This is a genomic window from Streptomyces sp. NPDC049541 (assembly GCF_044465725.1).
Classification (GTDB): domain Bacteria; phylum Actinomycetota; class Actinomycetes; order Streptomycetales; family Streptomycetaceae; genus Streptomyces.
Genome location: NZ_JBITLY010000017.1, coordinates 112,235 through 157,889, shown reverse-complemented (window position 1 = coordinate 157,889; position 45,655 = coordinate 112,235). Strand labels below are relative to the sequence as shown.

32 protein-coding genes and 4 pseudogenes (1 of these 36 only partly in view) are annotated in these 45,655 nt (G+C 67.2%); 24 read left to right on the top strand and 12 right to left on the bottom strand.

The features are described from left to right. The first annotated feature begins 1,196 nt into the window (after positions 1 to 1,196). The 16 genes and pseudogenes from ACIBW9_RS39810 (at position 1,197) to ACIBW9_RS39735 (ending at position 13,380) form a co-directional block, all read left to right on the top strand. On the top strand, positions 1,197 to 1,694 hold the full coding sequence (locus ACIBW9_RS39810; RefSeq protein WP_398962920.1) for a hypothetical protein: 498 nt from the start codon (positions 1,197 to 1,199) through the stop codon (positions 1,692 to 1,694). Positions 1,695 to 1,793: 99 nt separating this feature from the next. Next, on the top strand, positions 1,794 to 2,219 hold the full coding sequence (locus ACIBW9_RS39805) for a hypothetical protein (RefSeq protein WP_398962917.1): 426 nt from the start codon (positions 1,794 to 1,796) through the stop codon (positions 2,217 to 2,219). A gap of 118 nt (positions 2,220 to 2,337) precedes the next feature. Then, positions 2,338 to 2,628: a hypothetical protein gene (locus ACIBW9_RS39800; protein WP_398962914.1), complete on the top strand. Its 291-nt coding sequence runs from the start codon at positions 2,338 to 2,340 to the stop codon at positions 2,626 to 2,628. A gap of 227 nt (positions 2,629 to 2,855) precedes the next feature. After that, complete coding sequence (locus ACIBW9_RS39795; protein ID WP_398962912.1) at positions 2,856 to 3,188, top strand: hypothetical protein; 333 nt, start codon at positions 2,856 to 2,858, stop codon at positions 3,186 to 3,188. Between the two features lie 13 nt (positions 3,189 to 3,201). Continuing rightward, positions 3,202 to 3,813, top strand: coding sequence for a hypothetical protein (locus ACIBW9_RS39790; RefSeq protein WP_398962909.1), 612 nt, complete (start codon positions 3,202 to 3,204; stop codon positions 3,811 to 3,813). A gap of 92 nt (positions 3,814 to 3,905) precedes the next feature. Beyond that, positions 3,906 to 4,664 carry a hypothetical protein gene (locus ACIBW9_RS39785; RefSeq protein ID WP_398962907.1) on the top strand — a complete coding sequence of 253 codons (759 nt, stop codon included), beginning with the start codon at positions 3,906 to 3,908 and terminating at the stop codon, positions 4,662 to 4,664. A gap of 99 nt (positions 4,665 to 4,763) precedes the next feature. After that, positions 4,764 to 5,117 carry a hypothetical protein gene (locus tag ACIBW9_RS39780; RefSeq protein ID WP_398962904.1) on the top strand — a complete coding sequence of 118 codons (354 nt, stop codon included), beginning with the start codon at positions 4,764 to 4,766 and terminating at the stop codon, positions 5,115 to 5,117. 22 nt (positions 5,118 to 5,139) lie between these two features. Next, entirely contained in the window at positions 5,140 to 5,523 is a 384-nt protein-coding gene (locus ACIBW9_RS39775) for a hypothetical protein (protein ID WP_398962901.1), read from the top strand. Beyond that, positions 5,520 to 6,324: pseudogene (locus ACIBW9_RS39770) on the top strand (DUF317 domain-containing protein). Before ACIBW9_RS39775 ends, ACIBW9_RS39770 begins: the two are co-directional and overlap by 4 nt. 378 nt (positions 6,325 to 6,702) lie before the next feature. Then, a pseudogene (locus ACIBW9_RS39765) lies at positions 6,703 to 7,525 on the top strand (DUF317 domain-containing protein). A gap of 74 nt (positions 7,526 to 7,599) precedes the next feature. Beyond that, complete coding sequence (locus ACIBW9_RS39760; RefSeq protein WP_398962898.1) at positions 7,600 to 8,124, top strand: hypothetical protein; 525 nt, start codon at positions 7,600 to 7,602, stop codon at positions 8,122 to 8,124. A 2-nt stretch (positions 8,125 to 8,126) separates the two neighbouring features. Further along, positions 8,127 to 8,912 (top strand): DUF317 domain-containing protein, encoded by a 786-nt coding sequence (locus tag ACIBW9_RS39755; RefSeq protein ID WP_398962895.1) that lies wholly within the window; start codon positions 8,127 to 8,129, stop codon positions 8,910 to 8,912. A 77-nt stretch (positions 8,913 to 8,989) separates the two neighbouring features. After that, positions 8,990 to 10,742, top strand: a pseudogene (locus tag ACIBW9_RS39750) (type IV secretory system conjugative DNA transfer family protein). Positions 10,743 to 10,872: 130 nt separating this feature from the next. Further along, a complete protein-coding gene (locus ACIBW9_RS39745) occupies positions 10,873 to 12,144 on the top strand; it encodes a DNA cytosine methyltransferase (protein WP_398962892.1) in 1,272 nt (423 codons plus the stop codon). Beyond that, on the top strand, positions 12,144 to 12,641 hold the full coding sequence (locus ACIBW9_RS39740; RefSeq protein WP_398962932.1) for a DnaB-like helicase N-terminal domain-containing protein: 498 nt from the start codon (positions 12,144 to 12,146) through the stop codon (positions 12,639 to 12,641). The genes ACIBW9_RS39745 and ACIBW9_RS39740 overlap by 1 nt, the downstream gene beginning before the upstream one ends. Before the next feature lie 4 nt (positions 12,642 to 12,645). Beyond that, positions 12,646 to 13,380 (top strand): DnaB-like helicase N-terminal domain-containing protein, encoded by a 735-nt coding sequence (locus ACIBW9_RS39735; RefSeq protein WP_398962889.1) that lies wholly within the window; start codon positions 12,646 to 12,648, stop codon positions 13,378 to 13,380. A gap of 172 nt (positions 13,381 to 13,552) precedes the next feature. Here the strand turns inward: ACIBW9_RS39735 and ACIBW9_RS39730 are convergent, their stop codons facing one another. The 7 genes from ACIBW9_RS39730 to ACIBW9_RS39700 all read right to left on the bottom strand — a co-directional run bounded on the left by ACIBW9_RS39730 (position 13,553) and on the right by ACIBW9_RS39700 (position 24,855). Further along, positions 13,553 to 15,814 (bottom strand): hypothetical protein, encoded by a 2,262-nt coding sequence (locus tag ACIBW9_RS39730; protein WP_398962886.1) that lies wholly within the window; start codon positions 15,812 to 15,814, stop codon positions 13,553 to 13,555. Between the two features lie 173 nt (positions 15,815 to 15,987). Next, entirely contained in the window at positions 15,988 to 17,298 is a 1,311-nt protein-coding gene (locus tag ACIBW9_RS39725) for a DNA sulfur modification protein DndB (protein ID WP_398962884.1), read from the bottom strand. Positions 17,299 to 17,332: 34 nt separating this feature from the next. Further along, positions 17,333 to 17,845 carry a hypothetical protein gene (locus ACIBW9_RS39720; RefSeq protein WP_398962882.1) on the bottom strand — a complete coding sequence of 171 codons (513 nt, stop codon included), beginning with the start codon at positions 17,843 to 17,845 and terminating at the stop codon, positions 17,333 to 17,335. Positions 17,846 to 18,082: 237 nt separating this feature from the next. Next, the gene (locus ACIBW9_RS39715; RefSeq protein ID WP_398962880.1) at positions 18,083 to 18,919 is read right to left on the bottom strand and encodes a phosphoadenosine phosphosulfate reductase family protein; all 837 of its coding nucleotides are present in this window, start codon (positions 18,917 to 18,919) and stop codon (positions 18,083 to 18,085) included. Then, positions 18,916 to 22,497, bottom strand: coding sequence for an ATP-binding protein (locus ACIBW9_RS39710; RefSeq protein ID WP_398962878.1), 3,582 nt, complete (start codon positions 22,495 to 22,497; stop codon positions 18,916 to 18,918). Before ACIBW9_RS39710 ends, ACIBW9_RS39715 begins: the two co-directional genes overlap by 4 nt. After that, positions 22,494 to 23,606, bottom strand: coding sequence for a DUF4007 family protein (locus ACIBW9_RS39705; protein WP_398962875.1), 1,113 nt, complete (start codon positions 23,604 to 23,606; stop codon positions 22,494 to 22,496). The genes ACIBW9_RS39710 and ACIBW9_RS39705 overlap by 4 nt, the downstream gene beginning before the upstream one ends. Before the next feature lie 64 nt (positions 23,607 to 23,670). After that, positions 23,671 to 24,855, bottom strand: a complete 1,185-nt coding sequence (locus tag ACIBW9_RS39700) for a cysteine desulfurase family protein (RefSeq protein WP_398962872.1) — start codon at positions 24,853 to 24,855, stop codon at positions 23,671 to 23,673. Between the two features lie 416 nt (positions 24,856 to 25,271). On the opposite strand from ACIBW9_RS39700, the gene ACIBW9_RS39695 reads away from it, so the two are divergent. From ACIBW9_RS39695 to ACIBW9_RS39675, 5 genes are all read left to right on the top strand, one after another. Beyond that, complete coding sequence (locus ACIBW9_RS39695; protein WP_398962869.1) at positions 25,272 to 26,891, top strand: DEAD/DEAH box helicase; 1,620 nt, start codon at positions 25,272 to 25,274, stop codon at positions 26,889 to 26,891. After that, the gene (locus ACIBW9_RS39690; protein WP_398962866.1) at positions 26,888 to 28,747 is read left to right on the top strand and encodes an ATP-binding protein; all 1,860 of its coding nucleotides are present in this window, start codon (positions 26,888 to 26,890) and stop codon (positions 28,745 to 28,747) included. Before ACIBW9_RS39695 ends, ACIBW9_RS39690 begins: the two co-directional genes overlap by 4 nt. After that, positions 28,744 to 29,655: a phospholipase D-like domain-containing protein gene (locus ACIBW9_RS39685; RefSeq protein ID WP_398962863.1), complete on the top strand. Its 912-nt coding sequence runs from the start codon at positions 28,744 to 28,746 to the stop codon at positions 29,653 to 29,655. The genes ACIBW9_RS39690 and ACIBW9_RS39685 overlap by 4 nt, the downstream gene beginning before the upstream one ends. Before the next feature lie 178 nt (positions 29,656 to 29,833). Next, on the top strand, positions 29,834 to 30,466 hold the full coding sequence (locus ACIBW9_RS39680; protein ID WP_398962860.1) for a hypothetical protein: 633 nt from the start codon (positions 29,834 to 29,836) through the stop codon (positions 30,464 to 30,466). Between the two features lie 230 nt (positions 30,467 to 30,696). Continuing rightward, positions 30,697 to 31,497: a phosphoadenosine phosphosulfate reductase gene (locus ACIBW9_RS39675; protein ID WP_398962858.1), complete on the top strand. Its 801-nt coding sequence runs from the start codon at positions 30,697 to 30,699 to the stop codon at positions 31,495 to 31,497. A gap of 110 nt (positions 31,498 to 31,607) precedes the next feature. On the opposite strand, the gene ACIBW9_RS39670 is transcribed toward ACIBW9_RS39675, so the two are convergent. The 3 genes from ACIBW9_RS39670 to ACIBW9_RS39660 form a co-directional block, all read right to left on the bottom strand. Further along, positions 31,608 to 32,459 (bottom strand): hypothetical protein, encoded by an 852-nt coding sequence (locus ACIBW9_RS39670; RefSeq protein WP_398962855.1) that lies wholly within the window; start codon positions 32,457 to 32,459, stop codon positions 31,608 to 31,610. A gap of 59 nt (positions 32,460 to 32,518) precedes the next feature. After that, complete coding sequence (locus ACIBW9_RS39665) at positions 32,519 to 33,961, bottom strand: DNA phosphorothioation-associated putative methyltransferase (protein WP_398962852.1); 1,443 nt, start codon at positions 33,959 to 33,961, stop codon at positions 32,519 to 32,521. Between the two features lie 371 nt (positions 33,962 to 34,332). Further along, entirely contained in the window at positions 34,333 to 35,220 is an 888-nt protein-coding gene (locus ACIBW9_RS39660; protein ID WP_398962850.1) for an endonuclease NucS domain-containing protein, read from the bottom strand. Positions 35,221 to 35,890: 670 nt separating this feature from the next. Here ACIBW9_RS39660 and ACIBW9_RS39655 point away from each other — a divergent pair. From ACIBW9_RS39655 to ACIBW9_RS39645, 3 genes and pseudogenes are all read left to right on the top strand, one after another. Beyond that, on the top strand, positions 35,891 to 40,471 hold the full coding sequence (locus tag ACIBW9_RS39655; RefSeq protein ID WP_398962847.1) for a sacsin N-terminal ATP-binding-like domain-containing protein: 4,581 nt from the start codon (positions 35,891 to 35,893) through the stop codon (positions 40,469 to 40,471). An 872-nt stretch (positions 40,472 to 41,343) separates the two neighbouring features. Continuing rightward, positions 41,344 to 42,324, top strand: coding sequence for a recombinase family protein (locus ACIBW9_RS39650; RefSeq protein ID WP_398962844.1), 981 nt, complete (start codon positions 41,344 to 41,346; stop codon positions 42,322 to 42,324). A 241-nt stretch (positions 42,325 to 42,565) separates the two neighbouring features. Continuing rightward, positions 42,566 to 43,391: pseudogene (locus ACIBW9_RS39645) on the top strand (IS5 family transposase). A 6-nt stretch (positions 43,392 to 43,397) separates the two neighbouring features. Here the strand turns inward: ACIBW9_RS39645 and ACIBW9_RS39640 are convergent. Both ACIBW9_RS39640 and ACIBW9_RS39635 read right to left on the bottom strand, forming a co-directional pair. After that, positions 43,398 to 44,459, bottom strand: coding sequence for a hypothetical protein (locus ACIBW9_RS39640; protein ID WP_398962842.1), 1,062 nt, complete (start codon positions 44,457 to 44,459; stop codon positions 43,398 to 43,400). Between the two features lie 491 nt (positions 44,460 to 44,950). Continuing rightward, on the bottom strand, positions 44,951 to 45,655 hold the 3' portion of the coding sequence (locus ACIBW9_RS39635; RefSeq protein ID WP_398962840.1) for a caspase family protein. Its footprint extends 465 nt past the window's final position; 705 of the gene's 1,170 nt are visible here — the last part of the coding sequence; its start codon lies off the right edge, out of view — the gene reads right to left on this strand; it ends in the stop codon at positions 44,951 to 44,953.

Sequence of the window (45,655 nt, the reverse complement as noted above, 5' to 3'; positions counted from 1 at the left end):
CGGCGAGGTTGTCCTCGGCGAGGGCGTGCAGGGGCAGACTGTCGGGTGCGGTCATCGTGCTGATCTCCTTCGAGCTTCGACACCTCGAAGATCAGCCGGTGGCCGTTCATCTATGCGGGCACCATCCCGACGCCGGAGCAAACCCCCGGATCAGGTCAAACCCGTACACCACTTCCCTGGACGCAACCCGAACAACCCCTTCGACGAGAGGATCTGCCACCGCAACCCCCAAGCGACGCGCCACCCCCGAGCCGCTGCTGTCGGACTGATCCATGGCTTGGTCGTGCGTCACTCACCTTCACGGGTGGCGACCGGCTTTCGGTGTGCCGTGGACGGCTGGGTAGGGTCGCGGTACCCGAGCTGGAGAGGTAGTTGCTTGGCCAACGATATTGTGATTGTGCAGACGACCAGCGACGACCCCATGGAGCAGTACGCGATCAACCTTGCCCTCGCAAAATACGAGCACGATCGTGAGCTGTCTTGAGCGCCCACGGCCTAGGGGCGGCCATGCCAGCCGCCCCGGAGCAGCGGCTACTGCTGACGCTTACTCACGTGTGACACGGCGGTCATGCCAGCGCCGTAGGTGAAGGCAAGGACCGCACCGCCAGAAGCGACGGCGGTGAGGGCAGGCTGCCCCAGAACAGCAGAGCCGATCCACGCAACGAGCCCAGCGATGACGGATACCAGAGCAACGACGACAACGTGATACACGCGGTGGTCACAGGTAGAAGTGGTGGCAGACAAGTAGGGCCCTCCCATACTCCGTCGGAGCGCCGTCACCTGAATCAGGGCAGGGTGCAGCCTGCGCTGGATTCACGTCACAGCGTCGCCGCCCAGCGGGCGTCGCGATAGGGAAGCGCCGGCCTGGCGCGCCTATCGCTCCTCGGATGGAGCGCCGTAGCGGTTGGCCATCATCACCGATGCACCATGCCTTCAAGGATCTCGTCAACCACGTCCATGGTAGCCAACCTTACTGACACCCAGGCAAGTTGGTAGCCGTTTCTTGGGGGGCCCAAGCTGCAGCCCTGGCACCGGCACGGCCTTCGCTCTCACCGTCCTTCTCGCCGCGCGCCGACATCTGGGCCCCGCGGGCAGGCGCGGTGCGGCTGGCGCCGGTGCCTGCTCCGTGGCCGGTACATGACGCCCTGATCAAGGCGCAGCCCCACTACTTCCAGCCCCTTTGAGGAGATCGAATCATGGCCGTGCGTACGCACTGGACCGTGGAGCACGCCTGCTCCCACCGAGTGGATCACGACCTGTCCAATCGCCCTGCCGACAAGCGGGCCAGCTTCGCCCGCTGGCTCGCGTCGAAGGACTGCACCGACTGCTGGAAAGCCGCACGCGACGCCGACTCCGAGTCCAAGGATGGGTGGCTCGCGGCCAAGCGGGCCGAGGAGCAGGAGGCAGCCCTCGCGTGGGCGAAGCAGTTCGACATGCCGCAGTTGGAGGGCCCGGCCAAGGCCCTGGACTGGGGCGAACGCTCCCGCCACCAGCTGATGACATCCGCGCACACCGCGCTCGTCATCGAGGGCACGTGGGACGAGGCGGACTGGGCGGAGCTGGAGGAGAAGGCCCGCGCCATCACCCGTGCCGGATGGTGGATCGACCAGCGCGACGCCGAAGGCACTGACCTGCTCGAACTCCTCGACGCAGCCAGTGAGGCGGACCGCGGGACGGAGAACCCGTTCCACTGACGGCTAGGCAACATAGCCGGATAACGCCGGTTAGCCAAACCGGCGTTCCTCCGGACTATTGATGCTCCCACCCCGCCAGCATCTGCGTGGAAGGAACTCATGTCCCAGCTTCCGCCCACCTCGGCGTTCGCACCGACGCCCGACCCGCTCACCCCCGATCGAGACATCACCCACGCCCACTTCCAGGCCGGTGACACTGTCGTCGTCCTGAAGGGGAAGGCCGGCGGAGAACTGTGGGGCGATGCGATGCGCGTCGTGGCCCCGTCCTGGCACACCCCGACCGACGAGGACGGCTGGCGGCTGCGTGATGCGACCGGCGGCGCCCAGTCCTACGTCACCGCCCACCCCCGCTACCTCGTGCACCTCTCGCGCCGCTGCCCGGACTGCCTGATCTACCTGCGCGCCATGGAGGATGCCCTCTTTACGCGGTTCGCCGACCGCGACGAGCTGATCGACTGCGGCTGGTACACCACCACCGCCCTGGGCCAGCTCGTGCACATCGCGGACATCCGGAGTGGCCGATGACTTCCTCCATGCACCGCCCCGGCCGTTCCGACCTGGCCCGCGAGCGCTCACTGCTCTGCACAGCCCGCGGCCTTCATCAGCACCGGCCGCCCACCCGCACGTCGGGCGGAGCCCCGTCATGATCCCCCGCCTGCACGCGCGGACCCACTCGCCGCGCGACCCGCTCGCCGAGGCACTCGGGCGGCCCCTTTCCCCGAACGAGGGTCTGACGGAGTACACCATCGTCGCCCACTGGCCGGACCTGAACTACTACACCCCCAACGACGAGCAGAGAACTGGACATCCGTCCAGTGGGCCGAGCACCTCGAAGATCCCTACCTGGAGCATCCGTTCACTGCCAGTGCGGACGACGACCGACGGGCGATCCTCCATCTCGACATCCGCCTCCACCCGGACGACCGGGAGCTGACCGGTCCCGAGTGGGCCGAAACCGCTCACCGGTTCGCGCGAGCCGCCGGTATCGAGATACCCGGAGCCGCGGAGCACGGCTGGCGGTGGATCGCCGTCCAGGCACAGCCCGGGCGCCTGGACCTGATCGCCAACCTGATCCACCTCGACGGCACTTGGCGCACCCCGCCCTCAGACATACTGCGGCGCCTTACGGACGAGGCACGCCGCATCGAACAGGACCTCAACTTGATCCCCGCCCGCACCGGACCCGCGACACGCCCCGCTGTCCGTACGGCACCCACCGCATCCGCGCAGTTCGCGAGCCTCCTTACGCAGCTCGCCGACGAGCAGGCCGGCCCGCTGGCCACGGTCCGCGGACTGATCGAGCACACCGCTCACCGCATCGCCCTCCAGCCCGGAGCCGCCAGCACCGAAGCAGCACACGGTCTCGAGCTGATCGCCCGCCGGCTCCACGCGATCCAGCAGGACCTGGACACCACCGCGGCCCACCTGGTCCGCCGGTCCCGGATCGCCGCCGCACCGCCCGTAGCCCGGCACACCGCCCACAGATCTCCGTAGGAGCAACGCCTTCTTGCCCCATACCGGCCGCTTCATGGACATCCGCCGCGACTCGAACTCCAGCGAACTCCTCGCGTGCGGCGGCGACTTGGAGGCACACAGCATTCTCCAGCGCGCGGGATTCATCGCGGTCGTCCGCCTCCACGAGACCTACCACCGCGCCCCCGCCGGCCTCACCGAGGACGACGAGTCCCGTCTCGCCACCGATGCCGTAGCACGCCTGCGGGCTGCCGGGTACCACGTCGACTGCGACGAACCTTTCGACACCGACGCCCGCCCCGCGCGCTATCCCACGCTCGGTACCTCGGTCTCCCACCTCGCCGAACGCCTGCGCGAAGCCACCGACACCGCCGAGGCAGCCGACATCCTCACCGAACTCACCGCGCCCCACGACGGCATCCTCGCCGGGTTGGAGGAAACCCTCGGCGCTCTGGCGGAGTTCTTCGACGGACTCGGCAACGCGACCGATCCGCACACCGCCCGGCGCCTGCACTACCTCGCCGACGAATACGTCCGCGTCATCCACTCTGACCTCGCGCACACCCGCGAACAGCTGGCTGACCGGCGCGCCCCTAACCCCGGCCGCCGCGCCTGCGCCGAGCGGGTTCCCGACCACGAGCCCTAACGCTCCGCCGCGTGCACTGCCGGCCCCGGCACCGCCACCCGTCGGTGCCACCCGCCTGCGCCGCTGAGCCCCCGCAACTGCCCAAGGACACCATGCACGACCACGACACCTCCGAGCGCCTCGCCTCGTACGCCGACGTCCTCGCCGGTGAACTCCCCGACACCTGGACCAGCACCCACCTGCCAGCCGACGCCAAGGACGACCTCGCCGAACTCGCCGACCGGATCTGGGACCTGGACATGGTCGCCGCCTCCCTCGCCGAGCACCCGCTGACGCAGGCGGCCGTCCTCAGCCGCCCCGACGGCGCCCAGCTCGCCCTCCTGGACCGACACGACGGACGCGACGGCTTCCTTCTCGCCGCCGTCGCCCCGCGCGCCCTGCCCGACGAGGCGTACCGCGCTGTCCCCGAGCCCAACGGCATCGTCCTGGCAGACGACCCCTTCCTGAGCGCCGAGCAGGTCGCCGGCGATCTGCTCGCCCGCTACGACCGTGCGCTCGCACAGGTCCGGCACAACGCCCTCGGCGGCATCCAGCCCTCCCAGCCGGACCGGATCGTTCTGACCTGGCAGCCGGACGGCAGCGTCGCCACCGCCCCCGCCGACGACCGTGCTGGCACGATCCTCATCGCCCACGGCTTCGTCCAGGACCCGCAGAGCGGCATCTACCGCCTGGAGGGCGACGACACCCACGCCCAGGCCCGCGCCCTGCGCAAGATCGGCCCGCAGCTCGACGCACTCGGCATCGGCACCGCCCTCCAGCACCCCGCCGGATGGACCGCGCCCGCCTCCGCCCCGGCACCCATGCCGCCGGTACCGGCCGGCACCCGTACGCCAACCGCCAGGACTCGATGAACCAGGCGGAGGCCGACCTCGGCATCCGCCCTGCTCCTGACCGGTTACGACGTCAACAGCACGCCCGACGTCTTCGACGAAGCCACCTACCGGTAGGCCATGCACGGCCTCCGCACCCGAACGGCCTGTCCCGCCGCACAGCAACTGGCACCGGCTGGCTCCCCGTCGCACTCCGCGCCGGTCCGCCCCGTACCCCGTAAGACGCCCGGGCGGCCCCGGCACCCCACCGGGGCCGCCCAGCACACAGCCCGACTCCCGGAGAAACCCGTAGCACCCCGCACTCCCCCACCGATCAGCAACCGGCTCAAGCCCCGGCTCGCCACCGCCCTCTTCCGTCGCTATCTGCGCGCCTGCATACCGAGCGGCCCCGACCACACCTCCCCTCTGGCCGGCGCCCGCCCGGAGGCCGTCCTCACCGAGGCACAGCTCGTCGGGCAGCGCCACCACCACTGACCGTCCACCGCCCCGGAGGAGCATGTCCCACCCCGCCCCCTACCCATTGAGACTCGCCGACGAGATCACCCGCCAGCTCGGCCAGCTCGCCGACCACCTCTCCCAGCTTCCTCCGCCCCAGGCCGCGCAAGTCATCGCCCGCGTTCTCGACCCGGACAGCGGAGTCCTCGGGGGCGTCACGCAACTCGTCGCCACCGGAAGCGTGTTCGCCAAGGACCAGGCAGAGCGCGGCGCGCTCCCCGCAGAGGTGTGGCTCGCTCTGGGCCGTGCCTCGAACGAACTGCACGACATCACCCTCGACCTGGACGAACACAAGGACACCCTGCAGCACGTCTGCGCCCAGCCCGCCACCACTGCGGCGAAGCCCCCAGTGCCCGCACCGCTCGTCGTCCGGCGGCGTCGGTGAAGAAGAAGCAGTGGCAGGGCTGGGGGCCCGGCGAGCAGGCCGAGCAGCACTACCTCGTCCAGCCCCGTGCCCTGGCCGGCGGCGGCGACGTCCGGCACGTCTCGGAGTTCCTGCGCGCCTCGGGCTGGCGGGACAAGTCCAAGACCGGCGGCCCCTTGTTCATGGAGAGCCCGGACCGGACCGTCCGCGTCGCCTACGACCCTTACGTCCTTCCCGGCGGCTGGACCATCCACGGCCGGGCAGATGGTGCCAGCGGCGAGTGGTCGGCGCACCTGGGCCGTCAAGCCCCGGTGGAGATCGTCGCCGGCCTGACCGACGCCCTCACCCGTCCCCGCTCCGCACACGCCCCCAACGTCTGGGCTCCACTGCAGGAGCAGAACTGGCACACGCGTTTCGAGGGCGAACACTACGTGGCGACCAGCCCCGATGGCACCGCCTGGATGCAGTACCGCCAGAACCCCGACGGGGCGGCGATGTGGTGGACCGGAGCGCAGGATAAGCAAGGCAACGGCTGGACGGCCCACTTCACGCCGAACACCCCGATGCACCTCGTGCAAGCCTTCTCCACCGAACTCGCCAGCCCCGACCCCGTGATGCGCCCGCGCGGACGCGTCCCGCACAGCGCGCAGATCCGCACCTGGTCTGTATCCGTCAAGCCCTCCCAGCTCAGCGCCTGGCAGCAGGCCAGCATCACGGCCGCCCGAGCCCGCCACCTGGGCCCGCAACAGCTCCCGAAGCACCAGACCGCGCACCACCGCCCGTCCCCACGCCGCCGCCGGCGGCGCACGAACCCGCCACTGACCACGGACACCCACCACCCCGAGGAGCCCGATGCCCGCACTCACCCCGGACACCATCCGCGCCGCGACCGACACCCTGTGCCGCCTCACCGAATACCTGCGCGAGAACCCCGACCCCAAGGAGGCACTCGCTCTCGTCGAGCCCCTTCTCGACGAATACACCGGCCTGCCCATTTCAGCTCGGCGACACCCTGCGCGCCCTCGCCCGCGCCGTACAGAGCCACCCGAACACACCGCGCAGCGAGAAGATCAGCGACCTGGTCACCGAGCTGCGTGCCGCAGCGTGGGTGCAGACCGACCAGTACATGCTCCACTACGTCCTGGACGAGCTGCACAAGGTGATCGTCAGCGCCGCCTCGAGCGAGCCGGGGTGCGGTCGGTGCCGCTGAGCGAACGGCAGCTCGCCGAGTTCGCCGACAAGCACGCCTGGCGGATCCCCTTCGACACCAGCCCCCGCCACCTCGCCGGCCCCCGGGGATGCCCCCCACGTCACCCACTGCCTGGCCGCCGCCGGATGGAGCGCAGTCTCCGACCCGTTGAGTGCCGAGATCGTCCTGCGCAGTCCCGATCTGCGCCACAGCCTCCAGTTCGACCCGCAGTCCGCCACCTCTGCGTGGTGGCGGCTGCGGGCCGAGCCCACCGACACTGAGCCCGGCTGGTACGCCGAGTTCGGTGAACTCGCGCCCGCCGAGGTCCTCGCCGGCTTCACTGATGCCCTCATCGCCCCGCCGCCACAACAGCCAGACCCGTGGGAGCCGGTGACCTCGGCGGGATGGCACCGCGACTCGGACGGTACGGCGCGCTCGCCGGACTCCATGTGCCATATCGAACTGCGCCCGCTGAGCGAATTCAGTGGCCGGTCGTCCTGGCACGTTGAGACCTGCGAGCCCGGCGACGGGCAGTTCCCCGGCCCGCGCATCTGGCACGCCTACTTCGACGAGGACGTCCCCGCCCACCTCGTCGGATCGTTCCTCACCGCGCTGGCCGACCGCAGCCCGCTCCAACGCGGCATGTACGACCGCACCGGCCACTACGGCGCCGTGCAGGAGCCCAGCCCGCTGCGCCCGCAGCAGGTCGTCGACGCCCACACCTCCCGCATCGAGTCGCTCCGCGCCCGGGCACGCTCCGCCCGCAAGCAGCAGACGAAACCCGCGACGACCCCGGCGCAGGCCCACACCGCCCAGCCGACCGCCCGCCGCTGAACCGACATGGCCCCTTTCCCATTTCCGCCGATCACCGCGCACACCGCGACCTCCTCCGCCACCTCGACCATTACGTGAGCGACAGCAAGAAGATCCTCGACGCCTGGGACGCCTACTCCGACGAGCACACCAACCTCGACGGCTGGCCCTACGACGACCACGCCTACGGAAGGCGCGCGAGCCAGCGCGACGCCGACACCGCCGAGGCATTCGAGCCGCTCCGGTACGGTGCCCGTCACCTGCTGGCCACGGCCGAAACACAGCTGGCCCAGCTCCCGGAGACCAACATGCAGAGCCGCTGGGTCTACCAGCTGGGCGTCCTGCGCGACTCTCTCGACCGACTCGACGAACTGCACGAGCAATGGCTGGTCACCCGCGACGCCCTCCCCATCACCGCCAAGCCCGGCACCCCGGACTTCGACGACGCATTCGCGGAACATCACGCCGAATCGTGGAGCTACCTCGACGACTGGGCCACCCACGGCAAGGCGCTCCGCGAGATCAACACGGCCGCCCGCAAAGCCCCTTCACCCCTGGCCCCCACACCGACACCGGCCCCGGCCACCGCGCCCGACCGGCGAGCTACGGCACGGAAGTGAGCATGCCCCCGACCCCCGAGACCGTCGAGGTCGACCTCATCACGCCGCGCCACCTGGCCGACGCCGGTGACCCCGCCTGGATCACCGTCCCCCTGCACCGTGCCTGCGGCTGGAGCCACGGCAACGACCCCCTGATGCCCCGCGTCATGCTCTCCAGCCCGGACCAGAAGGCCCTCCTGCGCCTGGAACCCGACCCCGACGGACAGTGGTGGCCCCTCAACCATGCGGCGGAGGCGGACCGGCCCGCCTGGTACGCGAGTTTCGGCGCCCGCACCCCGGTCGAACTCATCGCCGCCTTCACCGACGCCCTCACCGACCCCGCCCCCGCCGCGAGCACACCCTCGGATCCGTACGAACCGCTCCGGCAGAGCGCGTGGCAGCCCCCGGCCATCGGGGCTGACGGCCTCGTGTCGCCCAACGGAACGGCCTACGTGCAGCGCCTGGGAACCGCGCAGGAGCCGGGAGCCGGGTTCGTCACCGCCTCCCTCGGCCCGGAGCGAAAGCCGGTGTGGCAGGCCCGCTTCGGCGAACACACCCCTGCACGACTGGTCGCCGCGTTCACCACCGCGCTCACCGATCCGCACCCCGCAGCGCGTACCGGCAGCTTGCGCAGTCTTCCGACCCGCGACCCGGATGTCGTCACCCGCCGCACGACGGACGCCCTCGCTGTGCACGTCGCCGCCGCCCTGGAAAAACGCGTCCACGCCCTCGCGGCCCGCCGCACCGTCCCGCCGACGACTCCAGGCCCGCCGCGCCAGCCGCCGGCCAGGAACAGCAGCAGCCGCTGAATGCCCCGCCCCCGCCCGGAAGACACGTAACTCTTTGCCCCCCCACCTCCTCCAACAGTTCCACCGACGGGTACGACATTGTCCTGCGCCTCCTGATCGGCGTCGCAGCCGTCGTCGTCCCCCTGTCCCACCTCGCCTGGCTGTCCGGCAACATCACCGCCTACCTCACCGGAGGCGGCTGGGCGCCGTACCAGCCGGCCACCGCCCTGCTCCACCCCCAGCGCCTCTGGCCCCACGCGGGAGAAACATCCCTGCTCATCGGGGCACGCGTCGTGCCCGTTCTCCTCCTCCTGACGCTCGGGACAACAGCGGGCATCCTGTGGGCCCGGCACAAGAACCGCAGCGGCGGCCGGAAAAAGAAGATCACCGGCATGGCCTAGGCACGGGACATCCAACCGCTGATGGCCAAGGCGATCACCGACAAGGCCCGCTCCCTGCGCCCGAGCCTGAAGGACGCCAAGCACATCGAGGCCCGCGACACCGGCATCCTCCTCGGCAACCTCCAGGGCACCAAGCACGAGGTCCGCATGGGCTACGAGGACGTGGCCGTCGCCATCATGGCGCCCCGCTCGGGAAAGACCACCTCGCTGGCGATCCCGTCCATCCTCAACGCGCCCGGACCGGTCCTGCTGACCTCGAACAAGGCGGCCAGCGACGCCAACACCGCCACCCTCGACGCCCGTGGTGCGCTGGGACGGGTTTGGTCGATGGACCCGCAGCAGATCGCGCACGCCGCCCGCGAGATGTGGTGGAACCCCCTCGCCGACGCCAAGACTCTCGACGGCGCCGGCCGCCTGGCCGGCCACTTCCTCGCCGCTTCCGTGGACGCCTCCCAGCAGGGCGACTTCTGGTCCAAGGCTGGATCCAACATCCTCAGCCAGCTCTTCCTCGCCGCCGCGCTCGATGACCGGCCGATCACCGACGTGATGCAGTGGCTGGCCTTCCCGGCCGACCGCACCCCGCTCGACATCCTGCGCGACCACGACTTCACCGCGGTCGCCGCCCAGCTCAAGGGCACCGTGGAGGGACCGCCGGAGACCCGTGACGGCATCTACGAGACCGCCCGCCAGTACGCCGCCGCCCTCACTCAACAGCGAGATAGCCGCCTGGGTCACCCCGTAGAAGGACGTCGCCGAGTTCCGGCCCGCCGAGTTCGTCACCTCCACCGACACCCTCTACCTCCTGTCCAAGGACGGCGGCGGAGGCGCGTCGGCGCTGATCGCGGCGTGCGCGGACTCCATGATGCGGGCCGCGACCGCCCAGGCCGAACGGGCCGGCGGTCGGCTCGACCCGCCGATGCTGGCGATCCTGGACGAGGCCGCCAACGTCTGCAAGATCAGCGATCTGCCGGACCTGTACTCCCACCTCGGCTCACGTGGGATCATCCCGATCACGATCCTGCAGTCCTACCGCCAGGGCCAGAAGGTCTGGGGAGACGCGGGCATGGACGCCATTTGGTCAGCCGCGACCGTCAAGGTCATCGGATCCGGTATCGACGACCCGGACTTCGCGGACAAGCTGTCCCGGCTGATCGGCGACCACGACGTCGAGACCACCTCCACCTCAACGTCCGAGTCCGGGAAGTCGACGTCCGTGTCGATGCGGCAGGAGCGGATCCTGCCCGCCGATGCGATCCGCGCCCTGCCCAAGGGCACCGCCCTGGTCTTCGCCACCGGCATGCGCGCCGCGATGCTCGACCTGCGCCCCTGGTACGCCGAGCCCGGAGCCGGCGAACTGGCCGCCGCCTCTGCCCGTGCCTCCACAGCGATCACCGCCCGTGCCATCACAAAACACGCACCCAGCCAAGCCGACTTCGGATCGGCAGCATGAGCAGGACACGCCTGGACGAAGCCGACGAAGTGCAGACGGGCGCCAAGGACAGATGTTGGCCCGAGCATGGCCTCGTCGCTTGCCGCGGAGATGCGGGTGCATCGAAGCGGCACAAGTTGGGGCTGGTCACGTGATACTCGACCTCTTCGCGGGGCCGGGCGGCTGGAGCCGAGCATTGGGTGTCCTCGGAGTGCGCGACGTCGGCCTGGAGTGGGATGAGTGGGCCTGCAAAACTCGTGCTGCCGCTGGTCAGTTGACGATCCGGGCCGACGTGGCGATGTATCCGACGGGGCCCTTCATCGGCCGCACTAGTGGGCTGATCGCTTCCCCTCCGTGCCAGGCGTGGAGTATGGCTGGCAAGCGCCTCGGTCTGGTGGACCAGCCGCTAGTGCACGCGGCGGTCGAGGACTTGGCCGCCGGGCGGGACACCCGCGAACGCCTCCTCGCCGCGTGCCGTGGCGAGCGGTCGCTGCTGGCGGCTGAGCCGATGCGCTACCTCCAGGCCCTGAACACGGCCGGCGAGCCTGAGTGGGTGGCTATGGAGGAGGTGCCGGACGTCCTGCCGCTGTGGAAACAGTACGCGGCCGTCCTGCGCGGATGGGGTTTCTCAGTCTGGTGCGGGATCCTCAACGCCGCCGACTTCGGCGTCCCGCAGACGAGAAAGCGGGCGATCCTGCTCGCCTCCCGGGTCCGTACGGCACATCCTCCCACGCCGACGCACTCCCAGGTCGAGGAGCCGGAATCCCTGTTCGGTCCGGGCCGCGCCCGCTGGGTCAGCATGGCCGAGGCCCTGGGATGGGGCGCGACCGACCGGCCCGTCCCGACCGTGTGCGCTGGCGGCGGACCCGGCGGCGGACCCGAACCGTTCCCTTCCGGCTCGCGACAGACGTTGTCCGACGCCCGGAAGCGCGGCACCTGGGTGCCCCAGCCGGACGGAGTGGTCCTGCAGTCCCGCCGCGAAGGAGCCGGTTGGGCTGCCAGGCACGGCACCCGCGAAAACCGCGCCGCCACCGCTCCTGCGCCGACATTCACCGCCGAAGCACACTGCTGGTCTTGGTCCCTACGTAGCAACAACCAGGCCAACGCCACCGTCCGCCCGCTGTCCGAGCCGGCAGCCACGCTGTTCTTCGGACACCGAGCGAACGAGTGCACATGGGTCGCCGAACCGGTGTCTGCTCCGGCCAACGACACGGACGCGTCCGCGGTGCCGGAGCCGATCCGGATCACTGCCCGGGAGGCCGGCCTCCTGCAGACCTTTCCCGCCGACTACCCATGGCAGGGCAACAAGGGCCAGCAGTTCTCCCAGATCGGCAACGCTGTGCCACCACGCCTCGCCGCCCACCTCTTGGCGCCTCACCTCGGCAAGACCCTCACCCTCGACAACTTCACCCTGGCCGCTTGATGCCCCATGCTCCCGACCCGCACGAGGATCACGACCTCGGCGACCTGCCCGACACTCATCCGCCGCAGCCCGTGCACTACGCCGAGCAGGCCCTGCTCGGCGCGCTCCTCCTCGAGCCGCACCGCCTGTCCGAGATCGGCTCCTTGGAGCCCGTGCACTTCAACAGCTACGCCCATGGCTCCCTGTTCGCGGGGATGCACACCGTGCCGGCACCCGACCATGCCCGGCACCACAAGGACCCGGCGTGGCTGAACGCAGTCCTCGCCGCCGCCCGCCCCAAGGCCCCCGGACTGACCGCCTCCTACCTCCACACCCTCATCCAGGTCTGCCCCTGGCCCAAGCACACGGCCACGTACGCGCGGATAATCCGCGCCGACCATGCCCGCCGCACCCTGCGTGTCCACGCCGAACGCCTCGCCCAGGCAGCCACCGACACCACACTGCCGCACCGCCGCTGCCACTCTCGCCCAGGCCGACGCCCTCGCGCGCTGTCTTGACGAAATGGCTGGCCAGTTCGCCCCGCACCCCGGCTCCCTGACCCGTACTCCGCTTCCGCCTAACCCTCCTTACGACACGGACGAGGAAGCCCTGGACGAGGAACGGCTGCTGCTGGCGACCGCGACCGCCCACCCGCAAGACCTGAAGGGCATGCGGTGGCTGCTGGCCGATGACTTCGCCCTGCCGTTGCACGGCGCCCTGTTGCAGTGCCTGACAAGCCTCACCTACCGCGGCGATCCGGTCGATCCGATCACCGTGCTATGGGAGGCCCAGCATCGCGGCCTGCTGACGAAGGACTTCGCCCCGGGCGACCTCATAGCGCTCGTCTCCACGCCGGCCGGATCAGCGGAGTACTGGGGCGAACGCATCCTCCAGCGGGCCCTACTCGCCCACGCCCACGCCGTAGCCCAGCGGATACAGGCGTTCACCGACGACCCGTCCAACACCCCGCATCAGCTGATCATCGGCAGCCGCCGCGCGCTGGCCGACCTCAACGCCCTGCGCGCCCGCTACCAGCACACCAGCACACCAGCACAAGCCCACCCTCCGCCGCTGTGCGCACGCCCCGCACGCCGCTGCCCTCCCGGGCCGGACCACCACGCACAGCGGTACCCGCCGCCACTCGATAACCCCCGTTCCAGGACCGTTCGGCACCACGCCAGCCGAACCCGCAAATCTCCTCGCCTTACGGACAAGGGCTCCGCGATACTCTCGACCGACTGCGGACGGCAGGCCTGAGCGCTCCGTCACCTGCGCCCGCGCGCACAGCTCCTGACGGCGTACCCCCGCTGACCGTCTCCTCGTCCACTGCGCTGCTCAAGGAGGCGGTCAGCTCCCACAGGTGGCCAAGGTTGTGCTCGCCGACGCCGACGGGCAGCAACGCTCGGCGGCGTCCCCGGCAGAGGGCGGTCTATAGCAACCCAACATGGCGTAGCGGTTCAGTGACTGTGGAATCTGCCACGCAGTGGCCGTGTTCCAGGCTCTTCAGCACAAGCTGATTGTCAACTTTGTCGGCGTGGAAGGTCGACCACGTGCGGCAAATAGGACAGATCCGCCCCGTGAGGTAGGGACGGAGAAGGTGCAGCTGGTGACTGCGGTCAATCACGTAAAGGCTGCCAGTCTCCAGTGCGCTGCTCGGATTCCGCATCGACTCCGTGGGCACGACTGGGTGATCGCCCATGAGCCGTCTGAAGCCGAGAGTGGCTTGGCCGCGGAACGCGTCCCACGTCACGGAAGTGATCTCGATCAGTGGCCAGTCCGCCAAGAAGCGCGTTCGATTGAGCAGTAGGGAAAGATCATTGAATGACTCCTCCAGCGCTTTGGGCAGTTCGACCGAGTCAGCGCGACGCAGGTGTGCCTGATTGTTCCGGCGAGCGGAATGCCGCTGTCGGGCAGCCTTGACCTCTTCGTCGGCCAGCATCGCGCCTAGTTCGTGGAGTGGATGCTCCGCGCCCAAGCTGCGGCGCTTCTTCTTGCTGGAGATCTCCTGGAGTACCTCAGTCCATTCACCGAGTCCGGGGCCGCCGTGGTTGTTGGCGAGTTTGTTACGGAGCGCGGTGACGGAGGAGAGGTCGAGGCCGGCACCGTGGGCGAAGGCCGCGGTGAGGAGGGCGCTGTAGCACAAGAGGATCTCGGTCGCATCGAGCACAGCGTCGTAGGCGGGCCCGAAGTCGCCAGCACTCTTCTTTGCTTCGGTCTCGCGCCATCGCAACGCGATGGGGTAAGGGAATCGAGTGCGGACGATGTACCCAAAGTCGTCGAGCTGCACGGCCGTCTCGGCCCGCAGCCGCAGAATCTGTCCCGCCTCAATGATCCGTTGGCGGGCGTGCCCAGTATCCCGAGCATCGGTGAAGACGGACCGGGCCAAGGCCGTAGCCTCAGCGCTCCAGTCGCTCAACTGCCGCCCCGCCGTGTCAAGGTCATCCAGGGCGGTGGCCAGTGCCTCATCCGGCTGCGGTAGCACAAGGGACTCCAGATCCTGCCTGCGCAGATGCACCAAGCCAGATACGACGCGCGGCGAGACTCTTTCGACTGCCGACGAGCGCAAGAAGGCCAGAATGAGGCGCATATGCTCTGGGCCGACGGAGGTGACCGGACGCAAAGCAATGGTGTGGTTGCCCGCCACCGCAGGCAGATCCCGCTCTCTCACCAAGGCTGCCCCGGCCCGGCCGGGCAGGAAGGCATCTCGAATCAGCACGTCCCCGGCTCGCAGGTGATAGCGCTCCGGGATATCGGAGTACCACAAGTCGCTATCCGGGTCCGGCTCGGCAATCGTCCCGTCCCCCCTAATGTCCCGCCCGCGCAAGAGGCGCGCGCCGCGCGGAGCATGCGCCTCGCAGAGGTCGCCTGACCGGCCAGAGAACCCTCGGACGATGTTAAAGACCGAGGAAACCGTAAGGTCACGGAGCGAAAGCGGGCGTGCAGTCGTGCCCGGCACTGCCGCAGACTGCGATGGCGATCCATCGCCGACGTAGGACCACCCCTCATCCGCCGACGAAGCGCTGTGTGAGACATAGCCGTATGCGGTACTCCCCTCGGGCAGCCGCAGGAGCGTCTCAAGGTCTTCCCTGAGTGCTCCCTCGTCGCCGCTTCTCGGCACCCGAAAAAATCGGCTCTTCACGGTCTGAGTGGTGTTCGGGCACAGCAGGACAGCCGCCACCTCACTCGACAGGTGGACACTTCGTAGCGCTCCTGTCGAGTACAAGATGAAAACGGGTTGCCATTGCCGGGCAAGCATGCGACGGAAGCGTGCCCACCCCCTGGTCTTGGAAGTGAGGTACTTCGCCGGCAGGAGCATCAGCAAAGGAGCCTGGCCGGGATGGGCCTCTATGCCAGCCACAGCGGCTTCGAACAGGCCAGCGACAGAAGCAGCAGCCGAGCCCTGGGAGAGTCGGGCAGAGTCGCACAAGTCCGCAATGGGTGGGAGAAGGAGCACCGGCCCCACGGACAGGAGGCCGTTGATACGGGCCGGGAGAGCAACCCACGCATTGTCATGCTGGATGGGCCAGTCGGCAGGAATCGGAAGAACTGACCCGAACGACTTATCGCTGCCCACGGTAACGACGGTGGGCACGTCGCTCGTGTAGTGCCGCAGCATGGCGGCCAGAACCTGGCCGAACAGAGCGGACGCGTCCTGCGCTGGAACAGCGACATGGTCTTCCGAACCGGTCATCAAGTACCCCCTGGCGATGTGGCGCTGAGAAAGCCTATGCCGACGAGGAGTTGGCTTGGCCAGTTGGGGACCGCACGCCAAGGAGACAGCGCGCGGTCCCGCCGACAAACGCCCCAGATGCCCGCGAACCCATGTGCTTGGTGGCTGCGCTCCACGCGGGCCGCGAAGGACAGTTACTGAGCCACGTCGACATCGCCGGGAATGAGGGCGACCAGATCGTCCATGGCAACCGGGTACTTGTCTTTCTTGAGGTCCGCGTACATCCGAAGTGCCCTGGACACTTGGACCTTGGTTCGCGGTGCCAGGTGGGCAATGAGGAGGTTGTACAGGAGCTGCAGGTGGTCCTTTCCACTGGCCATCTTGCCGTTGGCCCGGCCATCTGGGGTATCGATCCACATGGCGGAGAACGGCGCCGCCACCATGCGCCAGTCCAGGCTCGCGAGCCGCTTCATGATGTCGTCCCACTCGAGCAACTCCTGCTCAAGGATGTGTCGGACGGCCTTGGCGACGGTCGCCTGGACAGCGGGACGCATGAGCGGGTGCCCTGAGCCCTCCCGACCCTTCGGAGCGCGGACGTCCTTCGGAGCCTGGGCAGCGAAGTAGCGCTGGCGCAGGTTCCCGCAGACATCAAGGAGATCGTCGAGCCGGCGGGCCAAGACCGTGTAGCTCTGATCGAGAAGCTCGTCGGTCACACGCTGCTTCGACTGGTCTGCTGTGCAGGGGAGATCGAAGCCGATCTCCTTGACAATGTCGTAGAGCACGCCGATGGTGCTCCAGGCGGGGCTTCCCGGGCCGATCGAGCGCTGCGCGAGAACCATCTTCCCCTCGTCGCCGACCTTGCTGAAGACGAGGACGACCTTGTCCTTGCTCAGGAACGGGTGGTCGTCCAAGAGACGCCGGGTGAGGATGGCAAAACTGTCGTCCTCATCGAGGGCGATGTTCTCCTGTGCGCTTGTGCTCTTGGCGTTGCGGTTAATGTTGGTGAATAGGCGCCGAGTACGCTGACGCCCTTCGGGCGTGTCGAAGTGCGGCACGACGATCACATTGATGTCCTCGGCGCCGAGCTCGGGGTTCCGCTTGACCGCGTCCTTGATGGCCTTGAGGCGGTGCTGCCCGTCGAGCGCGAAGAACTGCTGCGTGCCGTCGAAGGTGAGGACGCCGAAGTTACGGTCGATACCGGCAAGCACGGCCTGGTTCTCGGCGTCGGAGTCCATCTCGAGAGGGAGGTAGTTGGCGTTGCCGCCCCACACGGCGACGATGATGGCGCCGAGGAACCTGTTCTCGTTGGTGAGCAGGTATTCGGTGATCTGCCCGGTTCGGTCGCCAACCCCGCGCTGGATCATGGTGCCGAGATCGCGATTGCCACCAAGTTCGTGGGCAAAGTTGATCTCTCGGGCCACCTGGGCGTAGCTCATTAGGCAGGAGTAGTAGGTCCAGGTGCCCACCTTGGCTTCGAAGGCAGGGACGAAGGTCTTGGACGGCATGGGAGTACCTCGATCGGGCTGGACAGGACAAGGGTCAGGGCCGAAGGGCTGGGCGCGGGATGGTGCTGACCCGCGCGCGCAGCCGTGGACGGTTCTGGCTGTTGAGCGGGGGGTTGTACAGGTTGATCAAGCGGCTTTCCAAGTTTTTGATCTTGGAGCGCTCCTCAACGGTGGCGAACCAGAACTCCAGCGGGCGCAGAGCAAGGTAGTGAGTCAACCTCGCGGCCCTGGCCGTGGGCGGTTCCTGCGTCCACAGAGCCTCGGGGTCGCCGCGTAGGTGCTTTCGGTAGTCCTTGAACCGGTTCCGGATCGTGTTGCCACCCTGGCCGGATCCGCCGGCCTGCCCGATGTAGAGCACCTGGTGGAAGCTGCTCTGGGAATCGTCGGCCATGGCGAGCCGGATGGAAGGCCGCCACACAAACATGTACAGGCCGGGTTGTTCGGGGAGGACGTCTGTCAGGCTCTCAGCCGCGACGTGCGCTTCCCATGGCGATGCGTCCGCTCTTAGATCGTCCTGCAGCACCTTGTGCGCAGGGACATCCAGCATCGGAGCTATCCCTAACTGGATCTCCAGGGCAGGGCTACTCTCGACGCTGTGCCGGATGACGGAGCGTATGAGGGGCTCAGGCGTCGTCATGCCGCAAGCTGGTCCCGCTGCGCTTGAGAATCACGAGAGGCATCCTTGCACGCGCCTCTGACATGTGCCGCCTGCAGACAGAAAATAAGCCCTTGATGTGTGACATCCCGTCACGCACCAAGGGCTTCTGGGTCCTTACCGCCAGTACTACAGGTGGCAGACTGCGCAGCCTGCTTCGTCGTCGTCCTCGTCGTGGGCGTCAGCGAGGATCTCCAGCAGCGGGCGGTTCGGCTTGACTCGCTTGGCGGCGCGTTCGAGGGCTGCTTGGTGCTTGGCTTCAATCTCCTCGCGGCGGGCGATGAGTTCGTGGAGGGACTCGCCTTGGGACCACGTGTACTGCCGGTCCTGCATAGCGGTGTGCCGGTAGTTGACCTTCTCCTCGTACGCTATGGCCTTCTCGAACAGGTCGGGGTGCCGGTCACGGAGGCCGACCCATTCGTGCTTGCGCTGGAAGAAGCAGAAGTAGCAGCCGGAGCGGGTGCGCCACTCGTAGTAATCAGGCAGGCCGATGCCAGCTTCGTCGAGGATGCGATCGACACCGGCACGATCGATGCCATCCTCGCGGAACGGGAAGACCGCTGTGATGTTGGGCTTGGTGCTGACATAGCCGAGGCGGTTCTCGTCGGCGCGGATGGCGACGTACGAAATCACATCGTCATCGCCGACCCACTCCTCCAAGGGCTTGATCTTGAGGTTCTTCGTGCACCAGCGCATCTGGGGGCTGGGAAGGGTGCCTTGGTAAACCTCGAGCCAGTGATCGAAGTCTCGGCTGGCGTTGAGGCGCACGATGGGCTTGCCGACGGCGGCCTCGAGTCGGTTCAGGTACTCGTAGGTCTCGGGTAGCTCGGCGCCTGTGTCGCAGAAGAAGTACTCCATGTCCGGGACGCGATCCCGCATGTAGATCGCGAGGGCGGAGGAGTCCTTGCCCCCGGACAGACCGAGCACGTGGCGCTTGTTGCTGTCGGAGTTGTCGCTAGAACTCACAGCATTCCTTCCTTCCTAGCGGGCACGGAATCGCCGTCTGTCGCTGCAAGGCGTTCAGCCAGGGCGGCGAGCAGGATGCGGGCTCCGTCGGGACCAAGTGCCTCTTCAGCCTGCCTGATGACACTGACAACGAGCTCGTCAGCAGTGTGGCGCGACTGCTTGGGAACGTGGATGAGGGCGCGTTCCTCGGTGCCCTGCGGAGTGGTGAGTGTCAGAAGGCGAGTCTCGATCTGCTGCGCCGGGGGCGCCGCCTCTTGGTCGGCAACAGGGGTCTGACGTACGTCGTAGAGGTGTCCGACGCGGTCGAGGGCGCGGGCCACCTCCTTGACCTTGCGGGGGAAGCTCTCGGCATCGGCGTCCGTCCAGTCTCCGAGGGCCTTGTTCGCAAGGCGGATGACGATTGGGTCGAGCCAGTCCTCGTCCGGGAGATTCTCGTTGAGGGCCCGGGAAACGAAGCCTTGCAGGCTGAGTTCCAGGGGGGCCTCGGCGAAGCCTCGCAGGCGCTCGGTAAGACCGACCCTCAGCTCCCGGATACCTGAGGGCAGGCGGAACTCCTTGCCGAGCGTCGCAGCGACTTCCTGGCGCAGGGCTCCGGCCGCGCCGGACAGGTCGTCAAGCGCCGTGGTAAGTGCGGCCGCGTACGCCTGAGCGGTCTGCTCGTCCTTGGGCGTGTCTGCACCGATCGCTGGGTATCCGAGCGCCTTGGGAAGGGAGGTGAAGATCAGGTCGTCCGGGTCGGTTGCACGCGACAGAAGGCCGCGGATCGCCAGGGCCTGCGCACTGAGTCTCCTCGTCTGCCGGGTGTAAGGGTCGAGGACCATCACACGCTCCAGGACGGTGCGTGTGACCGCGAGGAGGAGCGGGTTGCGCGCCGAACGCGAGCGCGGAACGTCGACCTTGAGAGCCTTGGCGAGACCATTGACCACAAGCCGGCGCTGTCCGCGGCCGACCGGCACTGCCTTGACCGTGAAGCGGTCGGGGTAGGGGACGTTGAGGCGTTCGGCGATCTCCGGGGTCAAGCGCGGGCAATAGTTCCCCTCCTCGAACAGGGCGATGTCTTCCCCGCGCAGGATCAGGGAGGCGACCACGAGGGTGGGCACGACTCCAGCCTTGACACCGTAGGGCGGCGCCATGAGCTGGTGGTAGATGTCCACGATGGGCGTGGGCCGCTTGGCACCGGTCAGCGCGTCATCGAGAGCCTCCCAGACGGCCATGACGCTGGAGTTCTTCTCGGGGTCCGGCCGCGCGATGCCGTGGGTGAGAATGCTGTCCGTCGCGCCTCCGCTGCTGGCTTCACCAGCAAAGCGATGCAGGCCGAGGTACTCGACAACGCCGTGGTACATGGCGCGTTCTGCCGAGTAGCCTTTCTCATCGAATCCGAGAAGGGGGAGGCCGGAGCGCTGGATCATCGCGGTGAGCAGCTCCCGGCGTGCCCGGGCGCCGTTGCTCGTGAGCTGATGGCGGCCGGCCATCTCGTTGCGGATGTTGGGGGTGAAGGGGTAGACGCGCTCGCATGCCTGGGAGACGAGGCTCGAGTAGCTGCGGGCCTCGATGACTGCATCAGGAGCGTTTCCGGCCTCGGTGCCTACGTGCCACAGGCGCCAGGTGGAGTGAGAGCTTCGCGGGTTGAACGCCTCGTCGAGCATGGTTCCGATGCTCTGGGAAATCTCGGCAGCGCGTTCGGTGATCTCTCGGGAGGCGACATGGTCGATCGTGTCGTCGTCGAGGAGTTCCTCGAGTGCCACGAGCTCGATGCCGGCCTGCAGGACCCGCTCCGGATGTTCGGTGGTGCCGACCAGCACGGGCAGGGGCGAGTTGACAGCCGGCAACGTGTCGAGTGGACCTAGGTGGAAGGCGATGAGACCGTCTGCCGCGTCCTTGACGACCTCAGGTCCGTCAATCTTCTCGCCTCTGGGGCTGACGTCGGTGACGAAGTAGCGGAGCATGCCAGTCTGCTGGCTGTGCTTGCCAGCCACCACCGCGTCGGGAAGCACGGCACCGAGGTGCTTGCTGAGGTAGGCCACGACGTCGGCCGGCTTGACCCGGGTGGCGTTCTCTTTGACCCGCGCGTCGATGTCGACATCGGTGCCCTGCCAGACCCGGTACTCGTTGCTGTACTCGCGGTGGACGACGAACCCATCCTCGACGAGCTTGCCGAGACGGTCTTGCAGGGCGGCGTATCGCTCGGAGTCAGAAGCGTCTCTTGGGTCCTGCAGCGCCAAGTGGATCAAAGAGGGTGTGGCTCGCAGCAGGCCGTCAGCGTCGATGAGGTTGAGGATGCCGATCGCTTTGAGGACATCCTGGTCCTCAGGAGCTAGCCCGTGGGCCTCGCTGAGCCGCATGTCGATCTCCAGCGCGCGGCTTGCCTTGGAAGAGGCCAGGATGGTGGTGCGGCCGGAGGCGAAGAAGTAGTCGTACAGCTGAGGCAGGCGGATGGTGGAAGCACGCTCTGGCTTGTCGGAGGCGAGCGCCTCCAAGGAGCGTCGAACCGTGTTGGGCTCGTCGCTAGCGAGAAAACCCGTGAGACTGCGGTCGTGCTGTCCGATTTGCGAGGCAATGAGCGGTGCGGCGACGACGGTTAGAGGGTGCAGCGGGTACAAGTCGGCGAACATCTGCGGGGAGATGTCGACGACAGCGTTGAGTCCGCGCAGCATCCAGGCCTCCGCGGCAGCCTCTGCCTGGGACTGGATGAGAGTGCGGCCTCGTTCAGGGACCTGGCTGAGGTCGAGGCGTCGTCGCATCAGGTGGACGGCGTCGCCCAGGTTTGGACCAAAGGTGATGTCTTCGAAGCGGCCTTGGACCTTGGCCCACTCCTGAGTTTGCACGCTGCTAGAGCGAGCAGCGTAGTCGGTAAAGGCCAGGTGCTGCAGAGTGAGCATGAACAGCGGCAGGCCCGAAGGACCGGCGCCCTTCTCCGCGAGCATCTGGAGCAGGAATACGTCGCTGTCGGCGTCACCGGTATCTCCCGCAGCAGCGAGGTATTCCAGCGTCTTGCCGAACTCATCGATGATCAGCAGCACCGGGGCGGCATCGCACAGCACGGCGACCGCGTCCATGAGGCTCTCGGCCGTCGGCACCGCGCTCTCAGCGCACACCGCGAATGCTTGGTCAATGGCCTTGGGAAGCCGCGTCTTCCACCGGCGTTCTGCGGCAGTCCGCAGGGCACGGTGGATGGTCGCGGCAAGCGGCTCGCGACTAGCAGTGGCGACCGCGCCGAGGAAACCACGCTCCGCAGCCTGGTCACGCACCTGACCCAGGCGAGCCGCGGTGTGGGGGTTGCTTGCGGCCACCGCCTTGTCCGCCTCAGCTCGGCGGGTCTTGTCGTGTCCGAGGAGGGCGTCGATAAGGTTCGACAAGGTGGACTTGCCCGAACCGTAAGGGCCGGTGAACGACCACGCACGAGTACGCCGGGGGTTCTCGATTGCGTTGGCGAGGCGTTCGAGCACGTCAAGGGCGCGTGCTCCGACGTAAGGAGCGTTGAGGTGGGGTTCACGCACATCGCGTTCGAGGTTGGTGGACCGCAGTTCGGATCCGACCAAGGCGATGCCGGCCGGGAGCTGGGCACGGTTCTCGGTCATGATCCGATGCTCTCCTCGCTCAGTTCGAACTCCTCAACCTGGCGAGGAGCCGTCTTGCGTGTGTTCTTGGGCGCGGTACCGACGAGCCCCGGGTGCTTGCGAAGCCACTCCTGCGGGGTGGGGAAGCCATCGCGTTCCCGCACGCGGCCGTAATACTCGTCCAGAACATCCCAGGCCAACTCCTGAGGTGGCTTCGCATAAGCGAGGCTGCGTTGACCGAGCGCTTCAACGATCTGAAGATCCGGATGACTACCCACCAGTGCTTCGATGGCCTTGGTCAGCTCCGGTTCCCTCATGCGGAACGCCCGTCCCGGGGAACCCGGCTCACTGGCGAGCCGGGCGAGAGAGATCTGGCCGGCCTTCGTGGAGAGCCGCGAGGCGTAATCCAGGCAGGCATAGATCAGAACCGCCGCGGGCAGGTTCGAACGGGTACCGCTGGTGAAACGCCAAGTGCGGTCCTTGCCCTTGCCCCGGCCTTCGAGCAGGCCAAGCTCCTTGAAGGGCGACATCAGCTGATCTTCGAAGCTACCCGGAGACAGAGGGTTGGCCTCGAGGTCCTGCGCGTACATCTTGATGATGCAGTCCACGTCACGTTTGATGGACTCCGCCGCAGGCCGCTTATTCGCCGCAAAGTTCTCGTTGACGTAGCGCGTGATGACGCTCTCCATCTCCTCCGCGGTCGCGCGGGAACGCGCGGCGAGGTTGAAGATGATGTACCAGCTCGGCACCTGGCACTTGGCTTCAGGCTCGGATGACAGCAGCCACCAGTGCAACAGCCACAGGCTCCCGGTGTCCTCCAGATAAGGGTCAGCACCGTCTTCATCGAGCAGCCAGCGCGCCCGCCACGTCGGCGCGGTCAGAAGTGCGCGGGCCGAGGGATCGCTGTGTGCATACTCCTTGGTCAGTTTGAACGCCCGCGACCAGTACCGCATGGCGTTGACCATGTTCTTGCCCACCCCGAGCAGAACGGGCGCGTCCTCTTGGTAGAAGACGCCGGGTACGTCCTTGACCTGCATGTACGCCTTGTGCAACCAACCGAACCGTGGGGCGAACGTCTCATGCCGATTGAAGTAGAGGTCGACGGCCTCGGCAAGCCGACTGTCTGACATGTGTAGGGGGCCTTTCCAGGTTCGTGGAGCTCACGGGCAGCAGGGGGTCAGCGCCGAGCGCTGCTTACGGTTCGGCGTCGGTAGCCATCACCGAGCGGATCTTCGCAACTGCATCCACGACGGCTTCCATGCCTCGCTCAATGTCTCGGTACGTGGTTGCGTAACCGAGTGAGAACCGGACGGTGGAGTCCGCCTCCTCACGGCTACGGCCCATGGCGAGCAGGACATGACTCGGGCTTGGCGCCCCCGAAGCGCAGGCGCTACCATCCGAGGCCGCAACCTCAGGCATTGCAGCCAGCACGGCGTCGGCAGGCACCCCCGGAAAAGTGACGCTGATCACACCTGGAAGCCGAGACGCGTTGGAACCATTGATCCGGCAGCCCGGCACCCGGGCCAACAGATCGGCTTCCAGCTCGCCGCGGAGCGCGGTGATCCGAGCGGCCTCGTCCTGCATCTTAAGGCGGGCGGCTTCGGCGGCTGCCCCGAGCCCGACGATGCCTGCGACGTTGAGCGTGCCCGCACGCCAGCCACGTTCCTGCCCTCCGCCGATCAGGAGGGGGTGATACGGCAACGAGATGCCACGGCGAACGAACAGGGCACCTACGCCCTGCGGTCCACCGAACTTGTGGGCGGACAAGGAGAGCAGGTCGACGTCCAGCTCGTCGAGGTCGAGCGGCAGCCGGCCCACGTATTGTGTGGCGTCGGTGTGTACCATTGCCCCGGCGGCGTGCGCGGCCCTGATGACGGGCTGCAGGTCGGTGAGGACTCCGGTCTCGTTGTTCGCGAGCATCACCGAGACCAGGGCGGCTCCGCGCTCACCAGTCTTCTCCAGCGCCTCGTCCAGCTTCGCCAGGTCGACAACGCCGTCTCCGTCCACCGGCAGGATCACGAGGGCGTCGGGGGTTCCGTCAGTGATCGCTCGGGCCACCTCGAGCACGGCCGGGTGTTCTACCGCAGTGGTCACCAGTACGCCACCGCGGGCGTATGCCGCGCGAAGGGCGAGGTTATTGGCCTCCGTTGCACCGGAGGTGAAGATGATCTCCCCAGCAGAGCAGTTGAGAAGCGCGGCGAGTTGACGGCGCGCCAAATCTACCCGGGTGGCGGCATCACGCCCGGCGTGATGCATGCTTGAGGCGTTGCCGACGCTCCCGAGTGCGGCGAAGGTAGCGTCGAGCGCCTCCGGGCGCAGTGGCGCGGTGGCGTTGTAGTCGAGGTAGATCATGTCGACCCCTTCGGGCTGCTCCGCCATATGTGCCCCCTCGTTCAACGGACCTAAGCTCATTCCTGGCGCCTTCGCTCGTCGGAGCTTCTTCTTCCGCCAGGAGTGCACTGAGATCCTAGCCGCCCCCGGAGGCGGAGGAGACCAAAGTCAAGCGTTGGCACGCCACGGGTGTGGGCCACCCAACAAATACGAACATACATTCGACACGAGATCTACCCCTGCCGCCTGCGCAGCCTGGCAGGAGGTTGCGTGCGTGCACGGCCGGGACTGAACGCAAAATCAGCCGTAGCGGCCCACGTTGTCGGTACGGAGGTCTAGGGTTAACTCGACTGGCACCACATATGCAGGTGAGAAGTCGAACACGGCGGCATCTAGGGGAGGGTAGGACGGTTGCACTTCGCTCAGGGGGGCCTCTCGCGGCCGGGCGTGCGGGAGGGGGCGACGTGATCGACTCGCCCGGTATGGCGTTCCGGGCCATCCTCGACCTGGCCCCGATCGATTACGTGCGGCACTTGGTAGGCGAGCACGTATGTGAGCTGCTGGAGCTGCTGAAGGGTAGCAAAGCGGACGACGATGCCCTCCGCGCAGTGGCCGCCTCCGCAGTCTCCGCCGAACGGCTCGTAGCTGATCCCGACGAACGCGCACAACTGCTGCGGCTGCTGCCGCCGGGAAAGCAGGAGGAACTCGCAGGACGGCTAGGTCGCGCCGGCAGCACCCCGGCGGCCACGTTTCTAGCGCGCCTACCCTGGTCCCCCGAGCAGCGCAGAACCTTTCACGGTTTCCTCGGCCTGGTGGTCGAACGCGCACCCGAGGCTCCTGTGTCCTCGCTCCGGCGCGTGGAGTCGGCCTACGGCCTCTTCCCATATCAGCGGACCGCGGCGAGCAAGGTGCGCCGTCTGCTGTACTCCGGGGAGCGGCGGACCGTGCTCCACCTGCCAACCGGAGGCGGCAAGACCCGCACTGGCATGGACCTGGTCTGCGACCACCTGCGGCATAACGAACCGACGGTGGTCGTCTGGCTGGCCCGAGGCCAAGAGCTGCTCGAGCAGGCAGCGCTGGAATTCGAGCGCGCTTGGGCAGCCCTCGGCAACAGAGAAGTCACAGTCGTACGGATGTGGGGCGACACCCCAACCGAGCTGGACGGCATCACCGACGGCATCGTCATCCTGGGCCTCGACAAGGCCGGCGCCGCAGCCAAGGCCGATCAAACCTTCCTAGACCGCCTGGCCGTGCGGACAACCCTGACCGTCTTCGACGAGACGCATCAGGCGATCGCCCCCACCTACCGGAGGGTCCTCGACGCGCTGACACTGCGAAGCGACTCCAGCCTGCTCGGCCTAACGGCCACGCCTGGTCGTACTTGGGCCGACATCACCGAGGACGAGAGACTCGCGGACCTCTTCGCCCGTCAGAAGGTCATGCTGGAGATCGAAGGGTATGACAACCCCGTCACCGCCCTCATCGAGCAGGGCTATCTGGCCCGCCCGACCTTCCGCACCGTCGCGGCGGAGTCTGGCATGACACTCAGTGCGCAGGACCGGAGGCACCTCTCAGCGTCGTTCGACGTACCGGACCTGTTCATCGATCGGCTCGCCGAGAGCGTGCAGTGGAACCTACAAGTCGTCCGCACTGCCCTCGACTTGACTGCGCAGCACCGGCGCGTCCTACTGTTCGCTGCTTCCGTAGAGCACAGTCGGCTGATCACAGCGCTTTTGTCCATGCTCGGGATGGACGCAGACCAAGTCACGGCAGAATCGTCTGCCCGTCACCGGGACCGGGTGATCAGCCGATTCAAAGGGCCAGGGACGAGGCCCATGATCCTGTCCAATTTCGGAGTGCTCACAACCGGCTTCGATGCACCTGCTGCAAGTGCCACAGTCATCGCTCGCCCCACCCGTTCCCTGGTGCTCTACAGCCAGATGGTGGGCCGCGTCATCCGAGGGCCGAAGGCGGGCGGCACCCCCACCTGCGAAGTAGTCACCGTCGTCGACCCGGAACTGCCCGGTTTCGGAGACGTGGCGGAGGCGTTCACGAACTGGGAAGACGTATGGAAGGCCCGATGACATCCAAGTACTCGATCGTCACCTCCGACCTGACGGTCAAGGCTCTGCAGGACAGCGGCTACAAATCGACCGCCCACGCCATCGCTGAGTTGATCGACAACGGCATCGAGGCTGGCGCCAACCTCGTTGAGCTTTTCGTCGTCGAGGGGACGCACCGACCCTCCGAGCGTGCTCGGCACCGCGTGGAGACGATAGCCGTCGTCGACAACGGCCATGGGATGGACGCCGAGACGCTCAGGCAATCCCTGCGCTTCGGCGCCGGAACACGACAACACCGCAAAGGCATCGGGCGCTTTGGAGTCGGCCTCCCCAACTCCAGCATCTCCCAGTGCGACCGCGTCGACGTCTGGTCGTGGATCAACGGACCCGACAACGCTCTCCACACCTACCTCGATCTCGCGGAACTGCGCGCCGGCCTCGAAGAGGTGCCCGAGCCCAAGGCCGAACCAGTCCCGGAAGACTGGCAACGCCTGTCGCATGCTCTCGGCCCCACGGGCACCCTGGTGCAGTGGACGCAGCTCGAGCGCGTGCAATGGCGCGGAGCTGAGGCGACGCTCGCCAACACCGAGAGCCTCATCGGCCGGATCTATCGACGTCTGATCACCAAAGGAACGCGCATCCGACTCGTACCCGTGCGGGGATGGTTCCCACTCGAGGGGGAGCGCGACGCACGTCCCAACGATCCGCTCTATCTCACGGTGCCGAGTTCCACGCCACCACCGTTCGACACCAAGCCCATGTTCCGCCCCCATGGAGGCGGCAACGCTGGCGAGATCGGCGTCGAGCGGTTCATGGTCAAGGGCATGGACAGCGCAGAGTACCCCGTCTTGGTGCGAGCATCCCTTGCTGTCGACGCTGCTCGGCGCCCCGACATCTCCAATGAGGAGTGGCCCGAAGACGTCTCACCCACTCTCGACCCTGGCAGGACGGAATGGGGTAAGCACGCCGCCAAGAACTTGGGAATCTCCCTCATCCGGGCGGATCGCGAGCTCGACCTCGACTCAAGCTGGACCAACTCCTACGACCCAGTCGAGCGATGGTGGGGTGTCGAAATCGACTTCCCGCCTCAACTCGACGAGGTGTTCGGCGTAACGAACAACAAGCAGGCCGCCACGATCTTCTCCAGCCTGTCCAGCTTCAACTGGAGGGAGGAGGCGGCAGGGCTTTCGTTCGAAGAATTCCGCGACCAGCTCCGCGAAGAGGGCGACCGCCGCCTGCCTTTGATCGAGATCGTCTACTACATCCGCGAGAAGTTGCTCGGCAACCTACGCGCCCACCTGACCGATCAGACCCGCGGGACCAGGTCCAACAGAAAGCGGCACGAGGAGGTCGAGGCGAAGGCCGAGCACGCCCTGCGGCGCCGGCGAGAGGAGACCCAGCCGAGCTTCACCGACCAGCTTGCGGAGCAGACGACCGAGGAAGAGAGCCAACAACAGCAGCTGGAAAGCCTCGTCAACGTCCACAAATACACCCCAGCCGACGCCGAGCGCATCATTGCGGAGACCAAGGCTAACAACCGCCACGTCCAGCTCCTCACCAGCCGAAACCCCGACTCGCCCGCATTCTTCAACGTCGAGTTCATCCCGGGCGTGTTGCAGGTCTCGCTCAATATGGACCACCCGGCCTACAGCGACCTCATCGCTGTTCTCGACCAGGACCTCGACAATGCCAGTCGGGAAGAGCTCGGCGAACGGCTCGTCGCTGCCGCCAACGCGTTCAAGCTCCTACTGCTGTCGTGGGCCCGCTACGAAGACGAGCAGCCCGACAGGCCCCGCGCTCGAGCCAAGCAGATGCGGCAGGACTGGGGCCGTATCGCCCGTGAGTTCCTCGCACCTGATGACGAGGATGACGAGTGACGGACGATCACGTCTGGCAGCAGATCGAGCAGCTTCTGCGAAAAGCGAGACAGCGCGTCGTCATCGTCGCCCCCTTCATCAAGAAGAACCTGTTTCGGGCAGCGCTCGAGGCCATCCCCGCCAGCGTCACCGACATAAGCTGCGTAACCCGGTGGTCTGTCACGGAGATTGCCGCCGGCGTCTCGGACCCTGAGATCATGCAACTTGCCGTCGATGACGGACGGGTCCGCATACGGCTGTGCCACAACCTGCACGCCAAGCTATACGCCGCGGACACTCGCTGCCTGGTCGGCTCAGCCAACCTCACCGGGAAGGCGACCGGTCTCGTCCCAGAGGCCAACATCGAGCTGCTCCTGGAGACTGAAACCGCGCACCCGGCAGTGCGGCGAGTGCTCGCCGCAATCGATCAAAGCGAGGTGCCAGCAACGCTCGAGCTAGCGCAGCAACTACGTGAGCAGGCAGAGCTTCTCCAGGGTGACGAGGACGCCCCCAGAATCGTGATCCCCGGGCAGCAGACCCGGGCTGCCCGCTGGCTGCCCGAGACACGACGCCCGGAACGTCTGTACCGGGTGTATTGCGGGCGGCACCGCAACATCGGCAAGGACGTCCTCGCCGGTGTACTCCGTGATCTCGCCGAGCTCGACATCTCGCCCGGCCTGTCCGAACAGGAGTTCGCGGTCGCCATCCGTGCCCGCCTCCACGAACTGCCGGAACTCCGCGAGCTGAACGAGGCCGGCCGTCTACGCCTGGATGACGCGAAGGACGAGCTAGTCAGGAGCGGCGCCTACACAGAAGAGCAGGCTCAGCGCACCGTCGAGACCATCGCCGAGTGGCTACGGTACTTCGACGAGGTCCACTTGGTACCGACCGGACCGTGGGAGATCAGGCAGGGGAAGCAGATCATCTGACGGCTTGAGACGCCACGGTAGGCGACGGGAGCCGCCCTCGGCGCCTGACGGGCACCGAGGGCGGCTCCAACATACGGGGCCTACGCTCGCGATATCTTGGGCCAGGCTGGCGCAATGCGGCAGACCTTCGGCAGCCACTGCGACGACAGAGAGGGTAGAGGGCATGGCAACGGGATGCGTGCCATATCTGCTCGGTCACGCGGAGATCGCCGCCATCTTCGGCATCGAACGGCAGACATCGCAGAAGTGGCGGACCGATGGGACGTTGCCCACGCCCGATCTGCTGGCCTCCGGGAATCCTTACTGGCTGTTGGCCACAGTGCTGCGACTCGGTGGAGTAGGCGACCGCCAAATCGCCCAGGAACGGCTGGCCGCATATAAGGCCGACATCCCCCATGGCCACGCGGTCAGGGACAAGCAGCACCTGCCTACGATCCTCGGCATCCAGGAGGTAGCCCGCATCCTCGCCTGTGACCGGCAGACGATCTCCCGATGGCGCAACCGACACCAGATCGCCGAGGCCGACCTGGTCCTCTCCGGCTCGCCGTTGTGGCTCCTGGAGACCATCCTGGAGGATGCGCGGCAGCGGCAGCGGACCACGGTCTCCTCCGAGATTACGTTGCTCCGCGAGGGTCGGCGCGCCCCCCAGAAACCTCGCGGTCGCAGGACCAGCGCCCCCGCCGCGCGCCCGACGCGAGAACCAGTGCCTGTCGCACGGACATTCACCAGTGCCGACCACACTGCCGCCGGCGAGTTCCTCACATCGATTCTGGCTCAGGGCTATTCCGTCGTCATCAAGCCTCAGCCCTAACTAACTTCACCACCCACTCAGCACAGCCCTACAGGATCAGCGCCCAGTTGGCTGCCTGCTGTGTTCGCCGACAGCTGCGAGAGAAACACTTGATCGCCTGGTTTCTCATCCATATTATCTCTCATATGTCGATCTTGCCGCATGCCGCTGGAGCCCACTACGCCGACCCAACCCATTCCGCGCCTCAAGCCGTTTCCGCCGATCCCGAACACCGGCCGAGCAGCTGCACCATGAAGGTCGTCTCCTACGGCGGCGGGGTCCAGTCAACGGCGCTGCTCGTACTGGCCGCCCGGGGAGAGGTCGACTTTCGCACCTTCCTCTTCGCCAACGTGGGGGACGACAGCGAGCACCCTGCAACGCTCACTTACGTCCGCAAGATCGCCATCCCGTACGCCGTCCGCGCCGGAATTGAGGTGCACGAGCTCAAGCGGCGTCGGCGCGACGGAGCCACCGAAACGCTCATGCAGCGTCTGAATCGGCCGGACACCCGCTCGATCCCCATCCCGGTGCGCATGGCTAACGGTGCTCCGGGCCGACGGAACTGCACGGCCGACTTCAAGATCAAGGTGATCGGACGGTGGCTCCGGGAGAACGGAGCCGCCACAGATCACCCGGCTGTGGTGGGTATCGGCATATCGCTCGACGAACTCCATCGCGCCAACCGCCGGCGGAGAGAAGCCCACGAGGTCATCGAATACCCCCTCCTCGACCTCGGGCTCCGCCGGGACGACTGCGAGCGCATCATCGCCGAGGCCGGCCTGCCGGTACCGCCCAAGAGCTCCTGCTTCTTCTGCCCCTTCCGCACCGTCGACGCTTGGCGCCACCAGCGTCGCCACGAGCCCGAGTTGTTCGCTCAGTCGGTCCGGCTGGAGGAGACGATCAACCGGCGGCGGACCGCACTCGGGCGGGATGCCGTGTATCTCACGAGGTACGGGATCCCGCTCACTCAAGCCATCCCCGATGAGAGTCCGGGGGAAGCTGACGCCGATGAGGATGAGGGGGCATGCGACTCAGGCTGGTGCATGACCTGATACGTGCCGAGCAGGCCACGACGGGTGGGCTCAAAGCCATGGCTTCGGGCCCATCCGTCGTTTGCCCCTGGCTGCCGACGTGGCCGCCGCGGGCACTGCAGGTGGCGGAATCAGAGCTCGGGCGGCTCGCCGGGGTGAAGGTGGAGAACGGCGAGGTACTCGCCGTAGGGCATCTCTTCATCCACCCAGCGGCTGCCGCCTGAGGCGTCGGGAATCCACATACCGTCGAGAAGGTACTTGTCGTCGAAGACAACAACGCGGTCCTCTTTCACCGCTGCCGCCATCAGCAGCTGGATTCCCAGCAGCAACACTGTGGAGGCTTCCTTGAGCACGCAGACCTCGGCGTGCCCGGTGGGAAAGACCTTCCCGTCCACGTCGCTGTCCGGCTCGGGGATGGCGGCACGGCCCCGGACGGCCATCTCGTGCAGGGCAATCGCCTGGGCCACCGCTGCCGCCACCGGCGTGCCGGCGCCTGGCCCCCCGTCAGGGGCATGCGTCCGCAGATGGTCGGCGACCGCGCGAGCGTGCACTGGCCATGCGGCGGCGTGATGGTGCAGCCGCTGTTCCGCGGCCTCGACGGCCAGTCCAGGCTCCATGGTGCCCGGGTGCAGCAGCCGGACGAATCCTTCAAGTGCTGCGCGCAGGTAGCCGAGACGGATCTGGTGCTGCTGCCACGCCTCCATCATCTCGGTCCAGACGGCGTCGAAGTCGAGGCCCGCCGAACACATGCCGCCGTCGTCATAGGACATGTCGAACGTCACCGTGCGCAAGCCCTGGGCGAGGCGCAGCCACTTGTAGGCCGTGTCCCAGCTGTTCTGCGCCCCGGGGAGGGTGGTGACGGCGGAGGCGTGCTCCACCCAGTCGGTGAGTTCACGGACGTGGTCCTCGGGCTCGGACAGCGCGAGGGTGGACAGCGTGCGGTATGAGGGCAGGCAGGGGCCCTCCATCCGGCTTGTGGTCATGGGTGGAGCGTGGCACACGGCACTGACACTCGCCCCGGTGCCGAGAACCGGTGCGATGCTCAGGTACTGGTTTTGCGGCGTACGAGCCGGTGGCCTCGCAACTCCCGCTCGCAGCGTACAAGTTCGCGCGCCCAGCCCTCTTCCGTGCCGATCAGGTGCGGACTCTCGTAGAGGCCGGCGCGAACCTCGGCCTCCGTGAGCCTCCGGTACTTGGGTGCGTCGGGATCGTCCTCAGCAAGGAACTCGTGCTTACGGTGCAGCAGGGGACGGTTGGTGGAGTCCGCGTACGAGGTGAACGAGGACTTGAGTGTCTTCAGGTCGACCGCGTACGACGCCGCGAGCCGCGGATGGGGGTCCGTGTCGAACTCGGGGTAGTCGAGCCAGCTGACGCCGCGGCCCTGATGGCGGAGCTTGACGACGGACCACTCGCCAGGGCGGCCGGCAGCGATGCTCGCGCACTGCTCGTACAGACGCAGCACGGCCGGGATCCTGTGAAGTGCCCGACGGTGCACGTACAGGGCGGTCGCGGTGAACTTGCCGGCGATCGATCCGTTCATCGCGCGACGGACGTATGCGTCATCGCGCAGCTTGAACAGCAGGCGATCGGCTCGCTGGCACGCCTCGGTGTACGAGGGAAAGAACGCGCGGATGTCCAGTTGGACGGGCAGGGGCAGACTGCTCACGGGGCCTCGGCCATGGAACAGCTCCAGAGCGAGGAACAGCAGCGTATCGAGGGCTCCTCGTTCGGCACTTCTTTCTACCTTCACAGGGTCGGCTTCCTGCTCGGCAAGGCGCTTCAGTTCAGCAGGGCGAAGGTGGCCGAGGAGGCTGATGATGGGCTGCGGCATCTCCTCAAGCTGGGGCATCCGGCCCCGCTGTTCGAGGTGAGCAACGACCGAGGTAATCGCCGAGGCGGTGTCCTCGGACGCCAGCCAGCCCCCGTCAGGGGCGACCTGGCGGGCGAGGTAGCTCAGGCGGGCCGCATCGTCCTTGAAGGCATAGACAATGCCCGGCGCCGCCGACACACAGCGGACGCCAGTAGCCTCTTCAACGTAGTCGCGAAGCTCTCCGGCGGCGTAGAGGTGCTGGAAGGTACGGCGCTGAGTGAGGATGCCGTCGCCGTACTCCGCACCTTTGATCTGGTTGCGCTCCCACCTCAACCGCGCGGATACCACGAGCACGGATTTGGTGAGTTCCCAGGCATGGAGGAGCGTGTCTCGTCGTTCGACGGGATTCTCGATGACGTTCAGGACATAGGTGAGGAGGACCACCTCGGCAGCCCCACGCCGCCCATCGGGGAAATGCACCGGGTCCCAGCCCACGGCATCAAGACCGAGGTTCTGCAATGCCCGTACATCCCCACCGCGTCCGCACCCGTAGTCCAGTACTCCTGTGTCTGGTTTCAACTGGAGGTCGCCAACTGCACGACGGGCCGGTAGCGAGAGGCCGACACGGCCGATGGCGGTCCGATGCCTCTGGCTGCCCCAAAGTTGCTGCGTCATCGGCGTCCCCTGATTCCACGGACGGGCCAGCATGCGACAGCATCAAACCTTACGTGAGACCCGCTCTGGAGGACCGGCTCACGGTGAGCTGCACCAACCAGCTGCCCACGGACGACACAGCGTCAAAGATCCGCTTGGTGGTAGCAGGGATTGCTCGCTGTTCGAATCACCCTCAAGAGAGCATTTCAGGAACATGCCAGCCCCAGGCTAGACGCGCAGAGCGATACATAGCGCACGATCCCCGGTTAGCGGGGATCGTCTGGACTATGGGTGCTCCACCGCCATTCCCTGTCCGCCGCGTCAAAGGGCACCATCAAGATGACAACCCACAACTACACATGCGTGTGGCATGCCTCCGACAGAAGAGGTCTCTACGCCGCGGCGTAGCTGAGGCGGAACAGGTCCTGGGCGCGATCCAGGTCCCGCTCCGTACGCAACTGCAGCTCCAGGTCACCCGTGCCGTGGTGACCGACCTCCGTCACGTCCCGGGTGAAGCCGGGCACCAGGTCGACCGACTTCGGGTCGGCCTTGAGGTAGACGAGGAGCTTGGTCTGCTGCGGCGGGCAGACGCAGGCGAAGTTCCGCAGCCGCTGGTATGCCGCGTACTGCTTGCGCTGGACCCGGGTGACGCCGTCCCCCAGGCCGAGCAGCGCCTCGTCGACCGCCTCCGCCAGCTCCGGCAGGGCCCCGCCCCTATTCCGGGCAGGCGACGTTCCGGCCGCACGCCGGCGCAGCCGCCTGGTGGGCGTGTGCCCCGTGACGGAGGCCACGGTCTCGAGGCCGATGAGGTCGCTGCCGAAGTACCGGTAGCGGACCAGGTCGATCGAGCGCCGGTGCTCGCGTACGGCGTGCGCGTCGTAGCGGGTGAAGTCGCCGGCGACACAGATCAGCCTGGGTGCGCTCCATAGGATCTGGGACGCGGCCGGTGCACCGAGCCGGTCGCGGACCAGGCTCCGGAAGGCGTTCTTGTGGGCCATCAGCCACGCCATGTAGTAGAGGCCCTGGTTGATCACGTCGGCGTCAGTGCCCCGCTTGTACTCCACGATCACCGGTGCGTTGTTCTCATCGAGGCCCAGCGAGTCGATCCGTCCGCCGTCGACACAGTCAATCACGTACTCGCTCGCCAGGAACCTGACGCCCAGCATCGTCTCCATGTGCGCCTCGATGAGGTCCTGCACATCCGCCTCAGCCTCAGCAAGACGCGGCGTGACCTCGGTCACGCCGCTGTTCGTCGTGTGGAACAACTTCAGGCTCGACACCTTCCCCTCCTCGGCTCGAAGATCGAAAACGTCAGGGAGGGCAAGATTGGTTCCGTGAGGTCCTGCGGCGAGTGAAGATGGTGCGACAAGCTACGTGCGGGCCACATGGGTGTCCCAAGGGCCCCGCAACCACATAGATCCCACGGGTACCCGGGCCGGGCGGTCGGAAGCCTGCGTTTACGCAGGTCAGTCGCCGTAGCTCAGCGGATGGAGCGGGGTCGCCAGCACCATAGGGCCGACAATTGCGCCCCGCTGCCACCTCCCACCGGTACCACACCCCTCCACCTACCGCAGTTACCGCCTATTCCAGCGGTTGACGTAGATCACGCTCTTGCAGCGGAACGTGCTCCTTCGCTGCCCTATGGGCGCACGCCGGCGAAGGGGTCGAATCGCTGGATTACGCGAAGGGTTGGGTACTCCCGAAGCCTGAAGCCCTCAAGACGAACGAAAACTCAGCGACCGTGTCTTACCTCGGCACGTCGGCGAACAAGTAGCCGGCCTCTACCAGGGGCGAGATCCCGCTCGGATTGACGCCGTCTGCCGAAGTCTTCGGTCCGGAGACAGGTCAAAGCGCCAGCCTCGGCTTGTTCTGAACAACAGCTCCGGTACGTCTGCCCGGAGGAGAGAATCGATGGCCGGGGCAGGAGCGACAACGGGTGGGGGAAGAGTCATGGCACGGTGGACGGCCAACGAGAAGGAAGCTGCCGAGTGGGCGGAGCGGCTGTTCAAGAAGACGTGCGCGCCCGGGCCGAACGTGCCCGAGCCAACGACGCCGGAAGCGGTCCATGCAGCCATCAAGCGCTTGGCTGAGCTGCCCACCGAAACAGGTGTGATGCAGGACTTGGCGATCGGGGCCCGACGCGCGGCGAAAGGGGTATCCACGGATCGTCTGCAGGGGCTGTCGGAGGTCGTGCAGAATGCGGAGGACCTCGGAGCGACCGAGGTACGGATCCAGGTACGTGAGGCGACCCTGCTGGTGGCCCACAATGGCAAACCGGTCGTGTTGACAGACGTCATTCCGCTGTCGATGCCGTGGCTGACGAGCAAAGCCGAGGACGCGGAGGCCATCGGGCGTTTCGGCATCGGTCTCATGACTCTCTTCCACCTCTCGTCGACAATCGAGGTGCACAGCGGCCACTACCGTCTACGGATCGGCGAATCTGGTCTGAGCCTGGCTCCAGCGTGTCTTCTTCCCCCTGAGCTGGGCGGCGACGAATGGACGGTCTTCCGTGTCCCGCTCACCGAGGAGCCGCTCACCGCATCCGACGTGGACGACTGGCTGGCCTCCTGGGGAAACGAGGCACTGCTCTTCCTGCGTCATGTCGCCGCGGTGATCCACCTCGACAGCCACGGCCGGACTGTGCGGCGTCTTGCGCTGCGACGAGAGGCCGCCAAGCAGTTCACCGCCGAAGTCGCGGGCCAATGCGTATCGGTCGAGGTGGAGGATGTGCGCGATCCCGTCGGCGTGCGCTGGCGGGTCTGCCATGCTGTCGTGGTGTCACCGCCGGGCCTCGAACCTGCGGCGAAGGCTTTCAGAGACACCACTCCCCTGGCCGTGGCCCTTCCGTTGGAACCTGTGGGCACCGCCGCGCCCGTCAGCGAAGCCCGATCTGGGCACGTCCACGTCCGACTCCCCGTGACCCCTCTCGCTCTACCCGTCCGTGTACACGCCGCATTCGATCCCACCCCGAGCCGGCAAGGGCTCCAAGCGACCGCCTGGAACAAGGCGCTCGTACCACGCTTGGCAGATCTGTGGGCAGCAGCGGTAACTGAGCAGTTCCGGCTCGTCCCAGCGTCGTCCTGGCCGATGGTCCCTCTCCCACAGAAGACAAGCCGGCAAGAGCAAGCCGAGGTCGTCGACGCGCTGGAAGCGGCACTGCTGGAGCGGGCCCGTCTGCAGGTCTCTGCGCGTCTACGGGTCGACGTTTCCTGTCAGGAACCCCAGGCGCTTGAGGACCTAGCCCTTGAAGCCGCTGAACTCACCAGCATTCTGACCGAAGCTGAGATCGAGCGGCTCACCGAGCACCCGGCCCTCCCTTACGCCGCGCGGGACTCGGCAGGCCGCTACCGCCAAGTCCTCAAGGACTGGGCGGACCATGGTGCAGTCAAGCCGGTGTCCGTCGACGTGTGGGACGCCCTGGAGCTCCTGGGGGATGAGGGCCGCTCCCTGGAAAGCACCATCGAGCTGGCCGCCGTGGGGGTGGCATCCGGGTGGGCAGACCACCGGCTGTCCTCCTTCGCCTGGCTGGCGGACGAGAGTGGCGCCCGGCACCGGCCCCCCGAATCCGGTGAACTGCGGATCTTCGCCGACCGCCCGGGCAACCTCGCTGAGAGCCTCGGCTTCGCCCACGTCCTGCATCCGGCCTTCCTTGCCGACTCCCCTTCCCCCACCCGCGTACGAGAGTGGTTGGCCAAACGCGATGCTCTGCTGACGGACGGGGACGAGCTCACCGCCCTGCGGCGTCTGGCGAGTTACGGCAAGGCCCGTAAGGACGCACCAGCCTTGCAGCTCACCGACGAGCAACTGCGCAACCTCCAGGACGCCTTCGCCCGGCTCGAAGCTCCCGACCGCTCCCGGCTCGGCGGCGACGTGGGCATGGCCGTCGCACTCCAAGCCCTCAGATATGACTCCGACGGCGGCCGACGCAACGTGTGGGAGTCTCCGGCGAAGTCGTACCTGCCAGCAGGCATCGACCGCGTCGACCGCACTGAGAGCTTCGCCTACGCCGCGGGGAACACCCCGAGCCTCGCCTGGCTGCGCCGGCGCTACAGCGACGTTCTGCGCGGGACCGGCGCCGGTTTGAGCCCCCTCAGCTTTCTCCGGCTGCTGGGAGCCGATTCGGCACCCCGAATCCAGCTGCACCGCCACCGTGAGAAACGGCTCAACCGCCGGGAAGTGCCCGTTCACGCGCCGGGTTCACCGAAGAGCCGCATCGTGAAGATGAATGCGCTCGGCGCTGAGTACACCCTGAACGATCGGGAAACGCCCGATCTGGACGCCGTTGCACACGCGATCGCCGACGAGGCGGACGGAACGGTGCGACGTCAGCGGGCCATCGCCCTCATCCATGTGCTCGGCAGGACCTGGGCCAAGCGGTACGCGGAGCACGAGTCGGTCATGGCCGCCTACGCCTACCGCTCCTGGTATTCCGTGGATACTGTTCCCGGGTTCTGGCTCTGGCGCCTGAAGGAGATCCCGTGGCTCGACAGTGAGAGCGGGAACCCTATGGCGCCTTCGGTCCTGCGCCGACGGACCGAGGCGACTGCCGTGGTGTATGGCGCGGAGGCGGACGGGCTCCTGCACCCGGAGATCCAGTCCGCTGTCGGCCGTCGCGTAGACGTGCTGAAGGCCCTCGGCGTCGGCGGTGAACCCACCACCGCCGACATCGTGGGTCGGCTGCGCCGACTGCGAGACACGGAACGGGAAGGCGGAGGTCGCGACGCATCCGGTGCCCTGCTGCTCTACCGCGCCTTGGCCGCCAAGACGGTTCCCTCCCGCGCCCCTGCAGGCAACCTGTCCCGCGACGACCTCCGACGTGCCTTCACTCAAGGGGACGGACTCGTCCTCACCGACGCGGGATGGAAGACTCCGAACGCGTGCCTGCGCGGCACACCGCTGTTCGGCCGACTCCGTGCCTTCGCCCCCCACTTCACCGGCGGGGAGGCACTGTGGCAAATGCTAGGCGTGCCGGAGCCCGGCGCAGACGATGCCATCGCCGTCATCCGGGAACTCGTGCCATCCAGTCCCGAGGCCAAGCGGAAGGAACCGGACGCGGAGACGCAGACGGTCCTGCTTCAGAGCCTGCAGTTCCTCGAGAGCCTGGCATCCAGCAATCCGGAAGCGCTGAAGGGCAGCCCGCTTCGGCGGCTGCCGCTATGGACGAGCCGCGGCTGGACGAGCCGTCGTCCTGTATACGCCGTGGCGGACGAGGCGGTCGCCGCCTTGCTGGGCGCCGCCCTTGCCGAAAGCGGGAGCGACGCCGCAGTGTGGCGTCCCGGGGCGGAGATGGAGCACTTCCGCGGGCTCATCGACCGGCTCGGCGTCACCGTCGTCGGCCCCGACGACACCGCCCCGCACGTTACTGGGCGCCCCCTCCCTGACCCACACGCCACGGCCCGCCTCGCGGCAGCCGTGGCCCACCTCCGCGAGGATCTCCAACGCAACGATCCCGGCACGGCGCGCGAACTCACCTGCACCTGGGAAGAGCTGGCCAGTCTCCTCGTCTGTGTCGAACCCGGCCTGACGTGCACGGTCACGCTGCCCGGACCGGCCCCTCTGGTCCACTTCCCCATCGAAACAGCAATCGACACGGGACAGGGCGTCATGTATGTCCGATCTACCTCGGCGCTCGCACGCTTCTCCCACGCCGGCCGGACTCTCGCAGGCCGCTTCCGCGCCCGACGACGTGAAGTGGCCTACGCATGGGTGGCAGCCTGGGAACGCGCCGAGGCCGGCCTGTCCGCGATCGACATCACCCGGGCGGAGGACCGCATCAGCGCCCTCAACGAAGCAGCCGACGCGGAAGAGCAACAACGGCTGGCCGCCTTCCACGGTGAGATCCACGAACGCCACAAAAAAGCGCGGGCCAGAACGCCCGGCGACGCCAGGCCCGGAAAACGCCCCGCAGACGCCCAAGTCCCCCGGCCTGTGCACGCCCCGGGGCAGTTCAAAGAACGGCACCTCGTCGACCCCACCGAGCTACGCCCGGTGTTCACGGACTCCTCTATCGTCCCTCAGAACGACCGGTCGCGATCCGAAGCCTCAGGCTCTAGAACCTCCAGCAGCTCAGGCCGTCCCTCGCTCTCCCGCCCAAGCTCAAGTTCAGCAGTTCCTCAGCAGCGGAGCGGAGTGAAGATGTTCACCCCGCAAGAGCAGGAAGGCGCCGCCCTCGCCCTGGTACGGGCGGCTCTGGCACGGGACTCCGAGGAATTGCGGGACCTGCGGGCCCAGCGCGGCGTCGGGGCTGACTCGGTGGACGAGTTGAATCGCTTCTACGAAGTGAAGTCATTCCTGGGGGCGGAGGAGGATTCCGTCTCCTTGACCCCGCACGAATTCGAACGGGCCGCCACCGAGAGCAACTTCTTTCTCGTCGTAGTGTCCGGGCTGCAGCGCGGGGCAGGCATACCGACAACAGTGCGGATCATTCTGGACCCGCTGCGGAAGCTGTCGGTCCGCACCAGCGAATCCGTCACGCTCACCGGTGTCCGGGGATGCGGGAGCCTTCAGATTCCTTTCGAACAGGCGGAATGACGGCAACGCCGGCCCAGAGAGAGGGGAGGCCGGCGCCTGGCATGCGGCCGAGGGATCGCAACATCGGCTTGTCTGCCTACGTCGACGCCAACCACGTGGTGGCCAACGCCCCCTACGGCGGCAGAGGTTGGGGCAAACCCGTTCTGGTGGTCTCCCCACCCTTCGTATGACTTTATTCGGTCAATTCGTGTGATCTTCTTCGGCGTGTCGAGTTGGCCCGGGAGTGTCCTGGAGAGCTTGCGTGAGACGACACATTCGAGGTTCCGGGATTATCTGTGACTGGGGCGCGGAATTGTCTTCAGGGAAGTTCTTGCGGGCCGTTGAGACCGCGACAGTGTGCCGCGTGGAATTTCTACTATCTGCTCACCATCAGAGTAGGGCCGAGCCCCCGTATTCACCGGAGCGACCGTGAATCACCTCTCGCGTCTTCTAGCCGACACGTCGGACGGCATCCTTGACGACACGACCGAGGCTGAGCCTCCATCGACGGCAACCGTCAGCGTCGCCCCGGAAAGGCCCTGCCCCGCCGGAGGTCCGCGAGTGTTCGTGGAATACGTCGTTGTCGACGGGGAGGACGCTCAGGCGCTGACTCAACGTCAAGATGCTGCGATCCGCGAGGTGCTGAAGTGGTTCTACGCCTGCCACAGCGCCCCAGCGGAAGGCGGACAGGCCGAAACGGCCAGCCGTACGCCTTCCCGCGCGGAGAGGGACACCACATGACCGTCACCCCACCTGCCCCCCGGTCGTCCTGGGCACCTCCGGTACCCGGCCGCCCCTGGGCCACCGACGTCCCGGACGCTGCGGCGCCTCCAGTGACTGTCCCGGTTGCCTGGCTCGGTCGAACCTCCACGGAGGACGCCCAGGACCCCACGTTGTCGCTGCCCCGACAGCTGCGCAACGCCAGAGCCGCTCTGCCAGCCGGCTGGCTGATCGTCGCCCACTTCTACGACGTCGAGTCCGGCCGCAAGGAACTGCACGAGCGAGGCAACTCCCTGGCCCACCAGGACTTCAAGATCCCCATCCCGCGCGACGGCAGCCTCACCGATCTCCTCAAGGAGGCCCAGTGCCCTGACCGTCGCTTCGCTGCCGTCATCTGCGAGTCGAGCGAGCGCGTCGCACGGCGCACATACTTCGGCACAAAGATCGAGTACGAGCTGGAGCAGGCCGGAGTCGCCCTGTGCGCCGCTGATGAGCCGATCGTCACCGGCTCAAAGGCGAAACGGGCCACGCCCACGCTCACCCGCCGCGTGAAGCAGGCTGTCTCAGAGTGGTACGTGCTACAGATGCTGGAGCTGTCCTGGGACGGATTCATCGAACACGTCTCCCAGGGCTGGAACGTCGGCAAGCCTCCCTACGGATACCTGGCAGAGAAGGTGCCCCACCCCGTCCCGGCTCGCCGATCCGAGGGCCGTACCAAACACCGGCTCGTCCCCGACCCACCCCGAGCTTCAACAGTCACGCACATCTTCCAGCTTCGTGGGCTGGACAAGCTCGGCTACGACGCGATCACCGACCGTCTAAACCTGGACCTCGTCACCTACCCGCCTCCGGAGCCGACCCGCCACAATGCAGCCCTCGGCCGCTGGAGCGGATCCGCTGTACGAGAGATTCTGCGCAACCCCAAATACACGGGCTATCAGGTTTGGAACCGCCGGGCGACGAAGAAGGGCGGCCGTAACAACGACCCCAGGGACTGGGTTTGGTCGTTGCGACCCACTCACGAACCTCTTGTCACCAAGGAGCTGTTCGACACGGTCTCCATGTGGGCCGCAGCCGCCAGGGATCACGCACCACGAGCGGAGCCAGCGCTCACCCGGCCACCAAACGCTCCTACGTCCTGCGGTCGTACGTAACCTGCGACATCTGTGACCGCCGTATGTTCGGCAAGACCCGCCATGAGATCTCGTACTACGCGTGCCAGCCAGACCCGAATGAACATCGTGACACGCCGTGGTTTCTCGACCACCCCAAGAGTATCTGGATCCGCGAAGAGATCTTGATCGCATCAATTTCAGGCTTCTTCTCTAAGAACTCCTAACAGAATGCTGCAACTTGCCTTGGAATGTTGGTGTCTGATGGGTTGTTAGCCTGGACATGAGAAGGGGTGAGCAGCCGCCGTGGATCGTGCCGGATGGGCTGTGGGAGCGGATCGAGCCGTTGCTGCCGGTTGTGCCGCGCCGAACGGATCACCTGGCCGTGAGCGTCTGGACGACCGGAAAGTGCTGTCGGGCATCCTGTTCGTGCTGTACACCGGCATTCCGTGGGAGTTCTTGCCCCAGGAGCTGGGCTTCGGCTCCGGCATGACCTGCTGGCGGCGTCTGCGTGACTGGAACGACGCGGGCGTCTGGCAGCGGTTGCACGAGTCGCTCCTGGCCGAGCTGAACGCCGCCGGCGCGCTGAACTGGTCGAGGGCGGTGATCGACGGCTCGCACGTCAGGGCGCTTAAAGGCGGCCCAAAACAGGACCGAGCCCGGTCGACCGTGCCCGAACAGGCTCCAAGCACGATCTGATCACCGAAGGGCACTGCATTCCGCTGGCGGTGTCGCTGGCCGGCGGAAACCGAAACGACGTCACCCAGCTCATGCCCCTGCTCCAGGCCGTCCCGCCCGTACGCGGCCGGCGCGGACGGCCCCGACGACGACCGGTCTCGCTCTACGCCGACCGCGGCTACGACCACGACAAGTACCGCAAGCAGGTGCAGGCCCTCGGTATCACCCCGGTCATCGCGCGGCGCGGCGTCGAGCACGGTTCCGGACTGGGCGTGCACCGCTGGGTGGTCGAGCAGAGCTTTGCACTGCTGCACTGGTTCCGCCGACTGCGCATCCGCTGGGAGATCCGCGACGACATCCACGAAGCCTTCCTCAGCCTGGCCTGCGGCATCATCTGCTGGCGACGACTGGTCAACCTCTCACTTTGTTAGGAGTTCTTAGTCCTCATCGGCGCCCAGCAATTCTAGAAGCGCACGGGGATCGGGGGCGTCGGCGGAGTGGTAATCGAGGAGGACCCTGCCCGACGGGGTAGTGAGGGTGAGAGTGCCGACGTGGCGGGCACCGAACCACCACTCCTCGACGACCCGCACGAGCCGGTCGCGGGCCGGTCCCGGGACACCGGTGAGGGGGACCACCACATGGTCGGGTGCCGTGAACCGCAGCTCGCCGACGTGCACGCCAGCATCCATGACGAGCCGGGCCAGCTCCCACAACAGGTCGCGGTCCTCGCGGCGGGGGCCGCAGCGCACGCTGAGGTGGTACATCGTGCGACGCGGTGCCTCCGAGGCCGCTGCAACCTCCCGCGGGGTCTGCCAGGACGGCGGTTCCCCGGACTGCGCGGGCGTCGGCGTGCGCTCCAAAGTGAGGCGTACCCCGGAGTCGCCCTGTGGACCCAACCGGAAGGTCCGCACCGGTCCGTGCGGGACCCGATCGGGGCGGCGTACGGACACCTTCGGATCGCCGGGCTCAGGGGCCGTGTATGTGAGCAGGGCTGAGGGATGCGCGGCGGCCATCAACGGCATCACGCGCTCCTCGGCGTGGCGGCTCGGCTCCGGCTGCCTGATCAAATCCTCGTACAGCAGGCCAAGCCCTTCGCCAGTCAAAGGCAGAACCCAGTGGTCGAGGGCTTCAAGCCACGCCGCGTCGTGTGAGCCGCGGCGGCTCCTGCGGCGCGCCACCCAGGCCGACAGCGCGGCGACGTCACCGGCGTCGGCCTGCGATCCGCGCGTATCTGAGCGCGAGGACAACCACTCGTCGACCCAGTCGACGTCCCCTTGGCGGCAGCGTAGATACGCGACCGCCAGGTCGAAGAGCGGGGACCCGCCAGCCCGGGACCAGGCGGTAGGCAGCGGCCCGGACCACGCCTGTGCGATAGTTCCCGCCCACACGGCCTCGCCGCGGCGTAGGGCCTCCAACAGGGTGTAGCCGGAGTCGGCCACCGGGCGCAGCGCCAGACGGGTACCGGCCAGTCCCTCGACCGGGTCGACGGTTACGGGCACACCGGGTGGCACCACCGTGCAGGAGGGCGCACGATTACCGCCACCCACTTGGACAGCGAGCGGCAGCTCGGCCGTGCCGATCGGGACGACCGCTGGTGTGTCCACCTCCGCGACGGGCAAGGCCGAGGGCGGCAACGGCACCCACCCATCGATGTCGCGCCCAGGCCCCTGCCACAGACACAGCCACCCTCCCGTGCTGCGGCGCCCACGGCCCGACGGCCGCGTCTTCGGAGGAGCGTCCGTCGCGAGACATGCCGTCGGGTCCCCACCGGTCACAAGCGTGCGCCGGAGCGACAAGTACGGTGACCAGCCGCGCAGCAGGAACCGCTCGCCAACGCGCAGCTCTACTGTGTGGGGCCTGTCGGCACACAGCGGAAAACGGTCCAGGATACGGTTGCGGCGGTCCAAGATCTCCGCGGCGCCGACGACTGTGCCCATGTCGGCGGCCGGCACGGTCGGGGCGAGCACAGTGGTCCGTTCCGTGCGGGTACTCACAACTCTCCCACGGTGAGGATGGTTTGGTGGCTCGGCGGGGACAGCCACACGTCGGTGCTGGTCGCGGTGAAGCGGCCGTTGACGAAGTCGGCATCGACGCGGGCCGGACCGCTGGGGCCTTCGCCCTGCCATGGGTCGGAGCCGGGATCACGCTGCTGGATGAGTTGCCCGCTGGGGCGCTCCGAGAGCGTCCACGTGGTTGAGGAGAGCGCGTCACCGGGATTTGTGTCGAAGTGGAACGGCACTGGCGGGCACGCGTCGAACGTGAACAGGGTGCCGCCCTTGGTAGAGCTGAGAAAGGGATCGCACACCTGTCGCGGCTCGTCCGGCGCGCGTAGCCCCCGCCACTCCGTGAGCTTGCGGACGTGCGGCCCGATGGTCTCCGTGGTGACTTCCCATCGCGAGCCCTGCCAAGGTTCGCTCGGCATGCTCAGCGCCTTCAGCACCGCGCGGGTGAACAGCGAGGGCGACTTGAGGCGAGCATACGCGTCGGCGGTGACGTCGGTGGACCGCAGCACCAGCCGATCTCGGCTCCGCGGGGGACCGTCCGGAGACTTGAGTGCCTTGGCGTCGAGGGGCGCCGCCTCACCGAGCGACGAGGGCATGCCGCGGCATGCATCGACGAAGAAGAGTTGCTTCTCGGCGGCGTTGTCCTCCATGCCCAGCACCGTGCGATCCAGGTCAACGGCGTTCCCGAAATA

Excerpts from the sequence above, each read along its gene's own strand:
- ACIBW9_RS39810 (WP_398962920.1), top strand. The coding sequence starts at position 1,197 with ATGGCCGTGCGTACGCACTGGACCGTGGAGCACGCCTGCTCCCACCGA.
- ACIBW9_RS39805 (WP_398962917.1), top strand. The coding sequence starts at position 1,794 with ATGTCCCAGCTTCCGCCCACCTCGGCGTTCGCACCGACGCCCGACCCG.
- ACIBW9_RS39800 (WP_398962914.1), top strand. The coding sequence starts at position 2,338 with ATGATCCCCCGCCTGCACGCGCGGACCCACTCGCCGCGCGACCCGCTC.
- ACIBW9_RS39785 (WP_398962907.1), top strand. The coding sequence starts at position 3,906 with ATGCACGACCACGACACCTCCGAGCGCCTCGCCTCGTACGCCGACGTC.
- ACIBW9_RS39780 (WP_398962904.1), top strand. The coding sequence starts at position 4,764 with ATGCACGGCCTCCGCACCCGAACGGCCTGTCCCGCCGCACAGCAACTG.
- ACIBW9_RS39775 (WP_398962901.1), top strand. The coding sequence starts at position 5,140 with ATGTCCCACCCCGCCCCCTACCCATTGAGACTCGCCGACGAGATCACC.
- ACIBW9_RS39755 (WP_398962895.1), top strand. The coding sequence starts at position 8,127 with ATGCCCCCGACCCCCGAGACCGTCGAGGTCGACCTCATCACGCCGCGC.
- ACIBW9_RS39740 (WP_398962932.1), top strand. The coding sequence starts at position 12,144 with ATGCCCCATGCTCCCGACCCGCACGAGGATCACGACCTCGGCGACCTG.
- ACIBW9_RS39735 (WP_398962889.1), top strand. The coding sequence starts at position 12,646 with ATGGCTGGCCAGTTCGCCCCGCACCCCGGCTCCCTGACCCGTACTCCG.
- ACIBW9_RS39730 (WP_398962886.1), bottom strand. The coding sequence starts at position 15,814 with ATGACCGGTTCGGAAGACCATGTCGCTGTTCCAGCGCAGGACGCGTCC.
- ACIBW9_RS39725 (WP_398962884.1), bottom strand. The coding sequence starts at position 17,298 with ATGCCGTCCAAGACCTTCGTCCCTGCCTTCGAAGCCAAGGTGGGCACC.
- ACIBW9_RS39720 (WP_398962882.1), bottom strand. The coding sequence starts at position 17,845 with ATGCTGGATGTCCCTGCGCACAAGGTGCTGCAGGACGATCTAAGAGCG.
- ACIBW9_RS39710 (WP_398962878.1), bottom strand. The coding sequence starts at position 22,497 with ATGACCGAGAACCGTGCCCAGCTCCCGGCCGGCATCGCCTTGGTCGGA.
- ACIBW9_RS39705 (WP_398962875.1), bottom strand. The coding sequence starts at position 23,606 with ATGTCAGACAGTCGGCTTGCCGAGGCCGTCGACCTCTACTTCAATCGG.
- ACIBW9_RS39700 (WP_398962872.1), bottom strand. The coding sequence starts at position 24,855 with ATGGCGGAGCAGCCCGAAGGGGTCGACATGATCTACCTCGACTACAAC.
- ACIBW9_RS39690 (WP_398962866.1), top strand. The coding sequence starts at position 26,888 with ATGACATCCAAGTACTCGATCGTCACCTCCGACCTGACGGTCAAGGCT.
- ACIBW9_RS39675 (WP_398962858.1), top strand. The coding sequence starts at position 30,697 with ATGAAGGTCGTCTCCTACGGCGGCGGGGTCCAGTCAACGGCGCTGCTC.
- ACIBW9_RS39670 (WP_398962855.1), bottom strand. The coding sequence starts at position 32,459 with ATGACCACAAGCCGGATGGAGGGCCCCTGCCTGCCCTCATACCGCACG.
- ACIBW9_RS39665 (WP_398962852.1), bottom strand. The coding sequence starts at position 33,961 with ATGACGCAGCAACTTTGGGGCAGCCAGAGGCATCGGACCGCCATCGGC.
- ACIBW9_RS39655 (WP_398962847.1), top strand. The coding sequence starts at position 35,891 with ATGGCACGGTGGACGGCCAACGAGAAGGAAGCTGCCGAGTGGGCGGAG.